This is a genomic window from Lewinella sp., assembly GCF_050633125.1.
Classification (GTDB): domain Bacteria; phylum Bacteroidota; class Bacteroidia; order Chitinophagales; family Saprospiraceae; genus Lewinella.
The window spans coordinates 1-57,671 of record NZ_JBOEFX010000069.1 but is presented as its reverse complement, the minus strand read 5'-3'; the positions used below and the strand labels follow the sequence as shown (position 1 = coordinate 57,671).

General features: G+C 45.4%; 34 protein-coding genes and 1 pseudogene (1 of these 35 running past the window's edge). 14 read left to right on the top strand and 21 right to left on the bottom strand.

Annotated features, from left to right (window positions below; genetic code table 11):
• The 4 genes from ACRBG0_RS15060 to ACRBG0_RS15045 form a co-directional block, all read right to left on the bottom strand.
• A protein-coding gene (locus ACRBG0_RS15060; protein ID WP_431487689.1) for a LamG-like jellyroll fold domain-containing protein crosses the window boundary here: on the bottom strand, positions 1 to 3,548 show its 5' portion. The gene continues 544 nt to the left of window position 1, outside the view; the window shows 3,548 of its 4,092 coding nt (coding positions 1–3,548); it begins with the start codon at positions 3,546 to 3,548; its stop codon lies beyond the left edge, outside the window.
• 152 nt (positions 3,549 to 3,700) lie between these two features.
• Entirely contained in the window at positions 3,701 to 6,829 is a 3,129-nt protein-coding gene (locus ACRBG0_RS15055; RefSeq protein WP_431487688.1) for a LamG-like jellyroll fold domain-containing protein, read from the bottom strand.
• A gap of 227 nt (positions 6,830 to 7,056) precedes the next feature.
• Positions 7,057 to 8,481 (bottom strand): RagB/SusD family nutrient uptake outer membrane protein, encoded by a 1,425-nt coding sequence (locus ACRBG0_RS15050; RefSeq protein ID WP_431487687.1) that lies wholly within the window; start codon positions 8,479 to 8,481, stop codon positions 7,057 to 7,059.
• A 15-nt stretch (positions 8,482 to 8,496) separates the two neighbouring features.
• Entirely contained in the window at positions 8,497 to 11,652 is a 3,156-nt protein-coding gene (locus tag ACRBG0_RS15045; RefSeq protein WP_431487686.1) for a SusC/RagA family TonB-linked outer membrane protein, read from the bottom strand.
• 182 nt (positions 11,653 to 11,834) lie between these two features.
• On the opposite strand from ACRBG0_RS15045, the gene ACRBG0_RS15040 reads away from it, so the two are divergent.
• Entirely contained in the window at positions 11,835 to 12,812 is a 978-nt protein-coding gene (locus ACRBG0_RS15040) for an AraC family transcriptional regulator (RefSeq protein ID WP_431487685.1), read from the top strand.
• Between the two features lie 58 nt (positions 12,813 to 12,870).
• Here the strand turns inward: ACRBG0_RS15040 and ACRBG0_RS15035 are convergent, their stop codons facing one another.
• The 3 genes from ACRBG0_RS15035 to ACRBG0_RS15025 are packed head-to-tail and all read right to left on the bottom strand — an operon-like array spanning position 12,871 to position 18,048.
• Entirely contained in the window at positions 12,871 to 14,445 is a 1,575-nt protein-coding gene (locus ACRBG0_RS15035; protein WP_431487684.1) for a protein adenylyltransferase SelO, read from the bottom strand.
• A 9-nt stretch (positions 14,446 to 14,454) separates the two neighbouring features.
• On the bottom strand, positions 14,455 to 15,369 hold the full coding sequence (locus tag ACRBG0_RS15030; protein WP_431487683.1) for a hypothetical protein: 915 nt from the start codon (positions 15,367 to 15,369) through the stop codon (positions 14,455 to 14,457).
• A gap of 39 nt (positions 15,370 to 15,408) precedes the next feature.
• Positions 15,409 to 18,048, bottom strand: coding sequence for a choice-of-anchor L domain-containing protein (locus ACRBG0_RS15025; protein WP_431487682.1), 2,640 nt, complete (start codon positions 18,046 to 18,048; stop codon positions 15,409 to 15,411).
• A gap of 560 nt (positions 18,049 to 18,608) precedes the next feature.
• On the opposite strand from ACRBG0_RS15025, the gene ACRBG0_RS15020 reads away from it, so the two are divergent.
• Complete coding sequence (locus ACRBG0_RS15020; RefSeq protein WP_431487681.1) at positions 18,609 to 25,019, top strand: T9SS type A sorting domain-containing protein; 6,411 nt, start codon at positions 18,609 to 18,611, stop codon at positions 25,017 to 25,019.
• Positions 25,020 to 25,316: 297 nt separating this feature from the next.
• Here the strand turns inward: ACRBG0_RS15020 and ACRBG0_RS15015 are convergent, their stop codons facing one another.
• A complete protein-coding gene (locus ACRBG0_RS15015; RefSeq protein WP_431487725.1) occupies positions 25,317 to 25,379 on the bottom strand; it encodes a hypothetical protein in 63 nt (20 codons plus the stop codon).
• 29 nt (positions 25,380 to 25,408) lie between these two features.
• Here ACRBG0_RS15015 and ilvC point away from each other — a divergent pair.
• The 3 genes and pseudogenes from ilvC to ACRBG0_RS15000 all read left to right on the top strand — a co-directional run.
• Positions 25,409 to 26,392 (top strand): annotated as a pseudogene (ilvC, locus tag ACRBG0_RS15010) (ketol-acid reductoisomerase); the annotation flags it as partial.
• A gap of 170 nt (positions 26,393 to 26,562) precedes the next feature.
• On the top strand, positions 26,563 to 27,834 hold the full coding sequence (ilvA, locus tag ACRBG0_RS15005) for a threonine ammonia-lyase (protein WP_431487680.1): 1,272 nt from the start codon (positions 26,563 to 26,565) through the stop codon (positions 27,832 to 27,834).
• A 177-nt stretch (positions 27,835 to 28,011) separates the two neighbouring features.
• A complete protein-coding gene (locus ACRBG0_RS15000) occupies positions 28,012 to 28,740 on the top strand; it encodes a head GIN domain-containing protein (protein WP_431487679.1) in 729 nt (242 codons plus the stop codon).
• A gap of 225 nt (positions 28,741 to 28,965) precedes the next feature.
• Here ACRBG0_RS15000 and ACRBG0_RS14995 read toward each other — a convergent pair whose 3' ends face one another.
• The 4 genes from ACRBG0_RS14995 to ACRBG0_RS14980 all read right to left on the bottom strand — a co-directional run bounded on the left by ACRBG0_RS14995 (position 28,966) and on the right by ACRBG0_RS14980 (position 36,249).
• On the bottom strand, positions 28,966 to 29,469 hold the full coding sequence (locus ACRBG0_RS14995; protein WP_431487678.1) for a hypothetical protein: 504 nt from the start codon (positions 29,467 to 29,469) through the stop codon (positions 28,966 to 28,968).
• Between the two features lie 262 nt (positions 29,470 to 29,731).
• On the bottom strand, positions 29,732 to 30,454 hold the full coding sequence (locus ACRBG0_RS14990; protein ID WP_431487677.1) for a T9SS type A sorting domain-containing protein: 723 nt from the start codon (positions 30,452 to 30,454) through the stop codon (positions 29,732 to 29,734).
• Between the two features lie 121 nt (positions 30,455 to 30,575).
• Positions 30,576 to 34,457 carry a PKD domain-containing protein gene (locus ACRBG0_RS14985; RefSeq protein ID WP_431487676.1) on the bottom strand — a complete coding sequence of 1,294 codons (3,882 nt, stop codon included), beginning with the start codon at positions 34,455 to 34,457 and terminating at the stop codon, positions 30,576 to 30,578.
• A 169-nt stretch (positions 34,458 to 34,626) separates the two neighbouring features.
• Positions 34,627 to 36,249, bottom strand: a complete 1,623-nt coding sequence (locus tag ACRBG0_RS14980) for a DUF6089 family protein (protein WP_431487675.1) — start codon at positions 36,247 to 36,249, stop codon at positions 34,627 to 34,629.
• Between the two features lie 351 nt (positions 36,250 to 36,600).
• On the opposite strand from ACRBG0_RS14980, the gene ACRBG0_RS14975 reads away from it, so the two are divergent.
• Positions 36,601 to 37,488 carry a hypothetical protein gene (locus ACRBG0_RS14975; RefSeq protein WP_431487674.1) on the top strand — a complete coding sequence of 296 codons (888 nt, stop codon included), beginning with the start codon at positions 36,601 to 36,603 and terminating at the stop codon, positions 37,486 to 37,488.
• Positions 37,489 to 37,492: 4 nt separating this feature from the next.
• Here the strand turns inward: ACRBG0_RS14975 and ACRBG0_RS14970 are convergent, their stop codons facing one another.
• Positions 37,493 to 38,308 carry an SDR family NAD(P)-dependent oxidoreductase gene (locus ACRBG0_RS14970; RefSeq protein WP_431487673.1) on the bottom strand — a complete coding sequence of 272 codons (816 nt, stop codon included), beginning with the start codon at positions 38,306 to 38,308 and terminating at the stop codon, positions 37,493 to 37,495.
• Between the two features lie 230 nt (positions 38,309 to 38,538).
• Between ACRBG0_RS14970 and ACRBG0_RS14965 the strand changes: the two genes are divergently transcribed.
• Positions 38,539 to 39,402 carry a helix-turn-helix domain-containing protein gene (locus ACRBG0_RS14965; protein WP_431487672.1) on the top strand — a complete coding sequence of 288 codons (864 nt, stop codon included), beginning with the start codon at positions 38,539 to 38,541 and terminating at the stop codon, positions 39,400 to 39,402.
• 1 nt (position 39,403) lies between these two features.
• On the opposite strand, the gene ilvN is transcribed toward ACRBG0_RS14965, so the two are convergent.
• From ilvN to ilvD, 3 genes are all read right to left on the bottom strand, one after another.
• A complete protein-coding gene (gene ilvN / locus ACRBG0_RS14960; RefSeq protein WP_020537119.1) occupies positions 39,404 to 39,946 on the bottom strand; it encodes an acetolactate synthase small subunit in 543 nt (180 codons plus the stop codon).
• Positions 39,947 to 39,958: 12 nt separating this feature from the next.
• Positions 39,959 to 41,719, bottom strand: a complete 1,761-nt coding sequence (ilvB, locus tag ACRBG0_RS14955) for a biosynthetic-type acetolactate synthase large subunit (RefSeq protein ID WP_431487671.1) — start codon at positions 41,717 to 41,719, stop codon at positions 39,959 to 39,961.
• A 99-nt stretch (positions 41,720 to 41,818) separates the two neighbouring features.
• Positions 41,819 to 43,519 (bottom strand): dihydroxy-acid dehydratase, encoded by a 1,701-nt coding sequence (gene ilvD / locus ACRBG0_RS14950; protein ID WP_431487670.1) that lies wholly within the window; start codon positions 43,517 to 43,519, stop codon positions 41,819 to 41,821.
• 468 nt (positions 43,520 to 43,987) lie between these two features.
• On the opposite strand from ilvD, the gene ypfJ reads away from it, so the two are divergent.
• Positions 43,988 to 44,869 carry a KPN_02809 family neutral zinc metallopeptidase gene (gene ypfJ, locus ACRBG0_RS14945; protein WP_431487669.1) on the top strand — a complete coding sequence of 294 codons (882 nt, stop codon included), beginning with the start codon at positions 43,988 to 43,990 and terminating at the stop codon, positions 44,867 to 44,869.
• A 44-nt stretch (positions 44,870 to 44,913) separates the two neighbouring features.
• On the opposite strand, the gene ACRBG0_RS14940 is transcribed toward ypfJ, so the two are convergent.
• Both ACRBG0_RS14940 and ACRBG0_RS14935 read right to left on the bottom strand, forming a co-directional pair.
• The gene (locus ACRBG0_RS14940; protein ID WP_431487668.1) at positions 44,914 to 46,026 is read right to left on the bottom strand and encodes a DUF4407 domain-containing protein; all 1,113 of its coding nucleotides are present in this window, start codon (positions 46,024 to 46,026) and stop codon (positions 44,914 to 44,916) included.
• 449 nt (positions 46,027 to 46,475) lie between these two features.
• Complete coding sequence (locus ACRBG0_RS14935; protein WP_431487667.1) at positions 46,476 to 47,168, bottom strand: hypothetical protein; 693 nt, start codon at positions 47,166 to 47,168, stop codon at positions 46,476 to 46,478.
• Positions 47,169 to 47,329: 161 nt separating this feature from the next.
• Between ACRBG0_RS14935 and ACRBG0_RS14930 the strand changes: the two genes are divergently transcribed.
• The gene (locus ACRBG0_RS14930; RefSeq protein WP_431487666.1) at positions 47,330 to 47,869 is read left to right on the top strand and encodes an exonuclease domain-containing protein; all 540 of its coding nucleotides are present in this window, start codon (positions 47,330 to 47,332) and stop codon (positions 47,867 to 47,869) included.
• A gap of 37 nt (positions 47,870 to 47,906) precedes the next feature.
• Positions 47,907 to 49,220: a 30S ribosomal protein S12 methylthiotransferase RimO gene (rimO, locus tag ACRBG0_RS14925; RefSeq protein WP_431487665.1), complete on the top strand. Its 1,314-nt coding sequence runs from the start codon at positions 47,907 to 47,909 to the stop codon at positions 49,218 to 49,220.
• A 90-nt stretch (positions 49,221 to 49,310) separates the two neighbouring features.
• On the opposite strand, the gene ACRBG0_RS14920 is transcribed toward rimO, so the two are convergent.
• Positions 49,311 to 50,144: a hypothetical protein gene (locus ACRBG0_RS14920; RefSeq protein ID WP_431487664.1), complete on the bottom strand. Its 834-nt coding sequence runs from the start codon at positions 50,142 to 50,144 to the stop codon at positions 49,311 to 49,313.
• A 206-nt stretch (positions 50,145 to 50,350) separates the two neighbouring features.
• Between ACRBG0_RS14920 and ACRBG0_RS14915 the strand changes: the two genes are divergently transcribed.
• Complete coding sequence (locus ACRBG0_RS14915) at positions 50,351 to 51,289, top strand: phosphoribosylaminoimidazolesuccinocarboxamide synthase (RefSeq protein WP_431487663.1); 939 nt, start codon at positions 50,351 to 50,353, stop codon at positions 51,287 to 51,289.
• Positions 51,290 to 51,337: 48 nt separating this feature from the next.
• On the opposite strand, the gene ACRBG0_RS14910 is transcribed toward ACRBG0_RS14915, so the two are convergent.
• On the bottom strand, positions 51,338 to 52,537 hold the full coding sequence (locus ACRBG0_RS14910; protein WP_431487662.1) for an NAD(P)-dependent oxidoreductase: 1,200 nt from the start codon (positions 52,535 to 52,537) through the stop codon (positions 51,338 to 51,340).
• A 72-nt stretch (positions 52,538 to 52,609) separates the two neighbouring features.
• Between ACRBG0_RS14910 and ACRBG0_RS14905 the strand changes: the two genes are divergently transcribed.
• The 3 genes from ACRBG0_RS14905 to ACRBG0_RS14895 all read left to right on the top strand — a co-directional run bounded on the left by ACRBG0_RS14905 (position 52,610) and on the right by ACRBG0_RS14895 (position 56,835).
• The gene (locus ACRBG0_RS14905) at positions 52,610 to 54,070 is read left to right on the top strand and encodes an SLC13 family permease (protein ID WP_431487661.1); all 1,461 of its coding nucleotides are present in this window, start codon (positions 52,610 to 52,612) and stop codon (positions 54,068 to 54,070) included.
• A 371-nt stretch (positions 54,071 to 54,441) separates the two neighbouring features.
• Complete coding sequence (gene recQ, locus ACRBG0_RS14900) at positions 54,442 to 56,577, top strand: DNA helicase RecQ (RefSeq protein ID WP_431487660.1); 2,136 nt, start codon at positions 54,442 to 54,444, stop codon at positions 56,575 to 56,577.
• 132 nt (positions 56,578 to 56,709) lie between these two features.
• Positions 56,710 to 56,835 carry a transposase gene (locus ACRBG0_RS14895; protein ID WP_431487659.1) on the top strand — a complete coding sequence of 42 codons (126 nt, stop codon included), beginning with the start codon at positions 56,710 to 56,712 and terminating at the stop codon, positions 56,833 to 56,835.
• Between the two features lie 435 nt (positions 56,836 to 57,270).
• On the opposite strand, the gene ACRBG0_RS14890 is transcribed toward ACRBG0_RS14895, so the two are convergent.
• Positions 57,271 to 57,671: T9SS type A sorting domain-containing protein (locus tag ACRBG0_RS14890; protein ID WP_431487658.1), on the bottom strand; the 401-nt coding region annotated here is incomplete at its 5' end.

The following is a 57,671-nucleotide window of genomic DNA, read 5'->3' as shown; positions in this document are numbered from 1 at the left end:
TCATTGCCGTCACCGCTATCCATGTCTGAGATCAATTCTGGAAACTGAGCTGTATTACTGTTGGTTGTCCAAACGATTTTGGTATGCTGTGGCAAAGAGATTTTCCAGCGTTCGCTCCAGTGACCAAAATCCATGATGTAAGCTTCCGCTTCAGCTGTGTTGATTTCATCTACACGAATCCAGAAGGCTACCGAAGTGTAATCAGAAAGCAGTTGTACCGCATTAGGTGCCAGTACAGAATCCTGCATCCCATCAAACTTGATGTTCATGCCGCCACCATGAGGGTGCGTCGCATTTTCAAAAATTGGATCACCACCAATGACCCCGTGGTTTTCGTAAGGCGTCGCATCGTTGGCGTCGCCATCGAAAGGATAGTGAGCCACCAAACCGGGCTCTGCCGTTTCCAGTGGTTCCGTCGTACTAAGCGTTAGTTCAGCTAATTCCGAAACATTCCCCGCCAAATCGAATGCAGCTACTTCGAAAGAATATAGCTCAGAAGGCTCCAATCCCGTCACCAAGATCGAAAGGTTTCCGGCACCGATGGTATCATAAGCTACGGCATCTAACCAAATATAATAGCCCGCCACTTGCGTATCATCGGTAGCTGCTTCCCAACTTAGAAGCACAGAGCTAAAGCTGGGAGATCCCATCAGGTTAACGGGTGGCGTGGGAGGAGTAATATCGGGTGTTTCATCAACACCAGTAGTCACGGCTAAACTGCTAGGCAAAGATTCATTACCTGCCGCATCTATGGCCGTCACCGCAAAGGAGAAGGTGGTCAGTGGCGTTAAAAGGGGGAAATAAGCACTCGTTTGTTGCGTAGTTGCAGCAAGTACGCCGTCCAGATAAACGTTATAAGCGATGACCGCTTCGTTATCAGTAGCAGGTAACCACATCAGGTCAACATTATTGAAGACTACGTCAGCGGCAAGATTAAGGGGAGCATCGGGAGCTTCGTTATCTGTTATCACCGGAGGAGTAGACTGTTCTGTATAAAGGGCTGCTACGGCTGCTCCGTCAAGCGCAATGCTATACAACTGTACCTCATCCAAACTTCCATCCAACCAATTGCCACCATCAATGGGGTTATAACCCATCCCCAGAGGGTGAGTCGTGCTGTTTAAATCACCGGCCACGTCTTTCTCTGCGACCTGGGCGCCGTTGAAGTAAATGATGTCTTTGCTACCATCATGTACCATTACCACGTGCGTCCATTCACCCACAGGTAGTTCGTTACCATCTCCGCTATCCATGTCGGAAATGCCACTCGTATTATTTGTGGTAAAAACGGGCTTACCGTGGCTGGGTAGCGAAATTTTCCAACGCTCCTGCCAGCCGCCATTCGACAACAAGAAATATTCACCGCTAGCGGGCAAGGTGTTGAGGTTTATCCAGAAGCTGATACTTGCTAATGGTGAATTCTGCTGGGTAGAGTTTGCCGCGGTCACTTCCGTGGCACCGTCAAAAGCAGCAGCTTGATTGGTACGGCCAAAACGATCTGTTGTCAGCACGGGCGTGGAAGCATCATTATTGTAGGCCGTCTCATCGTTACCGTTACCGCTGAAAGCGTAATGGGCGACCAGATCACTATCAGCAGGTGCCGCGTTTTGCGCCGCGTAGAGTGCTGCAATAGCAGTTGCATCAAGTGCTTCGTTGTAAATACGTAAATCGTCGATAGCACCATCAAAGAAGCTACCGCCATCGATAGGGTCGTGCCCGATACCGAGTGGGTATTTGGTCTTTGCCAGTGCGCCAGCTGCGTCGCGCTCGTTGGCCAAACTGCCATTAAGGTAAATAAGATCTTTGCCGTTCGTAGCATCGTGTACCATCGCTAGGTGCGTCCAAGTGTCCAGAGTTAGTGGCGTACCAGAATCGAGGTCATTACAACAGCTTGCCGTATGGGTTGTCCAGACAGGTTTGCCATGGTTAGGCATAGAGATCTTCCAGCGTTCCTGCCAACCGCCATTCGATAACAGGTAGGCTTCGCCGGAAACAGGAAAGCTATTGGCTTTTACCCAAAAAGCGACCGTCGTTGCATCAGTTTGTAAGGCAGCTGAATTAGGGGCAACGGCTGCTCCTTCGAGGGCATTTGCTCCCCATCCGTGGCGGTTAGCCACCTCGGTTCCTCCAGAAAGTAGTTCGGCGGTATTGCCAAACTGGCTATCGTCGTGGCCGTCTCCGTTTAGGCTGTACAGCGCAACCTCTGGCGTTGCCGTTCCAGGGAACGTCGCTTGCTCACCGTAGAAGGTATTCACTTCGCCAGCGGTCAGTGCGTAATTGAAGATGGCGACCTCGTCGATCACCCCGTCTGTCCAATTGCCACCATCAACGGGATTGTAGCCGATTCCTAGTGGGTGTGTTGTTGCATTGAGGTCACCCACTACATTCTTTTCTGCGGCAAGAGCACCATTGATATAGATTATATCTTTGGCACCATCATGCACCATCATTATGTGGGTCCATTCGCCAGCACTTAGTTCATTACCATCACCACTGTCCATGTCTGAGATACCACTCGCACTATTCGTCGTAAAGACGAGTTTACCGTGATCAGGCAGGGATATCTTCCAACGTTCTTGCCAACCGCCATTGGACAACAAGAAGTATTCACCCGTAGCAGGCAAACTGTTGAGCTTGACCCAAAAAGCGATGGAAGTTGTAGCCGAATTCAACAAAGAGGAATTAGGTGCCGTCACTTCGGTACTTGTACCATTGAACGCCAATGCGCTGTTACCATATCCAAACCGATCGGTAGCGATCGCTGCATCCTGCAATGCTGCATGGTTTCCATAGGCGTCATCAAAACCTGCCGCAGAAAAAGAGTAGTTAGCAACAATAGCGTTTTCTACCGCTGGTGCTATACTTTGCTCATTATATAGTGCTGTAACCTCGGCATCAGAAAGGCCTTCACCAAAGATCATCACTTCATCCAGAGCACCCGTAAAGTAATTGGCATCATCGATAGGATTGTAGCCTATTCCCAAAACATTGGTAGTTGCATTCATATCGCCTGCAACGGCTTTTGTTGCTACGACCGCACCATTTATATAGATTTTGTCTTCGGTACCATTATGTACCATCGCCACGTGGGTCCACTGGCCAGCAACGAGCTCGTTGCCATCACCAGCATCCATATCTGAGATACCGGAGGTGTTATTGGTCGTCCAGATCAACTTTCCGTGGGCGGGAAGTGATACTTTCCAACGCTCCTGCCAACCACCAAAGGAGAATAGAAACTCTTCGCCTTGTTCTGGCAAAGCAGTAACGTTCACCCAGAAGCTGAGGGTTGTTTGTGGCGTATTCAGGATGCTGCTATTAGGAGCCGTTACGCTGCTTTGCTCTCCGTCAAACAAAAAAGCGCTATTGGCAAAACCGAGGCGGTCCTGAGTCAGCTGTGCTCCATTCACTACGGCATGGTTAGCATTGGTAGTTATATCTTTGGCACTCCCCGAAAAATCGTAGTGCGCTAGTGGGGTTTGTGCGAGCGCACTTGTTGTACTGAGTAAACAGACAACACCCAATAATAAAAGGTATAAATGTTTCATCATCTCAATATGGTATTAAAGTTAAGGAACAGCACAAAAGTAAATTGAGCCGACGTTTTTCAAAAAGCAGGCTAAGTGGTTCATTTTAAGCGTGCCGGCTTTTTGAAAAACCTATAAAGAAGGCTCAATTTATTTTTTGCGCAATACAATGGTTATTAAATCTTGATTACGGTACTTACAGATCGCCCCAATGGGCTAGTCCAAACTAGGTAATAGTGGCCTTCAGGCCAGTGTTCAACCGCTATTTGTTCGGTATCGCTTGTCGTTATCTGGCTGTATATTCTTCGACCTAATACATCGAAGACATCAATGCGCCCTTCTTGATTTTGGGCTAATCCCCAATGCAAGAAAAGTGTATTTTTTACGGGATTGGGGTAAATCAGTAGTTCTTCTTTAGCCAATGTGAGAAGTTCATCAGTAAGGGTTACACCTCCTTGATACAGCGTATTCACTTCCACTGGTGTGAGGGCATAATCGAAAATTTTCACCTCATCAATCACTCCTTTGAAGTTGTATTCTACCTCACCAGGTAACATCTGCCCGATCAAGAGTGGGAAGGTGGTCGTACGAATCAAGCCACTAAAGGCTTCATATGCCGCTAGTTCTCCGTTCAGATAAAGTGCCAGGTACGCGCCATCATAGGTGGCCGTAAAATGGTAGAATTCCTCAATCGCTAAAGGTTCTGAGACATCTAAGTCCCGAACACCATTGAGGGTATTCACCGTCCAACGCAATTGCTGCTGCGGGGTGATAGAAACTTTCCAGCGATTTTGCCAACTGCCGTGAGAAACAACAAAAGCTTCACGTTCCAGCAATGTATTCATCTTCAACCAACCACTTACCGTAATGGCTTCCTGAACATTCATGATAGGCATGTTCTCCACTGCAATGTGCTGGCTACCTCCGTTGAAGTAATAAGCGTTATTGTTAGCCCCTAGCAAGTCGGTCGTCAAGAGTACACCGCTGGCCTGACCATGTAATTCGTTGCCACTCACATCAAGCGCGTTCCCCGTAAAGGGATAATGGGCAATGATTTCTCCTGCCGTGGAGACAAAATTGCGCACTAATATTTCCGTGGTGCCAATTGTGCTTTGTCCCTCCTCGTCGGTAACGACAACCTCAATTTCAATAATACCTTCTACCGCGGGAGCATCCCAACTGGCCGTCGCGCCATTGCCATTTATAATACCACCATCGACTGACCAGCTGTAACTTAAACTTTCCGGAGCTTCATCGGTCGCCAGGCAGTTAAAGGTGACGATGCCTTGTGGGGCTGTAAATGGCGTACTTTTTTCTATGGTAATAATCTGTGGAGCGAGATTGATTTCCGGTACAATCGGCAAGATCAACAAGGCTGTATCCTGGTTACCTGCTTCATCAACTACAATGCACTGAATATCTACCACTCCTTCGCTTACAGGTGCTGTGTAAACGATACGGTCGCCATTGTCTGCAAACGTACCCGCGGTAACAGACCAAGTGTAAGTCAGCTCATCACTATCGATGTCTTCCACCGTAGCATAGATGGTCGTGGAAGTCGTAGCAGCCACTGGCGAATCTTCTGCCGCTAAACCTCTAAAACGAGGAGCAGCTGCATAAGCCTCTGCATTTTGCTGATAATCAACAACTACACCATCAATGAGCATCTTATTTTCCTCGTAAGTGATTTCTCCTCCAGCAGGGCAAACCACCAACATTCGAGCAGCATCAGCCAAAAGAGAGACACTAAGATCTCCACTTACATTTTGCGCGATGAAAGCCTCTGTCAAGGCATCGTAAACATCAACGGGGTCATCGCCCAAGGCCAACGTAATGGTCTCTGTTTGCCCATAAGGGTTGTAATATAAATAAGAAGGATAAGCTTCCGCTGCGAAGAAATCCGTCTTCAATAAATCAATCTGCAGGATGCGCTGCACTTCCGTTGGTTCAATGATCGCTCCTAGGTAGCCAATAGAGCCTGTACTGTACAAAGAAAGATTCGTTTCCGCCCAGCCACCATTCAAGGCATCACCCGTAGAGAAGGGCGACTGTCCATCCATATCTTCGCGTAAAGCCTCGTAGCCAATCACCTGTTGGGGGTCATTGGCCATGGACCACTCTGAACCATCCTGAAGGAAACTCGGTAAAAATCCAGGGTAAAAAAGGCGGGTAGCATTAGCTAGGTTAAGCACCCACTTGCCTATGGCACGCGCAAAACGCTTATCGTAACGTACCGCTGGAACCAATGCTGCTGCTTGTTGTACGCCATTCAGTTGAAAAGCATAATCGTCACCATTATCGTTGGCCTCGCCCACCAAGCCAGAAACATCGAAGTTGTTCCAGTTGCCGACAATTGTTCCCCAACCCCGCAAGGGACCGCGGTCAAATGACCAATTGATCATTTTCTCTATATCGTAGTTGGTGCCCAATTCTCCGTTCATTCGGGCGGCAGTGAGCGTTCCGTAGGGCAATTGCAACTCGTAGGAAGGATTAGAGGACCAGTCGTCTAGAAAATCCAAAGCCCATTCTGCTCCTTGCAAGTAAGCTTCATTACCCGTTTCATTCCAAGCTTGGTAAAGCAACCATGCGAAGGCACCAGCGGCCTCCGGCTCAGGAACACCCTGAGCATTGGGCGTCATTTCCCTAAAATCCCAAGCCCGATAATTGAGGTAAGGAACCGCCCAAGGAGTAGCGCCACCTCCCATCGTTTTAATGGCTTCCAGCATTTTATCTGCGATAGTGACAAACTGAAGGTCGGCCTCCCCTCCCATCTCAGGATACAAGTCGTAGAGCTGATAAAAGTAGACGTTGGGCATCATGTCATACCACCAATCATTGCCACTGCTGGTAGAGGGTGCATTGAGGTAGATGTTCTCGCCGTTGGCTTTATTGTAAAAATCCTGGCTCATCCGCACCCAATTGCGGCCAAACTGATTTTGCTTGTTCTGGCCCACCAGCGTCGCCCCCACCAAGGATGGCAATACATTAATGGCCTCGTTGCTCATCGAAGAAAAGGTACCTACGTAGGTGTCCAACCTAAAGGTGGGGCTAAGCGGGTAGTTAACCCCACTTGGCTGAACCGTACAGAGCGGCAAATACTGGCCTGTCAGCTCCGTATCATAGACCATTTCATCGTACTCCAAGGCCACGGTTTTCCAGTCCAGCAGGTTGTAGGGCGCTGGCTGGTTAGGCATCGCCTCAATTCGAGGAATGGCTATTTGCCCCGATTGCCCAGCTAAAGCCAGCGGTAGCAAATACCCAAGCAATAGCATTCCCTTCTTTATCTTTTGCAGCAAAACAAGCATATTGTTTAATTTACGCGAGAATCTAATATAAACACATCATTATCAGCACCTTAACCACTCTAACATCCACGCTACCAGGTAAAAACAAGCAATACCTGGTATAGAGCATCCATTTAGAATGATCAAAGTTCCTATACCTAAGTACGGTGAGATGTTCCTTCGGAGCTCTTGCTTTGCAGGAACCCCCAAAAGCACCACGTAGTAAAAGCGAAGCTAAACCTCAGGTTTTAATAATTCGGGTTTTGTTTGAGTTCTGGATTGAGGTCTATTTCTGTTTGTGGGATGGGGAAAACCTCATGCTTCCCTACCTCAAACCCCACTAGTGAATCGGCGGCGACACCCCAGCGAACAAGGTCGAAAAAACGATGTAGTTCGAAACCCAACTCTACCTGCCTTTCGTGCCGCAAAAGCTCCCGCAGTGCTGCTTGATCGGTAGTGGTGATGACGGGTAGTGTCGTGGCTGGCTCGATGGATTGGGCACGCGCACGCGCACGTACTTCTTCTAGTGGAGCCAGTGCTGCCGAGGTTTGGTTTAATTCAATCAGCGCCTCCGCTTCCCACAGTAGTACTTCCGCATAACGAATAGCTGTATAGTTGATGTCGCCATCCGCTTTCTGAGTTACGACAGAGTCTGATTGGATATATTTCCGTACACTGTACTTCGTAGAGGAAAAAGAATTGGTATAGATACGATCAAAGTACTCATCGCCACGCATAGCCACCGTAATAGGCAGGCGAGGATCTCCCTCTTCAAAAGCAGCCACAAAAGATGGCGTAACCTCGGCGAATCCATAGCCATCAATTTTGCGGGAAGCCCACCATTGGTTGAGAAAATTACCCAGCCCCAGCTCGAGGTTGGCATGCTGAATTTCCCATACCGACTCGCTATTATTCTGTGTGAATTTACCGTAGTTATCGGCATAGTCTTCCACCAAAGCATAAACGCCCAAGTCTTTGATGCGGCTCACGTAGCTTACTACTTCCGACCAATTCTCTGCATATAAATTGGTCTTACTGGCCAGTGCCAATGCTGCTCCCTTGGTCGCACGACCTTCGCTACCAGCGGCAGCTACTACAGGCAATAGAGACGCTGCACGCTCACAATCGGCAATAATTTGCGCAAAAATTTCCTCTCGCGAGCTGGCCGGCTGGCGCAGCTCATCGGGTGGCAACAATTCCGTTAATAATGGTACCTCGCCAAATACCTGGGTCAATAAGAAATGATAGTAAGCACGCAAGAAAAGTGCTTCTCCGGTGTACTGCGCTCGCAGTGTTTCTTCCACTTCTACATTTTCGATATTATCCAGCACAAGGTTACACTGAGCAATACCCTCATACTGCACCTTCCAGAAGGTATTAAATTCTTCTGTACGAGGTGTATAAGTAAAGGCTTCCAGCTCTACCAGACCAGGGCGGGAACCATCGCCTCCAGTGATGGCTTCATCGGAGGTTATTTCGGCAAAAGCCCAATAAAAATTACCATTATTATTGTTTAGCAACAAAGGCCCATAAGCCGCATTGAGTGCCTGAAGCGCATCTTCCCCTGTTTGGAAAAAACTGCCAGCATCGTAAATCCCAATCGGGTCTTTATCTAATATCCCTTCACATGAAGTGAACATCAACAAGGGTAAAATATAGCGTAGTAATTTCATCGTTTTCTATTCTTTTTAAAACTTAAGTTGAACGCCCGCAGTGATCGTTCGTGGCGCGGGTACTGTTCCCCAGTCAATCCCCACCGCCAAATCGGAAGAGATACCTAGGCCTTGGGTATCGTTGGCATTTGCTTGTATTTCAGGGTCTAACCCAGGATAATTGGTGAGTGTGAGGGCATTTTGAACGGTGCAATAAACACGGAAGGTGTTGATCTGCTCATTATTGAGTAGCGGAGCAAAATCATAGCCCAATGAAATATTCCGAATCCGCAGGTAAGAACCATCTTCCAGGAAGCGGGTCGAAGGACGGCGGTTGCCATTGCGGTCATCAACACTTACCCGAGGGATGTCGGTATCTGTATTGGTAGGCGTCCACCGATCAAGAATATCACGATAGGAGTTAAAGCCTCGCAACTGGGTTTCGTAAGCAAAATTTCCGTAGAGGAAATAGATATCATTGCCTTCAACCCCTTGCACGAGCATAGAAAAATCCAACCCGCCCCAATTGAGCCCGAGCTGTAAACCATAGCTAAAATCAGGAAATGGATTACCTACGTGCTTCCGGTCTTTATCGTCTATGACATTGTCTCCATTGAGATCGGCAAACTTGACATCGCCTGGACGAGTAAACTGGGTTTGGAACGGACTAGCAGCGATCTCTTCTTCTGACTGAAACAAACCCACCATCTCCCAGAGGTAGAAAGAACCTACCGGGTGACCAGCTTCCGTACGTGTCAACGGCCCATCCGATAAACCAAAGCCCCCTAAAATAGGCTCACTGTCGGCAATGGAAGTGACTTCATTACGCAGGCTTGTGAAATTGGCACCGATGGTGTAACCTACTTTTCCAATCCTATTTTTGTAAATCAAGCCCAGCTCAATTCCTTCGTTTTGAACAGTTGCTGCGTTGACAAAAGGAGGGCGAGTAGCTCCTCCCGACTGAGGTACAGGAACTCGTACTAGAATATCCTCTGTCGTTTTCCGAAACACATCAGCCGTAATCGACAAACGATCACCACTAAAGGCGACATCCATCCCAAAGTTGGTCTGCGTGCTGGTTTCCCAACGGATATTACTGTTACCTATTTCTACGATATTAGCACCCGTTGCTACACTGTTGTCGTTTCCAAAAACATAGACACGATCGCCGACATCAACCAAGGAGCTAAAGGGGTAAACCCCAATTTCCTGATTACCTAAGCGCCCCCAACTAGCTCGTAGTTTCAAACTAGAGACAAAGTCCTGTCCGACAAAAAATGGCTCGTTAGAAATATTCCAAGCCGCTGAAACAGAAGGAAAAGTCCCCCAACGATTGTTTTTACCAAAACGAGAAGAGCCATCCCGACGAATAGCTGTACTGACCACATAGCGCCGTTTGTAAGAATAAGTAAACTGACCAAAATAAGACAACAAGGCCCATTCTGTGGCAATACCAGAAGCACCAACATTGCTGATTTCTTCTGGTACACTAGCATCAATATAGCGAAAGAGAGGATCGCTGCGTCTAAAATTATTAGCAGACGCCCCTAGATAGTCGGTATGATTCTGAATGGCCTCCATTCCTACAAGTGTGGAGATACGATGTCCACCAAAATCACGTTCGAAGTTAATCGAATTGTTCCACACCAAGGTTTGCTCGAATACCCGGCCTTCGTTCAACGAGGTAGGGTCGTAAATTGCAGGAGACAAACGCTCTTTGAATAACTTACTGCGCTCAAAGAGCAGATCTCCCCCCAGTGTTGTTCTTAGCTGAAGTCCATCAAGCAAGGTATATTCTGCGAATACCGAACCAAACATACGATACCGATTGATTGTCCAATCCGTATTTTGATTAAAAGCCAGAGGATTGGCATTTCCATCACCAAAAATTGTAGGATCTGATAGTTCAGAAGAAGTCTTCACTAGCGTACCGTCGGCATGATATACAGGAAATAAGGGAGAAGCAATCAACGTATAACGAACACCACTAGGTTCATTCCCGGCACCAAAACCATCTCCCGAAGAGTTGATCACCTGCCGATCGGTAGCAGAAAAGGAAATATTACTACCTAGGCGAAAACGATCATTGCCAATATCTCCATTGATACGTAGTTGATATTTATCAAACCCCTGCCCTTGGTAGATCCCGTCTTGGGTAAGGTACTCTCCTGAAATAAAGAAACGGCTTTGTTCTCCGCCGCCCATTGCAGAGAGAGAATAACGTTGCATCGGAGCTACTCCAAAAACGAGGCCGAGCCAGTCGGTATCTGGTAAAGTATCTAAGATTGATAAATCATAGGTTGGTAGAATATTAGCAGGGTTACGCAGCTCATTGGCATTAGTAATTCCCTCATTGCGAATAGTCAAAAATTCTTCTGCATTTAGCAACTCCGGTAACCTGACGGGTTGCTGGATACCAGTGTAAGCCTCAAAGTTAAAAACAGTCTCTCCCGGTTGTCCTCTTTTAGTAGTAATCAAAACAACTCCATTCGCTGCCCGTGCCCCATAAATAGCCGCTGCGGCTCCATCTTTAAGTATTTCAATAGAAGCAATATCGCTAGGAGAAAACATATTAATATTACTGGTAGTGGGCACACCATCTACGACATAAAGCGGATTATTATTACCCAGTGATCCGGCTCCTCGAATCCGAACAGCGATATCATCGCCTGGTGCGCCCGTGACCTGAGTCACAACAATGCCCGGTGCCTGCCCCTGTAGTGCTTGATCAATACCTACGACTACGAGCCGTTCTATATCTCTAGACTTTATAGAGCTAATAGCTGAAGAAACCTCACTTCTGATTTCTCTTTTATAGCCCGTCACAACAACTTCATCCAACAACTTTGCATTTACTCCGAGAACAATCTCTATTTCTGATCGACCAGCAATAAGAACCTCCTGATCATCATACCCTAGATAACTGATTACCAATGCGATATCAGCAGCACTCACCTCCAATGAAAAACGACCATCCAAATCTGTCGTCACCCCATTAGTCGTTCCTTTCTCGAGGATACTTGCACCAATTAATGGCTCTTGATCAGTGCCTTCTATCACCCTGCCATTCACTACAAACGACTGTGCAATGAGGGGTGTCATTCCCATCAAAAACAACAGTGGCAACGCCCATAAGATGAGTTGCTTACCAGTATGTTTACAGTGCAAAATTACGTCCAAATTTGTGCTCATAGAATAATCCTTTATGATTAGCATTGTTAAAGGTCAATATTTACAGGAAGCCAAAATAGTACTATTAAGCAAAAAAACAGTACTTTCATGAATTCCTAATAACAATACATTATTCCGTATAAAAAAAATACTTAAAACCTTCACAGGAAAAGAACCAACAACAAACACTTTAATTTTTAAATATGGATATCTATCGGGAAATAACCCCACTGAAAAACCAGGATGTCTTAGTGGTATTAGATTCCACCAACAATGGCTTTGATTATCCTATTCACAATCACCCAGAGTATGAATTGAACCTGGTGATGGGCATGTCTGGTACTCGCATCGTTGGAGACTCAACCCAACGTTATCAAGACTTCGACTTGGTACTTTTAGGTCCTTACTTATATCACAAATGGGACGGCGATCAATCGCTACAAGAACAAGGGCCTCCCTACCGAGTAATTACCATACAGTTTGCGATGGACTTGTTTGGTAGTCACCTGTTTCAGAAAGATCGTTTTTTATCTATTCGTAACTTACTGACGGATGCACGGCGGGGTATTAAATTTCACGGAGAATGCCTGAAAGAAGCCATGCGTTTGATGATTGAATTAACGGAAGACCAGGGCTTCACGAATATTATCAACTTTTTACAGCTTTTAGACCTGCTCTCCCACGCCAAAGAGGCGGCCTTCCTGGCCAGCGAAGGCTTCTCTCCTCAAGCATTACGCAACAGTACCAACCGGATTCAACTGGCCTACAGTTATATTTTGCAACACTTCAAGGATCCATCCCTGCGGCTTGATGAAGTATCAAACAAGCTAAACATGAGCCCATCGGCCTTCAGTCATTTCTTTCGCAAATTTGCTTTTCGGAGTTTTTCCCAATTTTTGATCGACCTACGCATTGGGCACGCTTGTAAACTTTTACTCGATACCGACAACACGGTCAGCCAGATAAGTGCAAAATCAGGTTTCAACAACTTAACTAATTTCAATCGCCTCTTTAAAAAATACCGTGATTGTACCCCTATCGCCTACCGCAAACGCTACCTTGAGAAAACAGCCTTCGATTGGACAAAACAGTCGACTCCTTGGCAGTTTATGCCCAAAGACACCCGTAAAGGCGTACACGATAATCCTACAGAGTACGCCACGCGGTTGAAGCATTATTGATAATAAGATTTGAATTACTCACATTACTAATAATGAAAACTTACATTCAAGCCTCTACCTAAGAACTACACGACAACATGGAGCAACCGACCTTGTCCCTTGCCCAATCCGGTCGTTTGGCAAACCATTGCTCATATTCGGGCTGCTCATCGTAAGGCTTTTTCAGCATTTCATATAGCTCCTCTATCAATGAGAAGTCGTCTTTATTGGCTTTATCAATGGCCAATTGAGCCATATAATTTCTCAGCACATATTTTGGGTTAACCTTATTCATCTCTATCCCGCGTTCATCGTCTGAAATTTCTTCTTCTTTTAGCCTTTCGAGGTAGCTGTCAAACCACTTTTGCCAGCGCTTCAGCAGCTCATCTTTCACTTCATCAGGCTGATAAAACGCGTCCATTACAGGTGCTAAGAACTTCCCATCTTCGTCTGTTTTCGCAGTGCTCTTGAATGTGGCCAGGTTTCTGAAAAAGAGAGTCATATCTGTTTCAGTAGCCTTAAGCGTTTCCTCCAACGTGTCGATAATTTCTGCGTCTTCTCTTCTTTCAGTTTGAAAACCCAGTTTTTGCCGCATCATGGCCATGTACTTCAAGTGATAACCTTCACTGATTCTTTCCAAAACCTCTTCAAAGGGTTTCGTTTCCTCCACTAAAGGCACAAGTGCATTAGCGAGTTGAACAAGGTTCCACAGCGCAACATTGGCTTGGTGACCAAAACGGTAACGCTTGCCCTGTGCATCGGTGGTATTGGGCGTCCAATCGGGGTCGTAATCTTCCAACCAACCGTAGGGGCCGTAATCAATAGTGAGCCCCAAAATGGACATGTTATCGGTATTCATCACGCCGTGTACAAAACCCACCCGCTGCCAATGAATGACCATATCAAGGGTACGCTCAGCTATTTCTTCAAAGAATTGAACATAACCGTCCTTCGTTCCTTCCTTTATATTTGAAAAAAAATGCCGGATGGTATAGTCTGCCAGTTTTTTTAGGTTTTCCGTATCACGCCTTGCGGCTAATAGTTGAAAATTGCCAAAACGAATAAAAGAAGGCGCGACCCGACACACGACGGCTCCTTTTTCGTAGGCGGCATTGCCATCATAAAGCATATCTCTCAAAACCTGATCCCCCGTCAGCATCAATGAAAGGGATCGCGTCGTAGGCACCCCCAAATGATACATCGCTTCGCTACACAAATGCTCGCGGATCGAAGAGCGCAGCACCGCCAAGCCATCAGCAGAACGAGAATAGGGGGTCTCCCCTGCCCCTTTCAACTGCAGTGTCCAACGCTTATCATTATGAACAACCTCCGCCAAATTGATGGCCCTGCCGTCGCCTAATTGTCCGGCCCACGAGCCAAACTGGTGGCCGCCGTAGCACATGGCGTAAGGATCGGTACCTTCTAACACCTCACCGCCCGAAAAAACGCGCAAAAACGTTTCCGAAGCTTTGTCTTCTTCACTCAAGCCAATCGCTTGCAGCATCTCCTCAGAAACATGCACCAATACCGGCTTGAACGGCGCGCGTGGCGTAACATAAGAAAAAGCCGCTCCAGCAACCTGCCTGCGGGTATTTTCCCGATTGGGGTCGGCGGGAAGTTCTTTGCTGAAGGTGTTATTTATGTTTAGTTTCATGATTTTATACTACCTTTTCGAATAATCTAACTTCATCAAGGAATTTGGCTGAATATAGATGTATTCCCGCTTAATATCAATGATTAGGTTAAATCGCTTTAGCAAATCGCCTCCCATCACACTCATTTGCTGTCGGCCTATTGTTCCTTCAAAAAAGCCTACAGGAATATCTTCAAAAGTTACTTCTCCGATCGTGAATTTAGGCAACTTACCTTTTTTGATTTTCAGTACGTTTCCGTAAGAGTCTTTCAGTTCTTTTTCCTCTAATATTTCTATATGCGCGCCGATATGGCTTTCTGCGGTAAATTTATCATCATATAAAATCGCCCCGCCGTAGCCTGAATGGATAAGAAACCGATTGGGATAATCCGTGCCACCTATTGCACTGGTTCCCTGGATAAACATAAACCCGTCTTCATAAAAAACAGGGACTTTATTAAACGCTACTGTTTTCTCGGGAAGGGTATCATGGAGGATAATAACACGTTGTTCAAAATCAATTTCAATCACGCTACCGTCAAATAGATTCGGGCCAAACTTACCGCCTGTTCCCGGTCCTGATTCTTTTGTTTCCCATATTGCGATACTGTCCCACTTCAAACTCGTGATCGCTAAAGCGTTGCTTGCACTGTACCTTGCAGTAGCATCACCTCCCCAACTACTGACCTCTTCTTCGCTATCCCAATTGATACTCGTAATCGTATTTATTGCTTCGCTTGTCAGCGTTACCGAACCTGCGGCGGTGTGAAACATTAAATCGACAGTATCCTTTTCATTCAATACCGCTTTGATGGATAGGTTATTATGGCTGGTTAATTCAAACGGGATTGTGTCCGGTCCGTTGTTTCCTTGTGCATTCAATAGTTGACTAAACGCGAGTAATATTACCGGGAGATATAATCCTAGTTTGAAATTAATCTTCATTTCCAAAGTATTATTATTGGTTAAATACTTGACAAAACCCTACCGCAACAACAAAACATCTCCTCCCAAGGTTCTCCGCTCTCCATTCACAAGGCGAAAGCGAATGCTGTAGGCATACACCCCAGGGTCAAGGGCTTGCCCGCGGAAGGTACCGTCCCAGCCGTGGCGCTCGCTGTTGATGGGCCAGTCGATGGCTTGGAAAACCATGTTGCCCCAGCGATCGAAGATCAGTAATTCTTCGATACGTTCTACTTGGAGGGGGTTGCCAAAGAGGAACCACTGGTCGTTGTATTCGTCGCCATTTGGGGAAAAAGCATTGGGAAGGAAAACATCCACCCGGTCTTCGACGATGAGTTCGGCTTGAAGTTGCTGCTCACAGCCAAAAATATCTTTCAGGTAGAGTTCCACTATGCCCGACTGGCGGGCCGTTATTTCTGGATCAAGGCAATCGGTACAAGACAGTTGCTCAGCAGGTTGCCAATCGATGCTGGCAAGCAGGTTTTCGGGAACGTAAAGCTCCCACCCTACTGGCGCAGTGATTCCTAAAGGCAATTTTATCGGATTATCCAGGCTGGCCATACCGTCAGGATAAACGGCGGGCATGATCCATTCGGTTTCGAGTTCACAGCCGTTGGCATCCTTAATAGTTAAGGTGTGGGGTTCTCCAGGCCATAAGCCATTTAACCAATTAGATTCATTTTGCCATGCACCACCATCAAGCTGGTATTCATAAGGGGCCACACCGCCTGAAGCGTAAGCGTCTAAGAAGCCGGCGAAGAGTTGTTCACAATCTACCTGTGGCGCAATTAAGGTTGCCGGCGCCGTAACTTCCCAGCTGAACAAACGACTACATCCGCGGGCATCTGTCACCTCTAATTCATAAACAGCTGCCGACAGGTTGGTCAACTGGTCCGTTGCACTTTCATCATGAAACCAATGAAAATCAAAAGGCGCAGTACCGGCGGTCATTTCCAACTGGATGGCACCATCGCTACCATTGGCACAATTTACGGGCAGCACTGTTGCAGAAGCATTTAAATTCCAGACTTCCACCTCTGCAAACCCTTCAGCTGTTCCCCAACAGGCGGCATCCTGGACACCTATTAACTGGTAGTCTCCCGGCAACGTAAGCGGCAAAGCACTCGCATCTTCCAGCAATTGCCAGACTTCTTCGCCATTGTGTTGATAACCTATATTATAAGGAGCGACGCCTTCCAACTGTAGCGGCAACCACGCGGTATCGCCTTCACATATCTGTGCTTCGCCAGAAAGGAACGCACTCGGCGGAGTGGTCAAAAACACGCTGGCCGTACTACTCGTTTCCTGATGACAGGCATCGGTAACGCTTACCGAATGGGTTGCACCATCTACGCCGGGTACCTGCTGTGTACTGGCATTACCACCGCCAGTCCATTGGTATTCGTAGGGTGCTACGCCTCCACTGGGGGTAGCAGTCATGATCGTTTCCTCTCCGGGACAGGTATAAGCATCTGGCAGCATTAACGAAAGCTCGGGTGCAGGGACAATGACCAAGTCCGCAGAATCTGCATAACATGCACAAGGGATATCCAAAACCAAGCGAATCAATTCCTCGTCCTCCAGCTCCATATCAGGCAAGCTGTTTACTGGCAAATCAGTATAAAGATCGCCTTCCGGGATGGTAATAGAACCGGAAAAGGCTTCGTAGTCAAGACCAGGAGTAGCCGTAGAGGCCGGGCTTATTTGGTAGTCGATCATCAAGGGGCGATCAAGCGGGCTATCTGCGCTGCGGCTAAACCGGAAAGCAGCATCTTCGCAACCTTCAAAAATTTGTCCTGGGCCAGCTGTTTCACCAATAGCGGTTACTGCGATTTCACCACCTAAATTGAAGCTACCCGCTTCCAGAAAAACGGCAGAATCGAAAAAGGGATCAGCAACATCCCCGACTACCAATCGGATATGATAGCTTTCACAAGGGCGAAGCTTCAGTTCGGCCGTAAGGACCGTAGTAAACCCATCGTATTGAATCTGTGCCAAATGAGGGGTAGCGATATTAGAGAGCCCGCACTCTGACTGATCTTCCGGCCTTTCATTGTGGATATAAAAGCCTTCGTTCTGGTTAAAGTTGACCGAATTGATGGATACAAAATCATTGGTACCAGGAATCAGCGCTACATTCTCAGCATCAGCGGAAAATTCGCCATCAATTCCGGGACCACTGATAAAAAAGCCGAAAACATCGTTGTAGTTACTGCCTACAAATTCACAATACTCCTCAGAAGCAAAAACGTAACGAAACCGAACGATAGAATCCAGGGGTACAAAGTCAAATTCAATGCCTACCGCATCTCTGACCAACCCAGTCGAAAGCCCTGACAGGTCAGCATCATTACCATCTCCAGGTAGATCGCCACTTTTATCGGTTTCATTATTGGGGCCAGCTGCATTATTGGTAGGCCCAGTAGAAAGTATAATCCCCCGGTCAAGGCCGATTACATCAAGGCCATTCTCAAAATAGCCCAGTCCATTGGTGTGACCAATTGTATTTATCAGGTCAATGTTGTCACAAGCGCCACTGGCGAAAATATCCTTGACAAGCGTTTGAGCTGTAAAATCGTTATGGGTAACGATTCCTTCCTGGGCCTGCACTTGTGTACAGACCAACATCAATACGCCCCACCACCAAGAATACTTTTTCATTAATAGTTACTACCCGTCCGCTCTCCCTGCATTTATTAGGGTTGGCCTGATGAATTGAGGCCATCCAGAACAAGCTCATAAGAGTGAACTATATATGTAAAAAAAGAAATAAGGGAAACCAAAGTCGCCACGACTAAGAACGATTGATAGTTGCTTCTATTACAGAGGACTTAAAGATATGAGTAATTCCCAAACAACTGTAAAGGGAAACCAGGATTTAACGAAATCAAGTGAAAGACTTGACAAAAACAATGCGCTTTGCATATAATATTTCCCGAAAACATGCAACATACATTACCCAAAACAAGTATACGTAAAAAGGAAATTAGGACTTTCTAGGAGGAATTGCTTGCCCTTCCCCCTAAAGAACCGACCTTTGCAAAAATCATGAGAGAAATATTTCTCATATATCCATATTCTTAATATTTTGCGGGGAGTATTGTACAAAAAGGTAAATTGAGTCTTCTCTCGCACTTTTACAACCCGAAGGCTCAACTTATTTTTGTGCAGTCCCTCATCATCTGTCCCCTTTTGGGAAAAAATCTGAAATCAGAAGGTATATGAAGATCCTGAAAACATTTTTAGCACTCTTTTTACTACTGTCAAGCGTGAGCGCTTACAGTCAGGCGTTTTCCAGCTGTGTAGAAGGAACCATCCGAGTGGATGACAACACTACGCTGGAACTTTGCCAAGGTGACGGCTTAGACGATTTGATTCGTTTTCGCTCCAGCCCACTGGCCACTCCTTATGCTTATATTGTTGTGAATGAAGACGACATTATTGTCTATGCCAGCACAAGTAGTTTCATCAACTTCGAAGATCTACCTGACGGTAATTTGCGTGTTTTTTCTGTTTCCTATATCGGCCAGTTCCTTGGCGAAGTAGGCGACAACTACCTGGAAGCAACGCTGGGTAGCTTCTGTTATCGCGTAAGTGGCAACTTTATCTCGATTTCCAACCTCACACCGATGGGAGGAAACGTTATGACTGCTGCTGGCGAAACGGCCATCACCCTTTGTATTAATGATGGAGTAGCTAATGTTGTAGATTTCACTTCTTCCAGTGAATTCAGCCCTTACCTCTACGTTATTACCGATGAAGATGACAACATCCTGGGTACTTCCCCTGATGGAACTGTTGACTTCACAGATGCAGCCATTGGCATTTGCCACGTTTGGGGATTGGCTTATGTTGGCGACTATACCGGGCAAGTAGGTGAGAATATTCTTACTTCAAACTTGGCCAGTGCGTGCTTTGAACTCTCTATGAACTATGTTGAAGTGACTCGCCTCTTCCCTGATGCCGGGGCTTTGACTTATGCCGATGGCTCGGAAGCCTTCGTTTCTTGTAGTGTACTCGAACCCACCGGTACTGTTAGTCTTGTGAGTACTCATGACCCTGCCACTGATTTCGCCTTCGTTATTGTAGATGGAGAAACTGGTTTGGTACAAAGTGTTACAACTGCTACAGAGATTGACTTGGCAACGATCCCAGCTGGATCGTACCGTATCTTTGGTGTTGCCTATACCGGCACACTTACTGCTGTTGTTGGTGCCGAATTCAACCCTGACCAACTCAGCGACGAATGTGCTGATCTTTCTGACAACAACCTAAGCTTCATCAAGCGGGTTCAAGATGCTGGTGACCTACTACTAGAAGATGGTACCAACGAGGTGACCATTTGTGTAGGTGATGGCGTGGATGATTTCCTAAACTTTACCTCTACTTATACTGGTGATGACAATTTCACTTATGTGATCACCAATGAAGATAATGTTGTACTAGGCGTCTCTGATGACGCAAGTATCAACTTTGAAGGCGCTGGCGCTGGCATTTGCCGCGTTTGGGGTCTCGCTTATAGCGGAAACCTACTCGTAGAAGAAGGCATCAACATTGATGCTCCTACCCTACTTTCAGATGAATGTTTTGATCTTTCTAATGGTTTTGTCCTCGTAAACCGTAATGGACCTATCGGAGGAGATATTACTTATGCCGACGGTACAGACAGCTTCGTTAGCTGTTCTACCATGGAGCCTACCGGTACGGTAACATTTACTGTAGCTGGTAATGATGCCAACTCGGACTATGCCTTTCTTTTGGTTAATGATGCAGACAATACTATTGTAGCTGTCGTTACGACAGGCAGTATTGACTTGACTGCTTTCCCAACAGGTGCTTATACTGTTTATGGTGTTTCTTACATTGACGGTTTGGCCGTAACAGTGGGAGGTGCATTTGACCCTGCTGCCGTAGGTGCAAGTTGTTTTGACTTATCATCAAATACCCTTACCCTAATCAAGCGGGTACAAGATGCAGGTAATGTTAGCCTAGAAGATGGCAGCTTGGAAGCCACCATCTGTGTAGGTGACGGTAACCCGGATCTACTGAACTTTACAACAACTTACGCTGGTGATGACAACTTCGTCTATGTCATTACAGACGATAATAACCTTGTCCTGGGCACCGATCCCTTTGGTGCCATTGATTTTGAAGGAGGAGAACCAGGCATTTGCCACATCTGGGGTGTTGCTTATAGCGGCAACCTAACCATCAATGCTGGCGACAACCTCCTTGGCGGGCAAGCACTCTCAGACGAGTGTTTCGACCTTACAGAAGGGTTTGTTGTGATTAACCGCAACGGCCCCGACGGAGGAAGCATCAGCCTGGAAGACGGTTCTACGGAATACATTGAATGTATGGCTGGCAGCGGTGCTACCCTTACCGTTGTAGCTACCAATGCTGACCCCAACCTGGCTTATGTGTACCTCGTTGTGGATACTGAAACCGACCTCATTGCTGCTATCGTAGAAGGCAGTGGCATTGATTTAAGTTTACTACCCCTCGGCACCTACGAAGTATATGGACTTTCTTATCTCGAGAACTTGAGTGTTTCCGTTGGTGATACTTTCACTGGAGCAACCTTGGCCGATGTATGTTTTGATCTTAGTGACAACAGCATCGACATCATCAATCGTTCCGTGAGTGTTGGAGATATTACGTTTGAAGATGGTAGCACCGTTGCAGCTATTTGCCCTGACGATGGTACTATTGATATCTTAAATTTCCTTACTGATTATAGCGGTGATGACAACTTGGCCTTTTTGGTCACGGATACAGATAATACCGTTTTAGAAATACTTGCTGGTTCAAGTACCGACTTTGAAGACTATGACGGTGATTTTGTAAGGGTTTGGGCAGTAGCCTTTAGTGGTAACTTCTTGTTGCAAGTTGGAACAACTATTGAAACTGGCACTCAGGTTTCTGATGATTGCTTTGACCTTAGCGACAACTTCCTCCTTGTGGATCTTCGCGGTCCTGATGGTGGCGAATTACGCTTGGCCGACGGAGAAACAACCGCCTTTGTGTGTGTTTCTGACGGTGTAGCTGATGTTTTGGATATTCAGACAACTGCTCCTGCTGGCACCAATTACATCTATGTAATTACCGATGAAAACAATATCATTTTAAATACCAGCACTAGCCCACTCATCGACTTCGAAGATGCTCCAGCGGGTATCTGTCGTATTTGGGGACTAGCTTACCTCGGCGACTTTACTGCTGCCATTGGCGACAATGCAGCAACGACTGACTTGGCTAGCGACTGTTATGACCTTTCTGACAACTTTGTTGTAGTCATTCGGACGTTTGTTGATGGCGGCTCCGTAAGTCTGGAAGATGGTACAACCAACTCCTTTGCCTGTGGCAATGATGGCGAACCTGACTTCTTCATTTTCAACAATACCTCTACCGCTACCGACGAAAGCTACGCTTACATTGTAACGGACAGCCAAAACAACATCCTTGCAGTCCTTGCAGGAAACAGCGTCGATCTCGATCAGGCGGCACCTGGCGAATGCCACGTATGGGGCCTTTCTTATACAGGAGAAATCATTGCTGAAGTAGGCGAAAATGCGACGGAAGTACAACTGACCGATGCTTGTTATGAGCTATCAAGTAATTTCGTGACCATTATTCGTGAACGCGTAGATGGTGGCATGATAAGCCTGTTGGATGGTAACACCACCATTAATATCTGCCCTAATGACGACATTGCAGATATCTTATCATTTATAAACACAGGCTCTACTACAGCCAATTACACTTACGTCATTACAGATGTAAACAACAACCTCCTCAACAATATTGGCAGCGCTCCATTTGATTTCAACGAAATCGCAGTACCTGCAGAAATTCGTGTTTGGGGGGTAGCCTTTAGCGGCCAGCTCGTCCTAATGGGTGGTGATATTCAAACTACTGTATTGAGCAATCGCTGTTATGACCCTACCGACAACTATGTAACGATTATCCGGGAAACACCTGAAGGAGGTACCGTTAGTACAACAGAAGGAGAAACAACCCTCTACCTATGTACCGATGACGGTATCAGCGACCTGTATGCTTTTGCCGCCAGCGGTGCCAGCAACACGGATTACGCTTTCCTTATTACTGATGACAACAACAACATCCTCGATATTCTCACCAATACGAACGAAGCCGACTTTGAAGGTGCACCAAGTGGTACTTGTCGGGTATGGGGAGTTGCCTACACCGGCACCTTGCTTGCAGAAGTTGGTGACAATGCAGCGACTATAACACTCTCGAACGACTGTTTTGACCTTAGTGATGATTTCGTGACTGTTGTTCGCGGAGAGCTTAATGCCGGTACTGTTTCAACAACCACTGGCACAGGTGATCGCTATACTTGCCCTGGTGATGGAGCGTCTGACGTACTTACTTTCAACAATCAAGGCACAGGATCTGGCAATTTCGCCTATGTACTTACTGATGCAGATAACATCATCATAGATATTATCAGCGATAACACTGTTGATTTCGAAGCTCTCCCTGAAGGAGAATACCGTATGTGGGGCTTTGTCTTCACAGGAGATTTATTGGCAGAAATAGGTTTGGATGCAGGTGAAGCACAGTTGGCAACAGCTTGTTTTGATCTTTCAGACAACTACATTACGATCTTCAACATAGCACCAGCTGCTGGCTTGATCTTTACTGAAGATGGCCAAGAAGAAGTTATCCTTTGTATTGGCGATGGCATTCCTGACCCTTTCAATGCTACCGTATTCGGTGCTAGTGCAGCTGCCTACACTTACTTCGTTGTAGACGAAGACAGCATTTTGGTAGGCGTTCTTAATGACCCTACCTTTGATTTTGAAAATGCTGCTCCTGGCGATTGGCGTATATATGGCCTTTCTTACACAGGTTCGTTAAGTGTTCTTCCAGGTGCACACATCTTTGAAGACCAGTTGGCTAGTGGCTGTCATGACCTCACCAACAACTTCATCTTTGTTGACAAAACGTATGTTGATGGCGGTGAGATTTATACCGACGCTGGTGCCAGCGTAGTTTATGTATGCCCTGATGGCGTGGCGGACATTACCAACTTCGTCAATAGTGGAAGCTCTACCGAAGCTACTTATTCTTACGTACTGACAACACAGGGAAATATTGTGCTACAAGTACTAAGTGGCAACACCATCGACTTCGAACAAGCCGCTGGTTTGGATGCTTTACGCATGTGGGGCGTCTCTTATACAGGCGATCTCAATCTAAGTATTGGAAATGTTATCACAGATGTAGAAATCAGCACTGGTTGTAACGATCTTTCTAACAGCTTCGTTGATATCTTTATCGACAATCCGGATGGAGGAATGATTAGCTTCGAAGGTGGTGCAGACAGCCTTCGTCTTTGCCATAGCAACTTCATGCCTGGTGCACAAGTATTTACGACCAGCAGTGCCAATGTAGGTTACGCTTACCTCGTAACGGATGATATGAATATCGTCCTTCAGGTTAGTGAACCAACAGATGGCATTGTCAATCTCGACAACTTTGCTCCCGGATTTTATCGTATATGGGCTGTTTCCTACACCGGTAACCTATTGGTAGAATCAGGTGATGATGCTTCCGTTGCTCAATTAGCAAGCAGCTGCTTTGAGCTTTCTGAAAACTTCATCACGGTAGAACGCACAGAGAGTCTGGATGCTGGAAATGTAAGCACTATGAGTGGTGAAGACATCATCTACATTTGTCCTCAGGATGGAATGGCCGATATCGTAATCCTTGATAACGATACCGATGACCCCGACTACCGCTACATCATCACAGATAACGAGAACAATATCCTGTTTGGAGATATCGAAAGCAATATTATTGATTTTGATCCTTCAGCACCGGGCATTTGTCGCGTCTATGGTGTTGTATACACCGGTGAATTTGATCCGACCTTTATGGCAGATATTACCACTTCTGCACTATCTAGTGACTGTTGGGCGATTTCTAACAACTACATCACACTAATCCGTCAAACGCCGGATGGTGGTACTGTTAGCACTGACGAAGGAAGTATAGACGTAGAGCTGATCGTTAACGATGGTCAGGCTGATGTTGTCACTTTCATTAACACAGGGATCGAAATGACTCCTTATGCTTATGTGATCACCGATGAAAGTAACGTGATCCTCGGAGTGTCTGAAAGTGATATGATTGATTTCGAAGGTGTTCCTGCCGGTGTTTGCCGGGTATGGGGATTATCTTATACCGGTAATATTATCGCAAGTATTGGCGACAGCGCTGATGAAGCATTGACAGATGATTGTTTTGATCTCTCCGACAACTTCGTTACGGTAACGCGGATTGAGTTAGAGAATTTAGTTCCTGGTGGAAACACCAACGCTAGTTTACCAAACGTTGGTCGAGTGGTAATTAACCTCTATCCTAACCCTGCCAGTGATCAGATCAACCTCCAGGTAAATGTGCCAGCATCGTTGCTAACAGACGAGCAGGTGGTAAGCTGTTATGACCTCAATGGTATGTTGTTATTCCAGCAAGCACTTGACCCGATTGCGGGAAGTAATCAACGCAGCCTCAACATCAGTCAATTACAAGCAGGTATGTACCTCTTGCGCTGGTATGATGGCGAGCAGGTAATCATTACTCGTTTTATAAAAGAATAAAACATTGCATTGTGTAGTAAATTCTTACTGCATAATTTCCAATCCCGCATTTTATCCCTGTGATAGAATGCGGGATTTTTTATTTAGCGAACTGTATTCTACGTAACTCCCGCCAATACAAATCACTAACAATCAATCAATTAAACAAAAAAATACGTTCAAAGCCATCGTAATTTTGACTAAATGAAGCCCTCTGAAAAAGGTGCAGAGCAAAGAATAATGTCCATTTTTGGCCTCCATTGGGTAATAAGGCTTAGATGACCCACTTGATCAAGTAACTTAGAAAAAATCCGCATATCATGGCAAAATTGAATTTTGGTGGCACCGAAGAGAATGTCGCCACCCGGGAAGAATTCCCATTAGCAAAAGCACAAGAAGTATTAAAGGACGAGACCATTGCTATCATTGGATACGGTGTACAAGGCCCAGGCCAGGCACTTAACCTGAGAGACAATGGCTTCAACGTTATCGTTGGGCAGCGTCAGCCTTCGAAATCATGGGATAAAGCGATTGCTGATGGTTTCGTACCTGGCGAAACACTGTTCTCTATCGAGGAAGCTGCTGCAAAAGGTACCGTTATTCAGTACTTGCTTTCTGATGCAGCTCAAATAACAATGTGGGAGACTATCAAGAAGCACCTTACCCCAGGTAAAGCTTTGTATTTCTCTCATGGCTTTGGTATTACCTACCTTGACCGTACAGGCATTGTTCCTCCAGCTGATGTTGACGTCATCTTGGTTGCTCCTAAAGGTAGCGGAACCAGCCTACGTCGTATGTTTGTAGAAGGTCGCGGCCTAAACTCTTCCTACGCTATCCACCAGGATGCTACCGGCAGAGCTGAAGAACGTGTTATTGCCCTGGGAATCGGCATTGGTTCGGGTTACTTATTCGAAACCACCTTCAAAAAGGAAGTATACAGCGACCTTACCGGCGAACGTGGAAGTCTCATGGGCGCTATTCAAGGTATCTTTGAAGCACAGTATTCTGTACTTCGGGAACGAGGTCACTCTCCAAGTGAAGCCTTCAACGAAACCGTAGAAGAACTTACCCAAAGTCTGATGCCACTGGTAGCAGAAAATGGTATGGACTGGATGTATGCCAACTGTTCTACTACTGCCCAGCGTGGTGCGCTAGATTGGAAAAACAAATTCCGTGACGCAGTACTGCCTGTCTTCAACGATCTATACGACAGCGTAGCTTCCGGCAACGAAGCTCAACGCTCTATCGATTCTAATAGCCAGCCTGATTATCGAGTTAAATTGGATGCCGAGCTTTCAGAGTTACACAATAGCGAAATGTGGAAAGCAGGACGTACCGTGCGTAGTTTACGCCCGGAAAACCAGCCTGTTGCTAAAGAGCAAGCGGTTGACTAAACGCGCTTTTACAAGCAATTATTAATCAATCCGCGATATTTTCCAGAACTTACGCTCCGTGACTCCCTACGGAGTGTAAGTTTTTTTTTAGAAGGTAACAAAAAACAAGTTACCCATTACCTCACAACAGACAGATTAGTCTGATTACTAAGTACTCGAAATATCCAACAATGGCTAAGCCCATTACCTCCACTTCGCCGCTAATCAGTGTTGAGCAAATCTATCAAGCCAAAGTTCGCCTGAAAGGAATTGCTGACATTACGCCAATGCTCCCCAACTACCGCTTTTCGGAACTTTTCGAGTGCAACCTTCTCTTGAAAAGAGAAGATTTGCAAGTCGTGCGTTCCTACAAAATCAGGGGAGCCTATAACAATATGGCCACCATGACAGAGGAGCAACTGAAAAACGGTGTGGTATGTGCCAGTGCTGGTAATCATGCCCAAGGTGTTGCCTTTGCTTGTCAAAAGATGCAGGTTCATGGCAAAATATTCATGCCCATTGTAACTCCTAAACAGAAGGTAAATAAAGTAAAACTTTTTGGCAAAGGCTTTGTCGAAGTGGTACTCACTGGCGATACCTACGACGATGCTTACGCAGAGGCTATGCAGTGTGCAGAAGTAGAAGGCAGGGGCTTTGTTCATCCTTTCAACGACCCTGGCACCATTGCCGGACAAGGCACAGTAGGTGTAGAAATTTTGGACAGCGCCAACGGACCAATCGACTATATTTTTGTCCCTGTGGGGGGAGGTGGCTTGTCCGCAGGTATTGGCAGTTACGTCAAACAGATCAGTCCCAAGACCAAAATTATTGGCGTAGAGCCTGCAGGGGCTCCTGCAATGTACGAAAGCCTCAAAGCAGGTAAGGTCGTCAACCTGGAACAAATTGATAGTTTTGTGGATGGTGCGGCTGTCCGCCAAGTGGGAGAAAACACTTTCCGTATCGCCCAAGCGGTACTGGATGACCTCGTACTGGTAGACGAAGGTAAGGTTTGTAGTATGATTTTACAGCTCTACAATGAAGAAGGCCTTGTGGTAGAACCCGCTGGCGCACTGACGCTGACTGCACTCAATCAGTATGCAGATAAAATCAAGGGTAAAAATGTTGTATGCATCATTAGTGGAGGAAACAACGACATTACCCGTACCGAAGAGATCAAAGAAAGAGCACTGCTCTATGAAGGGCTCAAACATTACTTCGTTATCAGGTTTCCACAACGCGCAGGCGCGCTCAAGGATTTCCTCACCAAAGTATTGGGGGTCAACGACGACATCACTCACTTTGAGTATACTAAAAAACACAATCGCGGTACCGGCCCCGCATTGGTGGGCCTTCAGGTAAAAGAAAGAGGTGATTACGAAAAGCTAGTCCAGCGGATGGATGAGTATCAAATTGACTATCAACCGTTAAACGATAGTAAAATGCTTTTTGAGTTGTTGATTTGATGTTTTCGACTGTCTTAATGTTGTAAGAAAGAGATCAAAATCATATTAACCAGTTAACCAGTCTTTTGGTGCAAGCTCTCCCTTGCTCCACTTTTGTAGAGTTTCGACATTACTGCAACCTTTTATCATCGGTAAAGTCTTTAGGATGATTCTATTCACACACTAAAAATACACCGTATGAAATACCTCCTAATGCTTCCCCTATTTGTATTGTTTTTCTTGCCTAACACCCAAGCCCAGAAGTGGTGGAACGGTGGCGTTGATGGTTCCGGCCCTCGTGTCGAAAAAGACTTACAACTCGATCAATTTTCCGGCATACGCCTCAGTATCAATGCTGATGTATACCTGACCCAAGGCAGTACTCAGTCTGTAAGAATTTCGGCTCAACAAAATATTATTGACTTAATAGAAACTCGTGTTGAAGGCAACATTTGGAAAATTAAGACGGAAGAAAACATTGATGACCACGCACCCATCAAAATTTACATTACGGTACCTAGAATGACCTATGTGAAACTTTCTGGCTCCGGCGATATCTATACCGAAAACACCTTTACCGGAAACGATGCCGTCGAAGTAGGTATCTCCGGATCTGGTGATTTACGCTTTAAAACAACCGCCAATAGCATTGAGGCTGCCATTAGTGGCTCTGGCGACATTGAGCTAGACGGGAGCACAGAAAATCTGAACATTTCGATCTCTGGCTCTGGTGATATTGATGCTAAAGAATTAGTAAGTGGCAACTGTGAAGTACGAATTTCCGGCTCCGGCGGTGCAAAAGTCCACGCTACTAAAAACCTTAATGTACGCGTCTCCGGTTCTGGTGATGTCTATTACAAAGGCAGCCCTAATGTACAATCAAGGGTCTCAGGATCAGGTGATTTGCAATCAATCAGTGGCAGATAAAACATACTCATCCCGAATTTTGGCTAAGGCCAAAATCCAGCCTAGCTTTAAATCATTAAGCATCTCAAAAGAGTGATTTATCTGGCCATTTGTACAAAACCCCATGATTTCACTAATAATGAAATCATGGGGTTTCATTTTAAATGATAAGTTTTGTGATTGGTCAGCACGGGTTTTGATAACAATCAAAATTCGGAATAACTCATATCACTGAACTCACACCAACTACTCTCCCTCGTCAGTACTGATACTAATTTGGCGTTGTAAGCCCTGATATTCATCATCTTCAGCTCCGTCTCCATCCCAGTCTCTAAAATTACGGAAGGTTGCTCTACCTTCTCCAATTCTTACTAAATACTGAACCGTATTTTCCGGTTCTATCAAGACCAAGGTATCACCAAAGGTATTCCAAATTCCACGACGTTGGTCGATGATTTCTCCTTTCACACTACGGTGAACTAATCGAAATTTTTGGTCGGCCTGAAAGTAGTAAATGGGAGGCTCCATTCCGTAACTTTGCTCCCAAACTTCTTGTGTGAGAGATTCCGTTCGGAAAGTATCTTTACCGTCAGCAGTATTCACGGCAACATTGATCTGAAAAGTTTGCCAGGTTCCACGTAATGCAGTCTTCAAATCTACTCCGTCAGGAGTAGAAGTGCTGCTCGTATTGTCCTGTTGGCAAGCGCTAAATAAAAGGCCCAGCCCTAGAAAAAAAAGAAGGTATTTCATACAAAAAGACTTACTCAGAGGTGGTTTGGCACAACCTCTTAAACTAATGCCCAAAAGCGGGCCGACAAAGTAAGTGAAAAAACGGCAAAAAGTAGCAGTACCTTTTAAGCTTACCTATTGATCTAATTCAACAAGGATACAAAACGACAAATGGCTTTAGCGACATTACTCCCGAAGGGAATAAGTGCAGCCAAAGCCATTCTATCTGAAAGTATTCGCTAAGACTTTCAATCAAGCCTTAACGTATTTCTTTTAGACAATACTACCGTGCAAACAACTTAAGGGTAGCGAATTTCCCAGTTTCATTAACAAAAGTCAGGAAATAAAAACCGCTGCTTAGGTTGTTGCGCTCTAATGTGAACTGATTGGTATTAACACCAGCATAAGTGCGAAGCGTACGGCCCATAGCATCATTCAACTGAACGGTATAAGTGTCACCATTGTCATTAGCAAAGTTCACAACAGCCTTATCCGTAAAAGGATTACCTAAAACCTGGAAATCTAATTCCAATAATAAGTCTCTAGTAGAAGCTGTGATTGCACACGTTTCGGTAACATCAGAAAGCATCAAGGTGAAATCAGCACAATTTCCATTGTCGTTTCTTTTTCCTTCAGCAGACCAAGGGTTACCTGGATCACTTGGGCCCTGATTGAAAACACAATCAATCTGAGTAACCGTTCCAGAAGCTTGACCATAGTAAGCGTCTACGTCGGCAAGATAAACCACAAAGTCATCATTACCATCGTTGACACCCTGCGCAGCACCAGATTGATCCCAGGCTACTACATTCATAAAGCCATTCATACCAGAATGAAAACCTACTGCTGACATACCAGCAAGTGCTCCGGCGTTGCAGCCTAAAGCTTCATCAAAAATGACCTGGATGCCACCATTAGGGTCATTACAACCGGTAATACCTGTTGATTGAGCAGACAATGCTCCGCAAGCGAATAATGTAAGTGCTAAAACGTAAAGATTCTTCATTGTAAATATTTTTGAAGAGTGAATTATAATACAATTCTTACGTTTTAATAGGATAGCTAAACTTACAACTATTTGACTTATTATCAAACAAACACAACGTATTACAATACATTTACTCCTCCTACCGCAGCAGCGTCACATTTCCCTTTGTAGAGTATCGTTCGCCGCCAAAACAGCTTACTTCGAGGTAATATCCATAAACATCCGGGGCCAATTCCTTGCCCTGATAAGTGCCATCCCAGCCATCGTTTTGCGAACGGGAGGCAAAAACCTCTTCCCCCCAGCGGTTGTAAACCACAAAGTAAAATTCATCAATAACATTGCCTTCCACGTATAGGATGTCATTCAGATTATCGCCATTCGGCGTAAATCCATTGGGAACGAAAATATAAGGAGCTGTACACGGGGAATTAAAGACAACCAACAGTACTTCTACTTGATTTGTACAGCCATTAGCATCTGTAATAATGAGTTCGTACGTTGTGGTTTCTTCCGGGCTCGCAACAGGGTTGGGAATATCTCCGGCACTAAGGCTGCCGGTAGGCGACCAAAAGTAATTATAACTTGGATCGTCTGTTGCCATCAAAGTTACCGACTCGCCGGGGCGCAGCGTGTCTATTGTCGGCGTAACGGAAAGTGGGGGTTGCAATTGAAAAACATTGACTAAGCTATTGGCCTCTGCCATACACCCAAATTCGTTGGTCGCAGACACCGTAAACATCGTCGTAGTCAAGGGGTTCACTAATACTTCATCCGTCCCCTGCCCTACCAACACGGCATCCGATGGTGACCAAGTGTAATCAGTAATGGCATAAGGGCCTAAGGATTCAGCCGTTAGCGTTACCGTATCTCCCCTACAGATTGTTGCGCCAGGAAACGCCTCAAGCATTACTCCTTGTCCATCTATAATCACAGAATCAATAACGGTACAGCCCTGCTCATCCGTTAAAGAAAAATAGAAGGTTGATCCTGGGCCAGGGCTCACTTCTTGTATTTCTGTATTTCCTAAAATCGTTTGAAAATCGGGATCAGCGGCCCAGAGATAGGATTCCGCCTGGTCGCTCTCAACAAACAGTTGCCAGCTGTCGGCACAGGTCGTCGTATCTGGTGAACTTACATAGGCAATAGGTGGTGCAACATTCACCAACACCTCTCCTGCCCTGGTACAAATAGAGTTCGGATCAGTAACCGTAACGCTATAAGTAGTCGTAACCTCCGGACTTGCCTGTGGGTTGGCAATAGCACCGTCATTAAGGCTTGCACTCGGCGACCACTGATAATCATAGATTTCATTCCCCAGCGGGTTAAGGCCTACCGATTCTCCAGGACAAAGACTTAATTCCTCCAGGTTTAAAGCGATTAATGAAATAGTGAGGTCTTCTGTAATCGTATCCTGGCAACCATTTTCAGCAGTTGTCAATAAGCTTACGGGGATTGTTTGTGTGCTGTCTAGTTCAATTTCAAGCGTAGGATTGTTACCAAAAAAAGTTCCATCAACCAGCCATTCCCAACTGGTAATCGTCGTATTCTGGGCTGTCGTCATATCCGTTATCAACACGGTCGCACTGTCTCCACAATTGAGGAATTCCCAATCAAAATCTGGGCTAATGAGCCCTTCCTCTGCAACAACAACTTCAAGTAAAAGCGTATCTGGACAAGCCAGGAAGGCCGGAATAGTTACCATCACATCATAAGTACCTGCACTGGGATAAGTATAAACAACAGGGGTGCCAGTAGCCGTAGCAGCTGGTGTGCTGGGATCACCAAAATGCCACTGATAAATACCAGCGGCCGGATCTTCAGCCGAAAAAGCAACTGTCAAGCCACTACATTGATCGGTAGTGACACCTGCTCCAAACTCCATCAAATCTACAACGGTCACTTGAACACTATCGGTAATATCACATCCATGCTGGTTCATAGCGGTAAAGGTATACCATTGATCTCCCGCAGTATTGGGGGTTACCGTTGGCATCGCACTATCCGCTCCTGAAGTAACCTCATCAGCTGGTTCCCAGTTATAAACAAGGTTGTCAGCGAAATCCAGATTAGCTACTTGTAATTGCAGGCTTTCGCCTAAACAGACCGCCGTATCAGGGGTAATTACCTCTAGGTTGACGGCCAAACTGGTCACCGTAATAGAATCCAACGCCACACAATCCGCTTCATTAAAAACTTGTAGGTAGTAGGTTTGTGTGCCAAAAGGACTTACAATATACTCCTCGGCCTCAACCACTTGGCTGCTAAAATCAGCAAAAGGCGACCACAAGTAACGAATTCCATTATTGCTGCTTCCTGTGAGGGTAATCTCGGAAGCACAAGGTGTTTGATCAGAACTGATACTCACTTCTAATGGCTCACTAACAATAACATCAACACTTCGATCAGCAACACAACCACTCTGAGGGTCGGTCAGTACTAGTTCGTAGGTTGTTGTCACCAATGGGCTCGCCTCGGGATTGGGGGCCGTTGGGTCACTTAAACTTCCAGGCGGGCTCCACAGGTATTCATACTGTGGTAAAAAAGCAGTATTAAGAAAAACACTTTCCCCAGGACAAATCAAGAAATCGGTATTCGGTAAAGTCTCCAGGATGAAACTCACATCGGCAAGAGCAGTAAGAATTCCGTTGTTACACCCGTTCTCAGCCGTAAGCCGAAGTTCAATTGTATAATCTCCCGGTTCAGTAATCACCAATTCAGGCGACTGCTCAGCACTAAAGAATTCACCATTCAGGAACCAGGCCCAGGATTGTATTTCTGATAATTCATCAATAGAAAGATCATTGAGTTGCAACACTAAACTGTCACCACAACTCAAGGTATCAATGCTGAAAGCAGGCTGTAGCGTAAGTGGCAATAGCTGTATTTGTTGAGAAAAAGTATCAACACATGGCTCTCCTGGAGCAGCAATAAGACTGATAGTATAAAGCCCTGTATCCGGAAAAACAAAAGTCGTGTTCGGTTCTACTGAAGTACCCAGTGGGTTATCAAAATCACCAAATACCCATAGAAAACTGCTAGTACCAACACTCTCATTCAGTACGTCTACTTCTAGGCCATCACATTGAATTTCTGGTGCAAAAAAGGCCGAAGTAGTTACTCCACATATCCCAACATTATACTGAAAATCTCTACGCGAGGTAGAAATCAACTCTCCATCACGATATTCTTCAGCGCAAATCCCTACCACAAACTGGCCTTGGGTGGTAGGTGTGCCCGTCAATAACCCCGTAACACTATTGATCTGTAGCGGATCGCTACCGGGAATGCCATTAAGCATATTGTCAACATTATAAGGAGGGTCATTCCAAACAATTTCTGCGTAAGGAGGAGGATTAGGCGGCTGAGGTTGAGGAATATTAGGAGTAGCTCCTTCTAGCGGCGTACAAAGTCGATAGACAATACTATCGCCATCAATATCAATGGCTGATTGGTCAAAAATTATGGGTTCATTAGCACATATATAAAGTGGCGGCCACTGCAAAAACTCTGCACTACTGTTGCACTCTTGCAACGCCCGCTCCGTTATTATCACACCATAGGTAGCCCCTGTCCCCAGTGGGTCTACAATGTTTTGAATCGTCATATTTCGGCAACAGCGCTGGTAAGCCAATTGGTAGCCCCCAGGACGTGGCAACAATTCTACCACGGTACGATAGGTCGTCGTATGTACACATACATCAGGAGGAATCACCAGGCATTCATCCGTCAATACCGGAGAAAGGGTATCGTCCCCCATCAGGGGTACTCGAATATCCTGGAGTAAGACATTATTGATATCAAAGACACCAATCGAGGCTGGGTCATCGAAATAAGCATCTGGGTTACCGTTCTCACAATCTCGGTAAATGGTAAGTCGTATCTCGTATTGGTTATCTCCCAAACAAGTATACCCCAACTCTCCGCCAACAATATGGGTAGCATTTAAGGAGAAGGATGCAAAAAATAAACCCAGCCCAATGATAAAGGGCAAGCAACAGGAAAGCTGAAATTTAAGGCGCAATGGTTCTGTTTTTAACCAGGAATGAAATACAATACTTTGCTATGTATTTACTATTGCTTGTTAAGTTAATGAACTTATCAGTTACAGACACAGTTAGCGCTCTAAAAAATGCTAAAAGGGAGCCTCCCTTAACGGAAAGCTCCCTTTTATCAAAAAATCACCAAGCAAACTATCGTATCTCCAGATCAAACTCTACCCGGCGGTTTCTAGCACGGCCAGCTACAGTATCATTGGTTTCAATAGGGTTGGTTTCACCATAACCAGCATAAGACATTCTATCTCTGCTAATTCCTTTTACCAATAAGTATTGGAAACAAGCTAATGCACGACGCTCAGACAAGCTCTGGTTAGCAGCATCATTACCTACATTATCAGAATAACCACTGATTTTGAGGTTATAATTTGGATAGCGTGTAATAATTTCCGCGATCTCATCCAGTGTAGCGTTCGACTGAGATAACAATTGATTACTACCTGTACGGAAACGGATATTTTCCATGGCTAAATCAAGTGCTGCCTGGTCATCTTCATTGATCACTGGACAACCATCATTTTCTATAGGACCGGCGTTGGTTGGACACGCATCATCTGCATCACCGATACCGTCTCCATCACGGTCTGGGCAACCTCCAAACTCAGAAGGACCTGGAACCTCTGGACACTTGTCGTTAGGGTCAATGATACCATCATTATCTGCATCAGGGCAACCATTGGCGGATGCCGTACCGGCCAATTGCGGACAAGCATCGTCGGCATCAGTAATTCCGTCGCTATCAGCATCAGGACAACCATCTAATGCTGCAACACCAGCAATCGTAGGGCAAATATCTACAGGATCAGCAATACCATCTCCGTCGGTATCAGGGCAACCACGGAAGCGGCGAATACCAGGAGTATTAGGACAGTTATCCTGATTATCGGCAACACCATCATCATCAGAATCAGGACAGCCGTTGAATTTGGCATCTCCTGCATCATTAGGACAGGCATCTTTATTATCAGGAATACCATCTAAATCAGCATCAGGGCAACCAGAAGTAGCAGTAATACCCGCTATTGTAGGACAATCATCACTATCATCCGCAATACCATCTCCATCGGTATCCTTGGCGCCAAAGCGGGTCGTTAAAGTCAGGCCACCAAAGGTGTACCAATCATCCTTATCAGCATTACCGCTGGTGCTTACACCATCAATACGGTCGCTCATCGCCGGACGAAGACCAACTTCTAGACCAACATTCCATTTGCGGGTAATATCATAACGTAACCCCACACCACCAACAAGAACAAACAGTGTCTTCTCTTCTGCACTAATATCTTCCTGAACCTGCTCATTAGCCGTACGGTTGTTATAGTCAGCATCTGGGTTGCTAAAAGCAAGCCCCGGACCAGCAAATAGATAAGGAGAGAGAATTTTACGGAAATTACCTCCCCGATAACGATTACCTGCAAGTGGCTCCCATTGAGCAAGTAAAGAAAGTTCCGTCAACCGATTCTCGAAAGAAAATCCTCTTTGAAGGCGTTCAGCATCGGTGTAATCAAGATCACTGCCCGTGAGTTTCCCTGTAGTAAGTCCTAAACGAACTCCAAAAGATTGGCTAATGTTACGTTTGAGCATAAACCCAAATGCAGCATTGGTATTCGACAAATCTACCAGATTAGGTTCGATTAAGTCACCCGCGTAATTCGCTGCTCCAATAAAAAAACCGCCATCCCATTTTTCTTCCTGGGCGTAGGTTAATGAAGAAATACTAACCAGCAATACTGTTAGTAATAAGTAAAATGATTTCATAATGTACATTCGGTTTTGTTGAATTTTTTGTTTCCCCCTTTTTTTGCTTTGGCAAGAATACAAACAAGTCATGGTCTTATTCGATAAGACGCATGTCTTAACTTTTGTAACGGAAAAAATTATTCTACAACTGGGAAAGAGAATTACATGGCTAAAACAAAATTAAGCAAGTTTTCAAGAATGTCTAAAAGCTACAACCTATTTTTATATTTTACATATATAGCAATCTACGCTGCTGTCGCATAAAACAGGAAGGTCCTTTTAAAGAATGCTTAATTATTTTATCTTGGCGATTGGTATTGCGTTTTTATTTAAAATACCCTTGTATACTCCACTCATCCACCAATTAGTATGGCTATTCTAACCGTTGTTATTGGAATTGTTTTTGTCTTGTTGCTACTTAGTCTATTGGCAACTACCATCATGGAGTTATTGGCCTCCTTTTTTCATTTACGAGGAAGGAACCTCACCAAGGCCCTCCATAATATGTTGGCCAGTTCAGATAAAGGTGAAGTTTTATTGAAAGACTTCAAAAGCAATTCACTCTATAAGCATTTATCCCAGCAGTACAGTAACAATACCCAAGGCCCTCCTTCTTATATGGATTCGGCCACGTTTCAGAGTATTCTTTTTGATATTATTCTCAAAGAAGACGGTGTAGAAAACCTAAAAGAACGGATTGATGCTTTGCCGGATGAAGATCTCAAGAAAGTACTTAATCAGCTATTGCGGGATGCTGACAATAATTTGGATAAATTCAAGGGCAATATCCAAAAATGGTACAACGATGTAATGGACCGCGCTTCAGGATGGTACAAGCGCTATACCCAAAAAATTCTAATCTGGGTGGGCATTGTAATTGCACTTGTTTTCAACGCTGATACTTTTTCTATCTATAGCCGACTGGAGAGCGACCCTCAAACGCTTCAGCAAGTAGTAACATTGGCCGAAAATTTTGCACAAAATGACGAGAACACCCTCATTCGGGAAGCTGATCCTGATTTTGAGGCATCACTCGAAAATCTTCGTTCTTTTGTTGACAATGAAATAAACAGCATAAAATCCCCACTAGGGTTGGGCTGGGCAGAAACCGATTTTAGCAATTATGGGATTTACGATTGGCTGGCCAAAATCTTAGGCTACATCGTTACAGCACTGGCTGTTTCACTGGGAGCTCCCTTCTGGTTTGATTTGCTACGGAAAATTGTCAATGTTCGTGCTTCAGGTTCAAAACCTTAATTCGTCAGCTTACGCCATAGTAAGCTTTCATGATTGTTTCAAACCATTTCCTGGGTAGTAGCCGTTTAGCCATTGGTGCTAGCTGCTGAATAAACCCTCCGACATAATATCGTGGATTTGGCGAGGATTTCTTTATTATCCTATGGATCGTTTCCACTATGCGTAGCGGTGCGATTCCCTCATCCACGCTCTCCCGCATAGCACGTTCCGCTTTCTCATAATTAATTTGATAAACCTCGGGTAGGTCTCCTGGCTTTGCTCGATATTGGTTACCAATAATCGGCGTAGCGGTATCCCCTGGACACACACTTACAGCAGTAACCCCTGTACCGTGTAATTCTAAGCGTAAAGACTCTACCAAGCCTTCCACCGCAAATTTACTAGCACTATATATACCATGAAAAGGAACACCTACTACGCCGGCAATCGAGCTTATTGCAATAAACGTAGTGTGCTGGCCTTGGCGCAAATAGGGTAAACTAGCTTGCATTACAGCTAACGTTCCATACACATTGGTGTCGAATATCTTTTTTGCTTCTGCAAATGGAATATTCTCAACACTACTTGCACCACCGATGCCAGCTGCATTTACCACAACATCAAGACGACCGGTAACAGCAAACATCCCCGCTAGCGCTTCCTGAACAAGCAGTCCATCCGTAACATCAGCAATTAAAGGCTTAACACCAGCAGGAACCTTCCCACTACGAGAAAGGCCATAAACGACCCAACCTTGGTTTGCAAAAAAGTCAGCAGTGGCATAACCTATTCCGGAAGAAGCCCCCGTCACCAACATGCATGGTTCAGCAATACGTGTCATTAATAAATAAGGTTCTCTAACAATTTTTCAAGCTCTAAAGAATCACAAATTACAATAAATAAGGTTATCTAATATTCCTTTTGTTCATCAGGCCATTTACAACCAACAAAAAAACATCTACTATTCTAACAAAACTACAGCATTCAAACACCTTAATTGATAATTCTGCACCATTAATACTATCTTGCAAACTGCTACTTTGCTCTTTTTTTGTAAAATACGCTAAAATTATGGCTGGCCCTCTAAAAGCAAGTTTTGAAAAAATCGACCCTGTTTTTGGCAACTCTTTCTATCTAGAAAAGTTCGTCGATAAATCCTGCAACGATAAACCGCAATGGCTTTTTCATCCTGAGTTTGAGATCGTATACATTTCAGCAGGCGATGGAAAAAGACATATAGGCGATCATATTGGGCGGTATGAAAACGGAGAGTTAATTTTCCTAGGCCCCAATTTACCTCACCTCAGCTATGCACCGGAAGGGAATGAATTGGTCATACAGATGACCGACGACTTTTGGGGGAAACAATTCTTGTCCATCCCCGAGATGCAAGCTATTAAAGGCTTATTTGAGCGAGGAAAAACAGGCATCATCTTCCTCGATGAGGTAAAACATGATATCGGTGAAAAACTATTGGCCATGAGCGACATGCCAGCCTTTGAGCGTCTGGTGAGCTTGCTTAGTGTACTACAGCAAATGGCCACAACAGAGGCCTACCAATCCTTGAATGCCAACGGATTCGCCGTGGAAGTAAACCCACAGGACCAGGATAGAATGGAGGTCATTTATGCATACGTAGAAACTCACTTCCAGAGGGTTATCCCTCTGGAAGAGGTCGCATCCTTGATTAATATGACCGTACCTGCTTATTGCAGGTATTTTAAGAAACTGACCAATCGTACTTTCACACAGATGGTCAATGAGTTCCGAATTACCTATGCTTCTCGCCTTCTACAAAATGATCACCTCAGCATTGCTGCCATTTCCTTTGAAAGCGGTTTTAACAACCTCTCTCATTTTAATAAACAGTTTAAGCAAATTACGGGAGTAAGCCCACGAGAATATCGTCGGCAACTCAAAAACCTGGTTCACTAACCTAGAGTCGCTCAACAGCGGATTCTAGCGACTCTAAATACCGATTCAATCGTTCCATCGGTTTTACGATAGCCACCCGGCCAGAGCGAACAAAGCCATAAATATCCCCCACTTCCTTGAGTTCATTCAGTAGATCTTCTGTTTCCTGTTGATGACCGGTTTTTTCGATTACCACATACTCTGGTTCAATCACCAAAATACGGGCGTTGTGCGAACGCACCAGGCGTTCAACTACAGTTCCCTCTGAAAACATGGAAAACGGTACCTTATAGAGCGCAACCTCTTGATAAACGATCTCGTCAGGTTCGTAATAAAAAGCTTTAATAATATCGATTTGCTTGTCTAGTTGAGCAACTAATTTTCGCACCATGTCCTCTTCTACCTCTACGACTATCGTAAAACGATGAATCCCTTCAATAGAAGACTGGCTGGTAGTAAGACTTTCAACATTGATGTGTCTGCGAGTGAAAATGGAAACTACCCGAGAAAGCATTCCCGTAGTATGCTCTGAAAAAACGGTTATGGTATAATCTTGCTTAGCCATGATATAACTTACTTAGGCGTTTTTCACTAATTCCTCCGGTGTTAATACAATTTCGTCCACAGCGGCGCCGGAGGGTACCATAGGGAAAACATTTTCTTCTTTTGCAACATTGACGTGCAATAGATACGGCCCTTCGTGGGCCAACATTTCGGCAATAGCGTCATCTAATTCTGCGGGATCGCTAATCGATTTCCCCGGTACACCAAAACCGTCAGCGATTTTGATAAAATCCGGATTTTGCAACTCTACAGAAGAATAGCGCCGATCAAAAAACAACTGTTGCCATTGGCGTACCATTCCCAGGTAATTATTGTCCAATAAAACAATCTTTACCCCCATATTCCACTGCGCACAAAGTCCGAGTTCCTGGATCGTCATTTGGAAACCACCATCGCCGATAAAGGCAACAACTTCCCGCTCAGGCTGCGCAAACTTAGCACCAAAGGCTGCAGGTAGCCCAAAGCCCATTGTTCCGGCACCACCAGAAGAAACCCACTGATTAGTACTACGGAAGGAGTAGTAGCGTGCAGCAATCATTTGGTGCTGTCCAACATCAGTAGCTACTACTGCCAGTCCATCTGTTTGGTCACTTACGGCCTTAACAGCCATGCCCATTTTTATTTTTCCATCCTCGGTAGGCTGCATTGCCCCATTGACAACCTTTTCTTGCTCAATCTCGGCACACTTATGAAAGCCTGCCAACCATTCAGGATACCGCTTCTCTTCGACTATTGGCAAAAGCGCCTCTAAGACCTGTTTGGCATCTCCCAATACAGGATAATCAGCCGGAACATTTTTGTCTATTTCAGAAGGGTCTATTTCAATATGAATAACTTTAGCTTGCTTTGCGTACCCACTTAGACGCCCCGTCACGCGATCATCGAAACGCATCCCTATTGCGATCAGTACATCACATTCATTTTGTTTCATGTTTGGCCCGTAATTTCCGTGCATCCCCAACATCCCCATGTGTAAGGGGTGTTCTGAGGAAATGCTAGACAGACCATGAATTGTACAAGCCAAGGGAATACCTGTTTTTTCAACAAACTCCTGAAAAACCTCTTGTGCACCAGCAATTTGAATACCATGGCCTGCCAGAATCAGTGGCTTTTTTGCCGCGTTAATGGCTTTTGCTGCAGCATTGATTTGTTGTTCTCGCAGCCCAGGCAAAGGGTTATAGGAACGAATACGTGGTTGTCGTTGATACGAAAAATCCATTTCGCTCAACTGTGCATCCTTAGTAATATCGATTACAACAGGGCCAGGCTTCCCCGAATTGGCGATATAAAATGCTTTAGCAAAAACGTAAGGAATCTCTTCTGCTTTCGTAATCTGATAATTCCACTTGGTAAGCGGGATGGTACTATTGACAACATCCGTTTCCTGGAAGGCATCTGTTCCTAACAAATGACTAGCCACCTGACCGGTGATACAAACCAACGGAGTCGAATCCAATAAAGCATCACCCAATCCGGTAAACAAATTTAGTGCTCCAGGCCCAGAGGTTGCCATACATACCCCCGTCTTACGCGTCACTCGCGCATAGCCTTCGGCAGCATGGATAGCTCCTTGCTCATGGCGCGGCAAAACGTGAGTAAGCCGGTCTTCATAATGATACAGCGCATCATAAACGGGCATAATAGCTCCTCCTGGGTAGCCAAAAATAGTATTTACACCTTCTGCTAGCAAACAACGAAGAATTGCCTCTGCCCCAGTCATTCTTTCCCGGGCTGGAGTCGGTGCTTCGCCAACGGTTTCCGTTTCCTGTTTCATACACTTTATTTTTTGGATGGTGTCAGCGCCTTTATTACATGGACATTCGACACAATATCCTACACTGTTTCTTGCTAAATTATTCCTTAATCTATGTTGCTAGACATTGCTATCACCAAGAACAAACTCATCGGTTACACAACCTTCACTTGCACTGCTCACCAGTTGGGCGTATTTGCGCAAAGCACCAGATGTGGCAGCCAATGGCCGTGGACTCCAGGCTTGCTTGCGGGCAATAATTTCTTCCTTTGTCAAATCTACCGTCAGTGAATTAGCGACGGCATCAATGGTTATCATATCACCATTCTTCAGTAATCCAATCACTCCACCTACCTGTGCCTCAGGAGTGATATGACCTACAACAAAACCATGCGTACCTCCGGAGAAACGACCATCGGTAATGAGCGCTACTTCTTTGCCCAGGCCTTCTCCCATAATAGCACTCGTAGGTTTAAGCATCTCGGGCATACCAGGACCGCCTTTGGGGCCACAATAGCGAATAACAATAACCTCTCCTGCTTTTATTTCTTTATTGGTAATGGCGGCATTGGTAGCAGCTTCCCCGTCAAAAACCCGCGCAGGGCCATGAAATAAGGTTCCTTCTTTTCCTGTGATTTTAGCGACAGCACCGCCTTCGGCCAAATTGCCGTACAATATCCGGAGGTGACCACTTTCCTTAATGGGCTGATCTATCGGGTAAATAACATCTTGGCCTTCCTTCAAGCCTGGTAATTCTGCCAGATTTTCAGCAATAGTTTTGCCCGTTACAGTCATACAATCGCCATGCAAATAACCGGCCTCCAATAGCATTTTCATCACGGCTGGTATACCGCCTACTATCGACAAGTCTTCCATCACGTATTTTCCACTGGGCTTCAAATCCGCCAGATAAGGTGTTTTATCAGCTATTCGTTGAAAATCATCAATGGTAAGGTCTACATTCGCTGCCTTGGCCATCGCTACCAAGTGTAACACCGCATTTGTAGAACCGCCCAATACGGTGATAACCGTAATTGCATTTTCAAATGCCTTCTTGGTTAATATATCCAGGGGTTTGATATCCTGTTCGAGTAGATGACGTAGTGCCTTACCCACACGCAGGCAATCTTCTTCTTTATCATCGGTGTTTGCTGGGTAGCTGGAATTATAAGGCAAGCTCATCCCCATCGCCTCAATAGCTGAAGCCATGGTGTTGGCTGTATACATGCCACCACATGCTCCGGCTCCGGGACAAGCATTTTGAATAACTCCCTGATAGGTATCATCATCCATCTCTCCGGCGATTCGATGGCCTAATGCTTCAAAAGCAGAAACAATATCCAGCTTTTTACCTGCGTAACAACCAGGGCTGATAGTACCTCCATAAATTAAAATAGCAGGGCGATTGAGGCGAGCCAAAGCAATCATAGCTCCAGGCATATTCTTGTCGCAACCTACTACTGCTGCTACGCCATCATACCATTGAGCCCCCACAACGGTTTCAATGCTATCAGCAATAAGATCCCTGCTGGGTAAACTGTAACGCATACCATCGGTACCCATGCTCATACCATCAGATACACCGATAGTATGAAAAATTAGGCCTATTAAATCTGCTTTATTTACGCCCTCTTTTACCACCTTCGCCAAATCATTCAGGTGCATGTTACAGGTGTTGCCTTCCCATCCTGTACTCACGATACCGATTTGTGCTTTGGTGAGGTCTTCTTTCGTTAAACCAATACCATGCAACATCGCCTGAGCAGCAGGCTGTGTAGGGTCTTGGGTAATCACCCGGCTGTATTTATTCAATCCTTTCATCTAGTTCCTGACTTTTATATATCCTGGCGCGTCTTGATATTTTGGTTTGTAAGAAACGCCTCCAACATGATAAAATCCCAAACACACACTTACCTATCAAAATTATAACCTCTATCTTCCTTAGAAGAATGAATAAAGCCAACTGCTACGATCTAGCATGGGCCCAAAACACCACACAAACCACTGACAATCAACCAATAAAACAGACTTTACTTACGGCTCAAAGCCTAATTAGAAATAAAAATAAGTACTGGCAAACAATGGTTTTCCTACCTTTAGGGCGGTCAATCGGCTGTATGTCTTAATTTTATACCGACCTTAAAGTGGTTTGGCTTCGCTGCTCCTTTGGGGTGGGCTTTTGCCCAAGCTACTTAATTGTCGGGATAGCTATCATAAATTGTCGTGACCGATTCACGCGATGCTAGTCTAAAAAACCGATTAGTCAATCATCACTTAAAAAATCATACTATGCGTTGGCAAGGCAGAAAAAAAAGTACGAACGTAGAAGACCGTCGTGGCGGTGGCAGTTCTACTGGCCGTAAAGTGGGTGGAAGTTTTGGAATAGGTACTATTCTAATCGTCATCTTTGCACTTATCATGGGTAAAAACCCAGCAGATTTATTACAAATATTCAACGGTGGTGGCATGGCTTCCGCTCCTACAGAGAGCACCAATGGCCCTGTAACCACAGGTAATGCCGCCGAAGATGAGTTGGCGGATTTCGTCTCTACTGTACTTGCGGATACAGAAGATGTTTGGACAGATCTCTTTCCAAAGCATTTTGGTAAACCCTACCAAAAACCAACCCTGGTTTTGTTCAGTGGAGAAACCGTCTCTGGCTGTGGGCGCGCAAACGCAGGTACCGGCCCCTTCTACTGCCCAGGAGATCAAAAACTCTACATTGATCTGAGTTTCTACAATACGCTTAAGAATCGCTTTAAAGCTCCTGGAGATTTTGCGATGGCTTATGTTCTCGCCCACGAAGTGGGGCACCATGTACAGTATCTACTAGGTATCACACAACAGGTAGATCAACTTCGTGGCCGTGTTCCTAAAGCGGAATACAATGACAAATCTGTACGCTTGGAGCTAATGGCTGATTTCTTCGCTGGTGTTTGGGCCCATCACGGCCAAAAGAAGCGCAACTTCCTCGAAGAAGGAGATATCGAAGAGGCTATTCGTGCAGCAGGAGCTGTTGGAGATGATAACATTCAAATGCAGTCTCAAGGCTATGTTGTTCCGGAATCATTCACCCACGGCACAACGGAGCAGCGGCAGCGCTGGTTTGCCAAAGGGTTGAAGACTGGAGACTTAGGTCAAGGGGATACTTTCGCAGCGAACCCGCTGTAAACCATTAGAGTAGCGTCGTGATGCATCACGACGCTACCCTAATATCACGCTTCGTATTTCCAACCACCATTGCGCAGTTGATCGAGTTGCTTTTGGATGTCCGCATCAATTTCTGCTTTCCGCAATTTGATATCGGATTTCGTCTGGTGGAGACCCACCTCTGTTTTTTCTCTTATCCGATTAAACACTTCACTTTTTCGAACATCCATGCTTTCGGTGGCAGCTAACTCAAACTGCTGCTCGTGTTCGGCGAGGATATAATCATAAGGACTACGCGGCGAAATCAACTTCACCAGAATCGGGGCCGTTTCCACGGCAACAAACAACAACATCACAAATAAGCTGGCCCAATGGATCGCTTCACTCTGTTGTGCCAAGCGTGCCAAAGCCTCCGTACGTGCTGCCAAGCCACCAAAAGCGCCGCGCTCGAGGGTTGATATATCGGTAGCAACTTGCGCTTGCAAAGCAGTAATCGCAGTCGTTTTTTCGACAATTAGAGGTTGATTAAGGGCCAAGGTTTGATCCAATTCTTGCTGTGCCTGATCTGCATCCGCTTTCTTTGCGCGATAAATAGGGCCCATGTTCCGTATTTCTGACCCACCACTACCATCAGCTTCTTGTAGGGCAGCCAGCGCTTTGGCGTCACGAGCACTGGTTTTCGCATCTATTTCTGCCTGAAGGCGTAAGACATCTGCTTCGTAAACTGCTATCTGAGGTGCATAACGTTCTTGTATCCGGTCTTCCTGCTCTTTGTATTTCTCCTGCTCCATGATCAATACCTCGGAGTTGATCTCTTTTTCAAATATCTTTAATTCCAGCGGTTTAGAAATCATAAGCGCCAGAAGGATTGCCAATGCCAAACGTGGTAAGGCCATTCCCAGGTTACCAAAAAAGCCTCGCTTGCTTTTCATACTGGAAACAATGTAGCGGTCGAGGTTGAAAATCATCAAGCCCCAAACGGTACCAAAAAGTACCGCTGCCAGCCAACTATCAAAAACAGTAAACAAGGCATAAGCCGAAGAGAAGAAGGCCAACACACCTGTAAAGAAGACGGTAGCACCAATCCCCAGGTATTTGTTTTCATCTGAGGGGCACTGCTTTAGTATTTGCTGATCAATACCTGCACAAAACAGGAAGAACTGTTTCAAATCGTTCATAAGCCGGGCATTTTGAAGAAGCACAAGGGTGCAACTGTAGTACCTTGGAAACTAAATTCTTGACAGTCCAAGTTTCATTCTTTTGCCGCTACTCTTCGTTGGAGACCCCCTTACTTAGCTTAAGCTATGCGCGGGAACCTCCGCCTTGATTAGCAACAAAATAACTTCAACTTAACTATCAGTAACTTAATTTCCGAGGCACTAGTGATTAAGAATACTGTTTAAGATATCTGCGTAAAACTTTCTCCAAATAAAGGCTGTATGAAGGACTTGCGTAAGAAAATTAGATAAAGCTGGATGGAATTAAGATAAAGAGTAGTAGGAACAGCACGAAAATAAAAAGCGATTTTGTTTTTCACAATAGTTGAATAAGCGATTCATTTTAAGCGTTTTAACTATTTGGAAAACTTAAAAAAAATCGCAGTTTATTTTCTGCGCAATACTATCGTCTATTGATCAAAGCGAAAGCCCAAACGAACCCCTGCATGGTATTGCAGTAAACTGCTTTCTGACTCCACTTTTACAGGAAGCCCCAAGCCAGCTTCTTGCCCCAAGGTAGACCAAGTCAAGGATGGATAGTAACGTGCACCAACCATTGGAGTTATAGTTAGCAAATCGGCGATACCAAGATCAATCCCCAGCGCTACACCGATACTAAAACCAGCATCATCAGCGGTGTACTCCTCTCCTATTGCATCATTGTTGATGCTAAAATCAAAAGCACTGTACCCAGGGGATAGTTGTAGAAAAACGCCTTTTTGAAAACCTGGGCCTTGCTTAGAAAAGGTAGGACAGTCACAATCCCCTTCCAAGTCAAGAAAATAGATGTTGGTATTAAAGAAAAAATGGAAAGCCTGCGCACGGGTATCGAGTGAAGTGAATTCACCTGCGATTGTTTGCTCCTGGGTACTATAAGCTATCGTGGGTAAAAATTCGATACGAGCATTGGGCAACCGAAACCAGTAATCCAATCCTGCCTGCCAACCGGTTCCTGGTAGGTCAATCGATTCTTCATTGGTACTCAAGGGCGTATACTCCCACTTTTCGGCCTGACCACTGAGGTAATGGCCAGATATACCAAATTGTGCGTGAAGAGAAATAGAAAGCATGAAAAACAGTGCGAGATAAATACTGCGGCGCATAAGGCTGGTTTTAATATGATGAACTAACGTTTTATTTTGAGTATTATTTCTATACCTTAAACCCTATACACCTCTAATAGGCATTCGTTCAATATATCTCTGGAAACTTTATCCTATCTCATATGGTTCTATACCAATCACTTTTTTAAAAAGAAAAAAACATGGCACTCGATTTTACCAAAATCATCGTTATTGACCTGGAGGCCACCTGCTGGTCGGGCAAAAGCCCCAAAGGCGTACACCATGATGTCATTGAATACGGTGTGGCAGTGCTAGAAGTAGCAAGTGGCAATATCCTTGCGAACGAAGGAATCCTAGTCAAACCAACCACTTCCACCATTAGTGAGTTTTGCACCCAATTGACCACTATCACCCCTGAAATGGTCGCCGAAGCACCTTCTTTCGCTGATGCCTCCCAGTATTTGAAAGATAAATACCAAGCCAACCGCCACCCTTGGGCCAGTTACGGAGCGTATGACATGAATCAGTTGAAACGGCAATGCTTAAGAGAAAAAGTCTCCTTCCCGTTAAGTCAACAGCACCTCAATGTGAAAGCGCTTTTTGCTTTACGCCATCAACTCCCTCACCCGGTTGGTATGGATGCAGCATTGAAACAATTGGATATTCCATTGGAGGGAACACATCACCGGGGCATTGATGATGCACGGAATATTGCCAAGATATTGCGACAGCTATTATAATCGACTTATCTTTGCAGCCTTAAATCGAGGCAGCCTGATGAAGACTAAAACGTTACGACAAGACAAGGTTAATGTGATCACCCTGGGGTGTTCTAAAAACCTGGTGGATTCTGAGGATTTGATTACCCAATTGCAAGCCAATGACTACGAGGTCGTTCATGACAGCAATGAGGAAGACGCCAATGTCATCATTGTGAATACCTGTGGCTTCATTGACTTGGCAAAGGAAGAATCTGTCAACACTATCCTTCAATATGCTGATGTGAAAAAGCAAGGAGGTATTGACAAACTGTATGTTACGGGCTGCTTATCGCAACGCTACAAGGACGATCTCGAAAAGGAAATCCCGGAAGTTGATGCCTATTTCGGCACGCTTGAACTTCCTGGCTTGCTCGCCAAATTGAATGCTGATTATAAGCACGAACTCATCGGCGAGCGGGTGCTTACCACCCCTCAGCACTTTGCTTACCTCAAAATCAGCGAAGGTTGTAACCGTACTTGCTCTTTTTGTGCTATTCCGCTGATGCGGGGCAAACACGTGAGTAAGACCATCGAAGCCCTCGTAAAAGAAGCAGAAAACCTCGCTCGCATCGGCGTCAAGGAACTGATGCTCATTGCGCAAGAGCTTACCTATTACGGCCTTGACATTTACAAAGAACGCCAGCTGCCCCAACTTTTGCACGCACTAGCTGCTGTCGAAGGTATCGAATGGATTCGCCTCCATTACGCCTACCCTAGCAAGTTCCCACTGGATATTTTCACCGCTATGGCGGAACTCCCACAAGTCTGCAATTATCTCGACATCCCTCTTCAGCACGCTAGTGATACGGTATTAGAGCGCATGCGCCGTCAGATTACGCAAGCCGAAACCCGCGAACTGATCGCCGAAGCTCGCCAAAGGGTTCCCGGCATTGCCATCCGTACTACTATGCTGGTTGGCTTTCCTGGAGAAACAGAGGAGGAGTTTCAGCAGCTTTGTGACTTTGTTGAAGATATGCGCTTCGACCGTCTGGGTGTATTCCAATACAGTCATGAAGAAGATACTCGTGCCTACGACATGGAAGATGACGTACCTGCTGAAGTAAAAGCAGAACGAGCAAGCCGCCTGATGGAAATCCAGCAGTCAATCTCCCTCGGATTCAACGAAGCTAAAGTTGGAAAAACATTCAAAGTCCTCTTCGATCGCAAGGAAGGTGAGCACTTTGTTGGCCGCACCGAATTTGATTCTCCAGAGGTCGACAACGAAGTGCTTGTCTCTGCCAAAGATCAATATGTTCGACTAGGAGACTACGCCCAAGTACACATTACCGACGCCACGGATTATGATCTGATTGGCGAGGTGGTGGTTTAATCACGGTTATCCAAGGCAAAAGGCAAAAGCAAAAAGGCAAATTCATGAATTTGCCTTTTTGCCTTTGCCTTTTTGCCTTTGCCTTTTGCCTTACTTAAAACCCTGGCTCAAATCACAGCCAACGATCATCAGTTTCAGCACATTTGGTGGGCCTTCATATCCTCGTTTCTCATAAGCATCTACTACGGCGATACGATCCTCAAATGGGCTTTCAAAGTAACCTAAAGCTTGGGTACCTAGCGCCATGTCGTATTTCCCAAACACATGAGAAAGGATGATCTTTTTCCCTACACCTTGCTCTGTGATTTCCAGGCGATGCTCTGCCACTACATCCACATCAAAAAGATCATTGTGAGTCATCTTATTAAGTCCCTTGAAACGGTAAGGCCGTTGCGAAGCGACCCAAGGCATCCCGTAAAATTGGGTGCCATTCCCCCCACTGATCTTGTGTTCTAGTAGTAATTCGTTATACCTGTCTTTATTTTTTTCCCAAACGGTACTAAAGTCGATACTTGTATCCTCCGATTTAGAGTTAGGTTGTTCGCTCGCTTTGTAGGTATCTTTCAACACTTGCTTGTCTGTTTTGGTATCCTGAACAATTAAGTGAAGCGTATAATTGATGACAGCTTCGCCGGGTTCTTCCAATAAGTAAGCAAACTTTCCATCAGCCGACCACCCTATTGGATAGATGGTTTCTTCCAGGCAGCTATACTTGGAAGTACACAAGCCATTCAGCATTTCAGGCGTAAATTCGACCCGCTGATCCTTTGGAAAGCCGTCGTTAATAGCCACACTACGCGCCTGTATAGCCGGCTCTTCGACAGAATCACCCTCTACTTCCGTTACTTCTTCTACTGGCTCGGCCAGACTAGTTGGTGTTTCGCCTAGCAATTCACTCTTATCTCCAACTACATTTTCTTGCACTTTATTTGTAGATTTATCTCCACAACTAGTTAATAAACAAATACTTAATAAAAAAAATATTAACTTAAAATTCATGAATGAAAAATATTTTATCAATGATCAAAGTATCTTCTCAAAAGTCAAATAACAGAAACTTTTTGAAAGGTAAGATTTTTAGCGCAAAATAAAGTTGCTACCTTCGCAGCATCAACAATTGGGAAATAATCATGCCTGCACAAGCTCTTGACGCTACTCACTTCGAACTCCCCGGCCAGACAGCCTTCTATCAAGGAAAAGTACGTGATGTATACACTATTGAAGATTTGCTGGTGATGGTCGCCTCAGACCGGATTTCGGCCTTTGATCATATTCTTCCCAGAGCGATCCCTTACAAGGGCCAGGTCCTTAACCAGGTTGCCACACATTTCCTGGAGGCTACCCGCGATATTTGCCCCAATTGGCTGATTTCTTCTCCCGATCCTAATGTTGCTATCGGGCACGCTTGCTCTCCCTTTCGGGTAGAAATGGTTATTCGTGGCTACCTTGTAGGCCATGCCTGGCGAGAATACAGCTCCGGGAAAAGAACACTTTGTGGTGTAGCATTACCAGATGGAATGGTTGAGAATCAAGCTTTCCCTACTCCTATCATCACCCCCGCGACCAAAGCAGAAGAAGGCCATGATGAAGACATTAGCCGCGAAGAGATCATCGCCCAAGGTATCATCGCGGAAGAAGATTACCTGCTGTTGGAAAAATATACACGGGAACTCTTTCAACGTGGTACCGAAATGGCCGCTCAACAAGGACTTATCTTGGTCGATACCAAGTACGAATTTGGCAAAAAAGACGGCAAAATTTACCTTATCGACGAAATCCACACCCCCGACAGCTCCCGCTACTTTTACGCTGATGGCTATCAAGAACGGCTGAGCCGGGGCGAAAAACAAAAACACCTCTCCAAAGAGTTTGTCCGGGAATGGCTTATCGAAAATGGTTTTCAGGGCCTAGAAGGGCAATCCATGCCCAACATGCCTGACGACTTTCTCGACAAAGTTTCTAATCGTTACATTGAACTCTACGAACAGATTACTGGTCAGACCTTCCATAAAGCAGATACAGACGATATCGTCGAACGGGTAAAAGAGAACATCATAGCCGCACTTTAGCGCCGTCGTGCTGGATTTTTTAACCCCAGCACGACGGAACATTCGCCCCTATCCCTCTACAAAATCCAATAAATAGCCAAATTGTGGCCCCAAGCGCCCGTGGCGCGCAATAGTTGCCCGCTCAATCATGGCGCTGTTAGGTGCCAAAATATGCGGAATGACCTGCTCTATATACATCTTCCCAAATGCAGTAGAAGCATCACGCGGCAACTCACTAGGCAGATTATCAATGGTCATCATATCAACCCCTCCTTCCTGATAAGGCGCCGTCTCTTCTCCCGTTTGAGGATCATAACCAAATACAGGATCGGCAATAGTAGATGCTCGCAGCGTTGCAGGAATAGATGCTACCGGCGCTATATCACAAGTAACATCAGCAATGACACTGATATTAAAATCAGGGTTGGCCATATCCTCTTTCGTGAAAAACGCTGGCGCTCTATTATCCCAATAGATACCATTGATCATCATATCGGCTTGCTTGAAATACGGCTGAAAAGCAGACACGTATTGCTCAGGGTGCTGATAAAAATGAAGCTTATCAAAAGGATCGCCATCCTTATGTTTTAGATAATCTCGACCTACCAATTGCGTATAAATCGGTTCATCGTAAGTCTCCCGCAGAAAATCGCGCGGCGACACTTGGTGAACACCCATATCCTCCAATACCTGCGCCGCACCAGTAGAAACCCGCCCTGTTCCTGTGAGTACAATCTTCATCGGCGGAAGCTGCAATTCAGCATAGACCTTCTTTGCTGCTGCGTAATCGTAAAGGTCTTTCATCCTGGGTAGCTCAAAGCTCCCCGTACGCTTGGCATAAGTCCAAAAACCATTATGCGCTCCAACCACCCCGGCAAAATAACCAAAGGCAATGATTCTACGCCCCAAGTTATCGGTCATCACTTCATAATCAATCAGATGGATGTGTTTATTTAGTACTGCTTGAAGTAAAGGGCGGTTATAAATCTGCTGCTTGTGGGTATGTGAGAAAAAGCTGTAGGTTTTTCCTGGAATCAACTGATCTTTTGGTACCTCCTTCACCCCCAACAAAAGGTCGCAATCTCCTAAATACTCCTCTAGCGGTACACCTGCTGCAACATATTCTTCGTCTTTAAAGATCCGTATTGGCGAAGGCTGCACCACTACGTTCAAGCCGTATTCTGAACGCAGGTAGGCACACTGCTTTGGATCAAGGGGGACTCTGGTATCGGGCGGCACTTTGCCTTCCCTGATAATTCCTATTTTCATGGTTAAGTTTGGTTAATAATGGGAGAAAATTACAATTTGTCGCTAAGATAGTATTCCTTAACTTCATCCCCTATGAAGAAGATCGGTCTGTTTTTAGGTATTGTCATTTTTGGAGGAATGCTGCTGTCTGGCACCGCCTTGGGTTTACCTGCCCCAGCGTGGCGAGTGCTTGCCATTGCTGCCCTTATGCTTATTTGGTGGATCAGCGAAGCCGTGCCCATCCCGGTTACAGCATTACTCCCGATGGTCCTACTTCCTGCTCTGCAAATTTATGACATGAAGGAGGCCGCAGCCCCCTATGCCAGCCCTATCGTCTTTCTCTTCATGGGTGGTTTCATGCTAGCCTTAGCTATGGAAAAATGGCAACTCCACCGACGTATTGCCCTCAACATCGTACGTGTCACGGGCACCAACGCCAACGGCATCATTCTCGGCTTCATGCTCGCTACGGCCTTTCTAAGTATGTGGATCAGCAATACCGCTACCACCGTCATGATGCTACCTATTGGCGTTTCCGTTATTGACCTTCTTCGCAGAGGCCGGGAAAACGACCTTGCTTCCTCCGCTGGCAACAGTGCTTTTGCTATCAGCCTCATGATCGGCATTGCTTATGCCGCAAATATTGGTGGCACCGCTACCATTGTAGGTACTCCTCCCAATGTCGTGTTGGCCGGTTTCATTGAACGCACTTACGACATACAGATCAGTTTTGCCTCTTGGACCGCTTTTGCATTTCCTTTTGCTTTGCTACTTCTCCTTATTACCTATTTCTTACTCACGCGCTTTATCTTCCGCAATGGCCTCGGCACTTTTGCTGGCGCTCAACAACTGATCCGTACTCAACTCAAAGAGCTAGGAGCCATCTCTTTAGCAGAAAAAAGAACCCTCATCGTCTTTGCCTGTACCGCAATGGCATGGATTTTCCGAACACAGATCAACCTCGTCCTTGGTCTAGCAAAAGGCGATGGCCAGCTCGAACTTACAGATCCCATGATCGCCATATTTGCCACCATAGCCCTCTTTGTTTTTCCCGTCAATTGGAAACAAGAACAATTCCTCCTGGACTGGGCCGATACTCAGCGTCTTCCCTGGGGCATTTTACTACTCTTTGGCGGTGGCCTCAGCTTAGCCGATGGCCTCAAAGCTGTAGGGCTTATCGATCTTATCGGAGCACAATTCTCCGACGCCAGTATCACCGGATTCTGGATCATCCTCGGCCTCACTGCTGTCAGCCTTTTCCTCACCGAAATCATGTCCAATGTTGCACTCGTCACCGTCTTTTTGCCCGTAGTTGGTGCAGTAGCGCTGGGTATGGACATCTCTCCCCTACTCCTTTGCATTCCCGTTACCCTGGCCGCTAGTTGTGCCTTCATGCTACCTATGAGTACGCCACCCAATGCCATTGTTTTCGCCAGTGGTCACCTCCGAATCGCCGATATGGTCAAAGCTGGCATCTGGCTCAACCTCATCGCCATCGCCCTCATCACGGCCCTCAGTCAATGGATTTTACCGTGGTTTTTTGCCGGAGGCTAGGCCTGTAATCATACGTTCATTTGGGGCTATGCCAACGCCTTTACCCTCCGGGATTGCAGGCTTGGCACCAGGCTATCCGTTCCGCCTTACGGACGTCTCTTCTATCCTTTATCCTTGCGGCCTCCGGCCCCCGACCTCAGCTATACGCTTCGGGACTTAATTAAACAAAAAAAGATTAAAATATTTATTTCTCACAAAATTGTTTTATTATTGTAACTTAGTATTAGAGCTAAAACAAGGTGCGCCAATTTGTTTTAAGGTTTAGTAAGAAAAAGAACGCAACCTTCCTTTGGTCAGTTGCTTATCTTTTTTACTAAACCCAAATTGGATCACCCTATTTTTATACGCTCACTTAAACAGCGATTAGCAGGATGAATTTAGACAATGCGCGCCAGGCCCTGAAGCAATACTTCGGCTATGATGAATTTCGCCCCATGCAGGCAGAAATCATTCAATCCATTTACGAAAAGAAGGACAACCTCGTCCTCATGCCTACCGGGGGCGGCAAATCCATGTGTTTCCAGATTCCTGCTATCACCATGGAAGGTACAGCCCTCGTGGTTTCCCCCCTCATTTCGCTCATGCAAGATCAGGTCGAAGGCCTACGTGCCAATGGCGTCAAAGCTGCTTTTTTAAACAGCTCGCTTGACAGTAATGAGCTACGCCTCGTTGAAAACGATTTCTTTGAAGGCAAGCTTGATCTCTTATACGTATCTCCAGAAAAAGTTTGTTCCGCAGATTTCCTTCCTCTCCTTCAGCGAGCACCTATCTCTTTATTTGCTATCGACGAGGCGCATTGTGTCTCCTCTTGGGGCCACGATTTTCGCCCAGAATATACACGGTTGCGTTTTCTAAAGCAGCAGTTCCCAGGAGTTCCCATGGTTGCGCTCACTGCTACTGCCGATAGAATTACCCGTGATGATATTGTTCAACAATTACAGCTTACAAAGCCCAACATTTCATTGGCCTCCTTTGATCGTCCCAACCTCAGCCTTGAGGTACGGCCAGGTCAGCGGCGTAAAGAACAAATTATCCAATTCATTAAGCAACGCCCTGAAGAAAGTGGTATTGTTTACTGCCTTAGCCGTAAAAGCACAGAGAAGATAGCCGCAGACTTGCAAAAGGCAGGTTTCAACGCCAAAGCTTACCACGCGGGAATGGAATCAACAGAACGCGCCAAAGTACAAGATCAATTTCTCAAAGACGATGTGCCTATCATCTGTGCCACCATTGCATTTGGTATGGGTATTGATAAGAGTAACGTCCGTTGGGTGATCCACTTCAACCTGCCTAAAAACCTGGAAAACTATTATCAGGAAATCGGGAGGGCAGGCCGCGATAGTGCTCCGGCAGCTACCATGCTTTTTTACAGTTATCAGGATGTTATGATGCTGACGGAAATCCTCAAGAAAAATGAAAGTGAGAATCTAGAGGTCCAGCTCGCCAAGCTCGATCGCATGAAACAATACGCCGAGAGCATGGCTTGTCGGCGACGAATTTTACTCAACTATTTCAACGAGGATCATAAAGAAAATTGCGGCAACTGTGACATTTGCAGTAATCCGCCACAAGCATTTGATGGCACCCAATTAGCTCAAAAAGCACTTTCTGCGGTGTACCGTCTTCGCGAGCAAGTAGGCCTGGGCTTACTCGTCGATATTCTTCGAGGTTCTGGCCGCAAAGACATCCGCGACCGTGGATACGACCAGATAAAAACTTTTGGGGCAGGCCGCGACATTCCCACCTTCACCTGGCAAAACTATCTTTCTCAGCTCATCAACCTCGGCTATCTTGATATCGCTTATGACCAGTATGGCGTGTTACGGCTTACACCTGCTAGCCAACGGGTACTCTTCGAAAAAGAGACCGTCGAACTCGTTCGCCCTGCTACACTGAAAGAACGTAGAGAAAAAGAGAAAGAGCAAGTCAAGAAGAAATCCAAAGCGGAAAGGGTTCGTGATGAGCTCTTCGAATTGCTACGGCAACTCCGCCGCAAACTGGCCCAAGAAAAGGGCGTACCTCCATACATTATCTTCTCTGATGCTACGCTCGAAGAAATGGCAGCCACAAAACCTGTCAGTGATGCAGAGTTAAAAGCTGTTTCTGGTGTCGGTGACCGTAAGCTTCAGCTTTACGGTGATGCCTTTATGGAAGTCATCCTAGAATACCAAGCACAAAAAGGCCAAGCAAAAGTCGGCAGCTCTCATTTGGTCACCTATGAACTCTTTCAACAGGGTAAAACCATAAGTGAAATAGCAGAACAACGCAATATCAAGGATACCACGGTCTATACACATATCACTGCTTGCTACCAATCTGGGAAACCCTTAGATATTCATCGGCTTGTTAGTCCCGAAATTATTAGCCAAGTAGAGAAAGGCCTCCCCTATTTGGAGAAGCCTATTAAACTAACTGCCGTTCACGAACTCTTCGATGGAGAGGTTGCCTACGAGACTTTACGCCTAGCGATGGTACACCTTCAGGTCACTGGTGTTTATCAACAATAAAAATCACTTCACCTTTGATGGCCTTACGAATTAAGATGTTTTGCCTAAAATACGCTAATCTATATTTTGTACTTACCCCCAATTTTCGAACCAGCGGCTTAGTTGATATTTTAGTGCAAAACATTTCACTAAATGAAGAAGTTTCGTCGCAGGTTTTCCGTTGAGTTTAAACTAAAAGTAGCCTTGGAAACTCTCAAAGAGCGTCAGAACCTGAACGAACTCGCCCAAAAACACCAACTTCATCAGAACCAGATATAGAAATAGAAGACGGACTTTTTAGGTCAAGCACTTGAGTATATGAAGCACTATTCAAAATCATCAAAACCTAAGGATGACATTGAGGAAGAGTAGTTTTATGCCAAGATTAGACAGCTTCAAGTAGAACTAGACTTTCTTAAAAAAAGCTCTCTTGATGGATAAAGCAAGACGCTATGAGCTTGAGCTACTTGACCCATCGGTTGATTTGAGTATTCGACGACAGTCAATGCCTTTGAGCATCCCTCGTAGAAATTTCACTATACAAGCCTAGATATGAAAGTCAACTGAACTTGTATTTGATGGACTTAATCGACCGTCAGTCTATGAAATGTCTCACAAAACACAAAGAGGCGCTTCCTTTGCAGGAAGCGCCTCTCTTGTTGTATATAATGTCATAGAACCCTTACAAAAGCAAGGGTTCTAATCTATTCATTATTACTTAACAGCAATCATGGTCTTAGTCGCCGTGAATTCGCCAGCAGTAACTGTGTAACTTAGTACACCAGTTGCGCCTTGAACTTGGCTCTTAGAAACATTGATAGTGTTATATCCAGCAGCGTAATCACCACGTAGAACTGTTAGTACACGACCGCTAGCATCGTTGATAGTCAACGTTACTTCCGCATCCTGTGGCAAGTTGAAACCGATCAAAGTTTCTACCGCGAATGGGTTAGGTGTGTTCTGGAACATTTCGAAACCTGCAGCAGCAACCTCTCCGTTAGAGAAGTTAACACCTACGTTCATGGTATTACCATTTCCGTATGCTTCAGCTGCTGTGTAACGGCTAGATACGTTGATGATGTCGCTCAAGTCAGCATCTGCCGTTGGGCGGATTA

Excerpts from the sequence above, each read along its gene's own strand:
- ACRBG0_RS15055 (WP_431487688.1), bottom strand. The coding sequence starts at position 6,829 with ATGCTTGTTTTGCTGCAAAAGATAAAGAAGGGAATGCTATTGCTTGGG.
- ACRBG0_RS15050 (WP_431487687.1), bottom strand. The coding sequence starts at position 8,481 with ATGAAATTACTACGCTATATTTTACCCTTGTTGATGTTCACTTCATGT.
- ACRBG0_RS15045 (WP_431487686.1), bottom strand. The coding sequence starts at position 11,652 with ATGAGCACAAATTTGGACGTAATTTTGCACTGTAAACATACTGGTAAG.
- ACRBG0_RS15040 (WP_431487685.1), top strand. The coding sequence starts at position 11,835 with ATGGATATCTATCGGGAAATAACCCCACTGAAAAACCAGGATGTCTTA.
- ACRBG0_RS15035 (WP_431487684.1), bottom strand. The coding sequence starts at position 14,445 with ATGAAACTAAACATAAATAACACCTTCAGCAAAGAACTTCCCGCCGAC.
- ACRBG0_RS15030 (WP_431487683.1), bottom strand. The coding sequence starts at position 15,369 with ATGAAGATTAATTTCAAACTAGGATTATATCTCCCGGTAATATTACTC.
- ACRBG0_RS15025 (WP_431487682.1), bottom strand. The coding sequence starts at position 18,048 with ATGAAAAAGTATTCTTGGTGGTGGGGCGTATTGATGTTGGTCTGTACA.
- ACRBG0_RS15020 (WP_431487681.1), top strand. The coding sequence starts at position 18,609 with ATGAAGATCCTGAAAACATTTTTAGCACTCTTTTTACTACTGTCAAGC.
- ilvA (WP_431487680.1), top strand. The coding sequence starts at position 26,563 with ATGGCTAAGCCCATTACCTCCACTTCGCCGCTAATCAGTGTTGAGCAA.
- ACRBG0_RS15000 (WP_431487679.1), top strand. The coding sequence starts at position 28,012 with ATGAAATACCTCCTAATGCTTCCCCTATTTGTATTGTTTTTCTTGCCT.
- ACRBG0_RS14995 (WP_431487678.1), bottom strand. The coding sequence starts at position 29,469 with ATGAAATACCTTCTTTTTTTTCTAGGGCTGGGCCTTTTATTTAGCGCT.
- ACRBG0_RS14990 (WP_431487677.1), bottom strand. The coding sequence starts at position 30,454 with ATGAAGAATCTTTACGTTTTAGCACTTACATTATTCGCTTGCGGAGCA.
- ACRBG0_RS14980 (WP_431487675.1), bottom strand. The coding sequence starts at position 36,249 with ATGAAATCATTTTACTTATTACTAACAGTATTGCTGGTTAGTATTTCT.
- ACRBG0_RS14975 (WP_431487674.1), top strand. The coding sequence starts at position 36,601 with ATGGCTATTCTAACCGTTGTTATTGGAATTGTTTTTGTCTTGTTGCTA.
- ACRBG0_RS14970 (WP_431487673.1), bottom strand. The coding sequence starts at position 38,308 with ATGACACGTATTGCTGAACCATGCATGTTGGTGACGGGGGCTTCTTCC.
- ACRBG0_RS14965 (WP_431487672.1), top strand. The coding sequence starts at position 38,539 with ATGGCTGGCCCTCTAAAAGCAAGTTTTGAAAAAATCGACCCTGTTTTT.
- ilvN (WP_020537119.1), bottom strand. The coding sequence starts at position 39,946 with ATGGCTAAGCAAGATTATACCATAACCGTTTTTTCAGAGCATACTACG.
- ilvB (WP_431487671.1), bottom strand. The coding sequence starts at position 41,719 with ATGAAACAGGAAACGGAAACCGTTGGCGAAGCACCGACTCCAGCCCGG.
- ilvD (WP_431487670.1), bottom strand. The coding sequence starts at position 43,519 with ATGAAAGGATTGAATAAATACAGCCGGGTGATTACCCAAGACCCTACA.
- ypfJ (WP_431487669.1), top strand. The coding sequence starts at position 43,988 with ATGCGTTGGCAAGGCAGAAAAAAAAGTACGAACGTAGAAGACCGTCGT.
- ACRBG0_RS14940 (WP_431487668.1), bottom strand. The coding sequence starts at position 46,026 with ATGAACGATTTGAAACAGTTCTTCCTGTTTTGTGCAGGTATTGATCAG.
- ACRBG0_RS14935 (WP_431487667.1), bottom strand. The coding sequence starts at position 47,168 with ATGCGCCGCAGTATTTATCTCGCACTGTTTTTCATGCTTTCTATTTCT.
- ACRBG0_RS14930 (WP_431487666.1), top strand. The coding sequence starts at position 47,330 with ATGGCACTCGATTTTACCAAAATCATCGTTATTGACCTGGAGGCCACC.
- rimO (WP_431487665.1), top strand. The coding sequence starts at position 47,907 with ATGAAGACTAAAACGTTACGACAAGACAAGGTTAATGTGATCACCCTG.
- ACRBG0_RS14915 (WP_431487663.1), top strand. The coding sequence starts at position 50,351 with ATGCCTGCACAAGCTCTTGACGCTACTCACTTCGAACTCCCCGGCCAG.
- ACRBG0_RS14910 (WP_431487662.1), bottom strand. The coding sequence starts at position 52,537 with ATGAAAATAGGAATTATCAGGGAAGGCAAAGTGCCGCCCGATACCAGA.
- ACRBG0_RS14905 (WP_431487661.1), top strand. The coding sequence starts at position 52,610 with ATGAAGAAGATCGGTCTGTTTTTAGGTATTGTCATTTTTGGAGGAATG.
- recQ (WP_431487660.1), top strand. The coding sequence starts at position 54,442 with ATGAATTTAGACAATGCGCGCCAGGCCCTGAAGCAATACTTCGGCTAT.
- ACRBG0_RS14895 (WP_431487659.1), top strand. The coding sequence starts at position 56,710 with ATGAAGAAGTTTCGTCGCAGGTTTTCCGTTGAGTTTAAACTAAAAGTA.